We start from the raw sequence: 56443 nt of genomic DNA, 5'->3' as shown, positions 1-56443 counted from the left end.
CGTCGACGGCGCCGGGCGGCGCAAGCCGCTGTGGTACGCGCTGCGCCGCGCCTACGCCGACCGCCTGCTCACCGTCTGCGACGGCGCCGTGGCCGTGGTCAACGACGGCCCGCGGCCCTGGGCGGGCGAGCTGGAGCTGCTACGGCTCGGCCTGGCAGGAGAGCCGCTGGCCAAGGAGACGATCGTGGTCGAGGTGGCGGCGCGCTCGGTGGCCAGGGTCGGGCTCCCGGACTCGGTGGCCGTCCCCGGGGACCCGTCCGCCGAGCTGCTCTCGGTGAGGCTGGGCGAGCACCGGGTGCTGCGCTTCTTCGCCGAGGACCCGCGAGTGGCCTTCCCGGTGGCCGCCTACGACACCGAGGTCGTCCCCGTGGCCGGTGGCCTGGACGTCACCGTCACCGCCAGGACCCTGCTGCGCGAGCTGGCCCTGTTCCCCGACCGCCTCGATCCGGCCTCCTCGGTGGACGACATGCTGCTGACCCTGCTTCCCGGTGAGAGCGTCACCCTGCACGTGACGGGCTCGCCCGATCCGGCCGCCCTGGTCACCCGCCCGGTGCTGCGCTGCGTCAACGATTGAACGTCCCCGGGCCGCCCGGACGGGCGGCCCGGTCACGAGACGGTCAAACGGAGCGGTGACCTCCGGAGATCACCCGGCGGCTCGCGTCCGGCGAGGACGGACCCGCACACGCCGCGGTCGGTGAGCCCGTTAGGCTTGACGCGCACATCCGACGACGCCGAGAGAGATCATGAAGACCTTCGAAGAGCTGTACGCCGAGCTGTCCGACAAGGCGCGCACCCGGCCCGCGGGCTCGGGCACCGTGGCCGCGCTGGACGCCGGAGTCCATGCCATCGGCAAGAAGGTCGTGGAGGAGGCCGCCGAGAGCTGGATGGCGGCCGAGCACGAGTCGAAGGAGCGGGCGGCCGAGGAGATCTCCCAGCTCCTCTACCACGTGCAGGTCCTCATGATCGCCAGGGGGATCGGACTGGACGAGGTCTACAAGCATCTGTGAGCCGGTGAGCCCGGCTCCCGGTTCGTAGGCAGATCCCGTCCACAGGTAAGGAACCCAGCCATGCTCCGTATCGCCGTACCCAACAAGGGCGCCCTCACCGAGGCCGCCCAGACGATCCTCAAGGAAGCCGGATACCGCGCCCGCAAGGACAGCAAGGAGCTCGTGGTCGTCGACCCGGAGAACTCCTGCGAGCTGTTCTTCCTGCGGCCCAAGGACATCGCCGTCTACGTCGGCGAGGGCACCCTGGACGCGGGGATCACCGGCCGCGACATGCTCCACGACTCCGGGGCGCAGGTCGAGGAGATCATCCCGCTCGGCTTCGGCCGCTCCACCTTCCGCTTCGCCGCGAACCCGGGAGACTTCACCTCCGTCGCCGACCTCAAGGGCAGGCGCATCGCCACCTCCTACGCGGGCCTGCTGGAGTCCTACCTGGCCGAACAGGGCGTCGACGCCCGGGTGATCAAGCTGGACGGCGCCGTCGAGACCGCCATCCGGCTGGGCGTGGCCGACGCGGTGGCCGACGTGGTGGAGACCGGCACCACGCTGCGCAACATCGGCCTGGAGGTGTTCGGCGAGCCGATCGCCCGCTCCGAGGGCGTGCTGATCAAGCGGATCGGCGCCGTGGAGGCCCCGGGCCTGCAGCAGCTCGTCCGCCGTCTGCAAGGCGTGCTGATGGCACGTGACTACGTGATGATGGACTACGACATCCGCGCCGAGCGGATCGAGGAGGCCATCGCCCTCACCCCCGGAATGGAGGGCCCCACGGTCTCTCCGCTGCACCGGGAGGGCTGGGTCGCGGTCCGGGCCATGGTCCCGCGCAGGGGGCACCAGCAGGTCATGGACCAGCTCTGGGAGATCGGTGCCAAGGCCATCCTGGTGACCGCCATCTTCGCGTGCCGGATCTGACCCGCCGTCCGTGACCTCCCGCGCCAGGCGGTGTCCGCGTATCTGACAAATGTCATCTCCAAACCCGGAGGAGCGGCACTAAGGATTCCCGCCGGGCACTCCTAGCGTTGGGGCATGGACGCCATCGCCCTCACAGACGTGAGCAAGAGCTACGGCAACGTGCTCGCCGTCGACGGCCTGAACCTCGCCGTCGAGGCGGGCCGGACCGTCGCCCTGCTCGGCCCCAACGGGGCCGGCAAGTCGACCTCGATCAACATGATGCTCGGCCTGATCCGCCCGGGTGGGGGCCGTGTCGAGATCCTGGGAGGCTCCCCCGAGGCGGCCGTCGCCCGGGGTGAGGTCGGGGCCATGCTGCAGAGCGGTGAGCTCATCGGTGAACTCACGGTCAGGGAACTGGTCGACTTCGTCCGGCGGCTCTACCCGGAGCCGCTCGGTCTCGACGAGATCCTGCGAGTGGCCGACCTCACGGAACTGGCGCGGCGGCGTGCCGACAAGCTGTCCGGCGGTCAGGCGCAGCGGGTCAGGTTCGCCCTAGCCATCGCGGGCGCGCCCAAACTGCTGGTGCTGGACGAGCCCACCGCGGCCATGGACGTGGAGTCGCGGCTGCGGTTCTGGAAGAGCATTCGCGAGTACGCCGCCGAGGGCCGGACGGTCCTGTTCGCCACCCACTACCTGGAGGAGGCCGACGAGAACTCCGACAGGGTCATCGTGATCACCCGGGGCCGGGTCGTGGCCGACGGCACCGCCGCCCAGATCAAGGCGGGGATCGGCGACCACGTCGTCCGCTTCACCCTGGGCGGGCAGCCGGTCGCGGGGCTGGACGGCCTGCCGGGCGTCTCCGCCGCGGAGATCTCCCAGGACGTCGCCACGCTGCGCACCGCCGACCCCGACGCCACCGTGGCGGCCCTGTACCGGGGCACCTCGCTGGAGATCCGCGACCTCAGGATCATCGGCGCCGACCTCGAAGACGCCTTTCTCGCCCTCACCCGGGAGCCCTGATGCCGAACTACGTCAAGATCGAGATCCTGAGGATGCTGCGCAACAGGCGCTACATCATCTTCGTGGTGGGCTTTCCCGTGGTGTTCTACCTGATCTTCTCCGGCATCTGGGGCGCCCAGACGGATTCCGGCGGGGTACGGGCCGCCGTCGTCCTCATGGTCTCCATGGCCGCGTACGGGGCGATCGCGGCCTGTCTGATGAGCACCGCCGTGCCGTGGGCGCAGGAGCGGCAGTCCGGCTGGCTCCGCCAGCTTCAGGTCACCCCGCTGCCCGGCTGGGCGATCATCGTCACCAAGCTGATCGCCTCGCTGCTGCTGGTGCTGCCGTCCATGGTGCTGGTCTGCCTGGCCGCGGTCCTCACCCAGGGCGTCCGGCTGCCGGTGGGGGAGTGGCTCGTGCTGATTCCGGCCCTGTGGATCGGCGCCGTGCCGTTCGCCGCGCTCGGCCTGCTGCTCGGTTCGCTGCTGCCCGCGGACGCCGCCCAGTCGGCCGCGATGATCAGCACGTTCGGGCTGGCGATCCTGGGCGGGCTGTGGTTCCCTGTGGAGATCATGCCCGAGGCCATGCAGAGCGTCGTGCACGCGATGCCCTCCTTCTCCTACGCCGACATCGGCCAGCACCTCGTCGCCGGCGGCGCGGCGCCGCCGTCCGCCGTGCTGACCGTCGTGGCCTGGGCCGCGGTACTCGGCACCGCCGCGGTGTTCGCCTACCGCAGGGCACTCGCGCGCGCATGATGCGCGTCTCCGCGCTCACCTTCGGCGGGACGGGCGAGCGCCCGTCCCGCCTCCGGCGGCTGTCGGGGATCTCCATCGGCCTGGTCTACCTGTGCTTCCCGGTCCTGGAGATCATCACCGGCGAGGTGTCCGGGGTCAGGGCCGTCTGGGGAGGCGCCGGCCTGGCCGCCTTCGTCGCCTGCTACATCGCCACGGTGCTGAGCCCGAGGAACTTCGGTGACCCGACCCGCCTGACGTACTGGCTGCTGGGGGTGACCACGCTCCTGGGGATCGGTCTGGCGGTGGCCTTCGGCGGAGGCTGGCTGACCCTGCCGATCTACCTGGCCGTGGTCTACGGCATGGCGCTGCGTCCCCGGCTCTCGGTGGCAGGTGTTCTCGCGATGGGCCTCGCCGTCGCGCTGATCGGCCTGCTGAAGGAGCACGACCCCGGCACCACCCTGGTGCTCGTCTTCCAGGTCATCACGCTCGGTGTCCTGTTCATGGGGGTGCGCAACACCCGGATGCTGGTGGCGAGGCTCCGCCAGGCGCAGGAGGAGGTGGCGCGGCTGGCCGCGAGCGAGGAGCGGCTGCGCATCGCCAGGGACCTGCACGACCTGCTCGGCCACAGCCTGTCACTGATCGTGCTGAAGAGCGAGCTGGCCGGGCGGTTGGCGGAGAGCGGCTCGGAACGGACCGTGGCCGAGATCCGCGACATCGAGTCGGTGGCCAGGCAGGCGCTGGTCGAGGTGCGCGACGCCGTCACCGGCTACCGCCAGCGTGGCCTCTCCGGCGAGCTGGACGGTGCCCGCGCCGCCCTGGAGGCCGCCGGGACGAGGCTGACGATCCGGCTCGCGGGCACCCCGCTGCCGGACGCGCTGGACGAACTGCTGGGCTGGGCGGTGCGGGAGGGCGTAACCAACGTCGTCCGGCACGCGCGGGCGACCCGGTGCGAGATCGAGGTGACCATGGACGAGGAGGCCGCGGCCCTGAGGATCGTGGACGACGGACGCGGCGCGGCCTCGTACGGGCCGGGCAGTGGGCTGACCGGGCTCACCGAGCGGGTGCGGGCGGCCGGCGGCACGATGTCCGCCGGGCCGCAGCCGACCGGCTTCGCCCTCAGAGTCACGGTGCCGCATGCCGGGACCTCCCGCCCGCCGACGAGAGGGGTGCGATGATCCGGGTGCTGCTGGTGGAGGACCAGGCGATGGTGCGGGGCGCCCTGGCCTCGCTCCTCGGCCTGGAGCCCGACATCGAGGTGGTGGGAGAGGCCGCCGACGCCGGGGAGGCGCTCGCGGTGGCCCTGCGGACCCGGCCGGACGTCGCGCTGCTCGACGTCGAGATGCCCGGCGACGACGGCATCACCGCCGCCTCGCGGATCCGCGAGGCGCTGCCCGGCTGCCGGATCATGATCCTGACCACCTTCGGCCGCCCCGGCTATCTGCGCAGGGCGATGGAGGCGGGCGCGATGGCCTTCCTGGTCAAGGACAGCCCGGCCCGGGAACTGGCCGCCGCCGTCCGGCGGGTCCGCGGCGGCGAGCGCGTCATCGACCCCGGCCTGGCCGCCGCCGCGCTCAGTGCCGGCCCCAACCCGCTGTCCACCCGCGAGCGTGACGTCCTGGTCGCCGCCTCGGGCGGTGCCAGCATCGCCGACATCGCCGCGCACCTGCACCTGTCGGAGGGTACGGTCCGCAACTACCTCTCCTCGGCCATCCGCAAGACGCACGCCCGCAACCGCATCGAGGCCGTCGAGCGCGCCCGCACCCAGGGCTGGCTCTGAGCCGGGTTCACGAGGAGAGCGCCGCGGCCTCCTCGGCCTCGATCTGCTCGTTCCACTCGCGCTTGGTGGAGCGCCAGGCCTCGTCGTCGCGGCCCAGGCGCCAGTAGCCCGAGATGGACAGCCGAGCCAGCGGGACGCCGCGCTCGGTGCGCAGGTGGCGCCTGAGCTCGCGGACGAAGCCCGCCTCGCCGTGCACGAAGGCGTGCACGGTGCCGTCGGGGAAGTCCAGCTCGCGGACCGCCCGGACGAGCCGCTCACCGACCGGGCCCCCCTTGCGGTGCAGCCAGACGATCTTCACGTCGCCCGGTGAGTCGAGGAGCTGCTCCTCCCGGGCGTCCTCGACCTCGATGAAGGCCCAGGCCCGCGCCCCGGCGGGGAGGCGTTCCAGGGAGGCGGCGATGGCCGGCAGCGCGCTCTCGTCCCCCGCGAACAGGTGCCAGTCGGCCTCCGGGTCGGGGGCGTAGGCCCCGCCGGGGCCGAAGAAACAGATCTCCTCACCCGGCTGGACCCGGTCGGCCCACGGTCCGGCGAGGCCGCTGTCACCGTGGTGGACGAAGTCGATCGTCAGCTCGCCCGCGTCGGCGTCCCAGCGGCGGACGGTGTAGGTGCGGGTGGTGGGCCACTGCTCGCGGGGCAGGTCGCGGCGGATCGCCTCCATGTCGAACGGCTGCGGGTAGCTCACTCCCGCCGGGGCGAACAGCAGCTTCAGGTAGTGGTCCGTGTACTCGTCCGCGCGGAAACCGGCGAGCCCAGGGCCGCCGAGCACCACCCGGATCATGTGGGGGGTGAGCCGCTCGACCCGCTGGACCCGGCCGCTCGTCACCTTGCGCGCGGTTCTCTCGTCTGCCATATGTCACTCCGGGGAAGTCGAAGTTAGGTGAACCTAACTCGTACCATACGTCACCAAAGGGGAGTGATGGGGGCCGCCACCCGATCTGCCCCTTCCGGGGCGGCGATGATCTCGCGGTCCGCCGTCGCGGAGCCGGCGGCCGCTGTTATGAATCTACATCGTAAAGGCGCTGGCGCCGGTGCGGAGACCCTCCGGCTCCGGGCGCCCGTGCCTCAGTGCCGCATGGACGCGACCTGGCGGATCAGGTCGGAGACCCGCACGATGCCCATGCAGCGGCCGACCTCGTCGGTGACCACCAGGTCGTCGTAGACGCGCTCGGCGTCGCGGCCCGCGACCTGCATGGCCGCGATGGCGGTGGTCGTCCTGGGAACCGCGCGGGCGGGGTCGGCCAGCCGCCCGGCGGGTTTCCTGCCGTGCAGGGCGTGGCCGAACCGGCCTGAGATCGACAGCAGGAACCGGCTGCGGTCGAGGCTGCCCCTGGGGCGCTGGTACTCGTCGACGAGGACCACGCTGGTGATGGACGGCTCACCGCCGAAGGCGTCGATCGCGGCTTCGGCGGTGGCCTCGTAGGGGAGGGTCACCGCGGGCAGCAGGAACTCCTGGACGCGCGGGCCGAGGGTGAAGCGGGACGGCTCCTGTTCGACGAGCGGGAGTGGTACGTGCACCCGGCCGGACGGGCCGGGGGCCAGCAGCGGGCCCTGTGCGAGCCGGACCCCCCAGCCGCGGAGCGCGGAGAGCTGCGCCTCGTCGCGCACGCCGGGGGCCAGCACGTGCGCGCCCGCCTCCCTGGCGAGCCGGGCCAGCCCCTCGCCGATGGCGGTGCGGCGCGGGTCGCGGGGCACCTGGGCGATCAGGTCCGGGGAGATCACCGCCAGGTAGGGCGCCGCGTCGGCGAGAAGGTCCAGCGGGATGTGCCCGGTGCCCAGGTCGCCCACCGCGAGGAGGTAGCCGATGGCGCGCAGGCCGTCCAGGCCGACGATCAGGGAGCGGCGCTCGAACTGGGCGAAGTCACCTCGTACGGTGAGGATCACCTCGCGGGGCCGCCGCCCGGACGCGCGGAGGGCCTCGTGCAGCGGCGCGAGCGCGGCCGTGCCGCCGATCACCGCGGCCGTCGGCAGGGTCAGCACCAGCGGGAGCAGGGTCTCGCCGGCGGCGGCGTCGTGCACGGTCTGGATCGTGGTGGAGATGTTCCCCCGGCCCGCGCCTCCCGCCTGGAGTGCGATGACGCCTCCGGTCTCGAGGTCGACGACAGGCGTGAGGCTCGTGGGGGCCGCTGTGGAGTCCTGCGGATTGACGTGCGCTCTGGTCGTCACGTTCAAAGGATGGGGGTTCCTTTGGCGCTGCAGAAGCAACGTGCAGCGATGTTCACTGATATTTCGCCATACGTTGGACTTGTCCAGCGTGATCGTGTGTTCCGTGAGGTCAGCCGGTAGTGTCGCGTTTCATGACGTCGCGACCGGCCAAGGGGGGAGGCCGCTGGGTCTCGGTGGCGCCCGACCGCCTGAACCGCTGGATCGACGGTTTCGTCGACAGGCACGGGCCGCCGCGGGTGACGGCCTCGGCCTCCGAGGTACGCCTTGAGGGTGCGGACGGCGCGGTCGCCGAGTGCCGGGTGCCGTTTCCGCCGCTCGTCCAGGCCGGGGGCGGCCCGCTGGCGCGTCTGGTCACCCACGTGCGCACCGAGCGCAGGGTCGGGGTGCTGCTGGTGCGGCTGGGGGGACACGCGGCGGGGATCTTCCAGGGAGCGGAGCTGCTCTCCTCCAAGGTCGGCTCGCGGCCGGTGCACGGGCGTAGTGCGGCGGGCGGCTGGTCACAGCGGCGCTTCGCCCGGCGCAGGGAGAAGCAGGTGGACCAGGCGCACGAGGCGGCGGCCGAGGTGGCGCTGCGCGTCCTGGGGCCGCGGGTGGAGGAGTTGGAGGCGGTCGTGCTCGGCGGGGACCGGCGCGCGGTCGACGCGCTGCGCTCGGACCGCAGGCTCGCCCCGGTCTTCGCGCTGGAGGCCGAGCCCTTCCTGACGGTTCCCGATCCGAGGCTGGTGGTCCTGCGGGACACCCCCGCCCAGTTCCGCGCGGTCCGTATCAGGGTGAGCGATCCCACGTAATCCAGGAGAGCCGGGTCGTCGCCGCGCCGTACACTGATCGGTATGCGCACTCCCGATTGACCGTCGTCCCGATGAAGGCGAGACGGCCGAGCCGAGAGCCGGGAGACACAGGGCGCGGCGGGTTCGGCCACAGTGAAGTGAGCCTGTGTATTTCCTGCTGGGAGTGTTCTCCAACCATGATCGTAGCTTCTGACATCGAACTGCGGGCCGGGGCCCGCCTGCTCATCGAGGGCGCGTCGTTCCGGGTGAACCCCGGCGACAAGATCGGGCTTGTCGGCCGCAACGGGGCCGGGAAGACCACGCTGACCCGGGTGCTCGCGGGAGAGGGGGCGGCGGCCTCGGGCACGGTCTCCATCAGCGGGGAGGTCGGTTACCTGCCGCAGGACCCGCGTACCGGTGATCTGCACGTGCTCGCCCGCGACCGCATCCTGTCGGCCCGCGGGCTGGACGAGGTGCTGCGTGAGCTGCGCGAGGCCGAGTTGGGCATGTCCTCGGCGGACGATCGCACCAGAGACCGTGCCGTGCGCGCCTACGGGCGCCTGGAGGACCGGCTGCACGTGCTGGGCGGGTACGCCGCCGAGTCGGAGGCCGCCTCCATCGCCTCCAGTCTGGGGTTGCCGGACCGGGTGCTCGGCCAGCCGTTGGAGACGCTCTCCGGGGGGCAGCGCAGGCGGGTGGAACTGGCTCGAATCCTCTTCAGCGGGGCAGAGACTCTCCTTCTTGACGAGCCGACAAACCACCTAGATGCTGACTCAATCGGGTGGCTTCGTGATTTTTTACGATCTCACCAGGGCGGCTTGATCATTATTAGCCACGACGTGGGGCTTCTTGAAGCGACGGTAAACCGCGTCCTGCACCTCGACGCCAACCGCGCGGTGATCGACACCTACAACGTCGGCTGGAAGGCCTATCTGGCCCAGCGGGAGACCGACGAGAAGCGCAGGAGGCGCGAGCGCGCCAACGCCGAGAAGCAGGCCTCCGCCCTGATGTCGCAGGCCGACAAGATGCGTGCCAAGGCGACCAAGGCCAAGGCCGCGCAGGACATGCAGCGCCGTGCCGAGCGCCTGCTCTCCGGCCTGGAGGTGGAGCGGCGCGGCGACAAGGTCGCCAAGCTGCGCTTCCCCCAGCCGGCTCCGTGCGGGCGTACCCCGATCATGGCGGAGGGGCTGTCGAAGTCGTACGGCTCCCTGGAGGTCTTCACGGACGTCGACGCCGCCGTGGACAGGGGGAGCAGGGTCGTGATCCTGGGGCTGAACGGCGCGGGGAAGACCACCCTGTTGCGCATTCTGGGGGGCGTCGAGGAGCCCGACACCGGGGCGGTCAAGGCCGGCCACGGGCTCAAGCTGGGTTACTACGCGCAGGAGCACGAGACGATCGACCCCGGCCGCAGCGTGCTGGAGAACATGCGCTCTGCCGGGGGAGAACTCCCCGACGTGGAGTTGCGCAAGGTTCTGGGCTCGTTCCTGTTCACCGGCGACGACGTGGACAAGCCCGCGGGGGTGCTGTCCGGCGGGGAGAAGACGCGGCTGGCGCTGGCCACGCTGGTGCTGTCGGCGGCCAATGTCCTCCTCCTCGACGAGCCCACGAACAACCTCGATCCGGCCAGCCGGGAACAGGTTCTTTCGGCACTGAAGTCCTATTCTGGGGCGATTGTGCTCGTCACGCATGATGAGGGTGCTGTAGAGGCTCTACGACCCGATAGGGTGATCTTGCTACCTGACGGAGTTGAAGACGCATGGAGCGACGAATTTTCCGATCTTGTGGCACTTGCCTGATCTTAATTTGAGCGGGTACGGATCTTTTCCCGTGGAGTAGGTAGCCGATCTCGCTGAAATGACTGATCATGGCGTGTGTAACGCTGCGGAAGTCTGGCACTACAGGAGGTACTCGTGGCCGAGACTCTCAAGAAGGGCACCCGGGTTACCGGGGCCGACCGTGAAAAACTGGCCTCCGATCTCAAGAAGCGCTACAGCGCGGGTGAAAGCATCCGCGCTCTGGCCGCTTCGACCGGCAGGTCGTACGGGTTCATCCACCGCATCCTGAGCGAGTCCGGTGTGACTCTACGCGGGCGCGGTGGCGCCACCCGGGGCAAGTCCAAGCGCTGACTCCGCCTCGGAACGCGCGACCGCAGCCGCTCGTCCCCCACACGCCGAAGCCGTTCCCGCCCGGGCCTATAGAACCTCATTCTGGAGAGTCGATAGGCTCGGGCGAGGCGGAGACGGAAGGTGGGAGAACGGGCGATGGTGGAAGTGGCGTTCGGGGGGAGTGCGGAGGAGATCTCTCTGAAGGAGGTCGGTCTGCGCTACGAGGTGGACGGCGAGATCGCGACGATCACGCTGGACCGTCCGGAGAAGCGGAACGCTCAGACGTTCGCTACCTGGTCGGCTCTGGCTCATATCGGTGACAACCTGCCGCAGCAGGTGAGGGTCGTCGTGATCAGAGGTGAGGGGCCGTCCTTCTCGGCGGGGATCGATCTGAGGATGTTCACCCCGGAGGGGGTGCCAGGGCAGGGGGCGTTCACGTCCCTGGCGACACTCGACGAGACGACTTTCGTCGATCGGGTGGCGGCGGCCCAGCGGGGTTTTCTCTGGCTGAGACGTCCCGACATCGTCTCCGTGGCGGCCGTGCAGGGCCACGCGGTCGGTGCGGGGTTCCAGCTGGCGCTCGCCTGTGACCTGCGGGTCCTGGCGGACGACGCCAAACTGTGCATGAAGGAGCCGGCCCTCGGGCTGGTTCCCGACCTGACCGGCACCAAGCCGCTGGTCGAGCTGGTGGGCCTGTCCCGGGCCATCGAGATCTGTCTGACCGCCCGCGTCGTGGGGGCGCAGGAGGCGGCCAGGATCGGCCTGGCCGAACTGGTCGTCGCACCGGGGGAGCTGACGGAGGCCGTGCGCGACCTGACCGCCGCGCTGCTGGCGACCAACCGTGACGCCGCGACGGCGACCAAGCGGCTGCTCCAGGGGGCTTCGGGGCGCACGCTGGAGGAGCAGGCTGCGGCCGAGGCGCGCGAACAGGAGGCGCGCATCAAGGCGCTTTTCGGGTAGGTCATCGAGCTTCCAGACGGCCCGTCGTGTTCGGCGAGGAGACCGCCGGGCGGGTGAGTCGCCTCCCCGTCGCGGCTCCCGGCTGCGAAACGGCCGGGCCTGGCCGCCGCCTGTGTCGGCGGAGGGAGGCGGGAAGCCGCCCTTGTCTCGGGCGGGCCGGCGATGTTCGCCTCAAGCTGACGAGGGAATGGGCGCGCCTCTCCCGGTGCTCGCATCGGGAGAGGAGGCCAGATGGCGATGATGGGTGGGGGCTTCGGTCCCCAGATGATGCGTTCGCTACGGCGGGACAGCTCGGTGACCAAGGAGCGTCTGACGCCGGGCACGGTCCGGCGCATCGCCCGCTACGCCAGGCCCTTCTCGCGGCATATCGCCGCCTTCCTCGCGCTGGTCGTGGTCGGCTCGGTCATCGTGATCGCCAACCCGCTGCTGATGAAGGCGATCATCGACGACGGCATCGCCGCCAGGCGTCAGGGGGTGGTGATCGCCCTCGCGCTGGTCATCGCGGGCCTGGCGGTCGCGGACGCGGTGCTCACCCTGGCCCAGCGCTGGTTCTCCGCGCGGATCGGCGAGGGTCTCATCTACAACCTGCGCACCGAGGTCTTCGACCACGTCCAGCGGATGCCGGTGGCCTTCTTCACCCGCACCCAGACCGGTGCCCTGGTCTCCCGGCTCAACACCGACGTCATCGGCGCCCAGCGCGCCCTGACCAGCACGCTGTCGTCGGTCGTGGCCAACGTGGTCATGCTGGTGCTGGTTCTCGGCGCCATGCTGGTGCTCTCGTGGCAGATCACCCTCGTCGCCCTCGTGCTGCTGCCGATCTTCGTCTTCCCCGCCAAGTGGGTCGGCAGGAAGATGTCCGGGCTCACCCGTGAGCAGATGCAGCTCGACGCCGAGATGAGTTCCATGATGACCGAGCGGTTCAACGTCGCCGGTGCGATGGTCGCCAAGCTGTACGGCCGCCCGGCCGACGAGGCCGCCTCCTTCGGCGGCAAGGCGGGGCGGGTGCGCGACGTCGGCGTCACCGTGGGCATGTACGGGACGGTCTTTCGGGTCGCGCTCGGCCTGGTGGCGGCGCTGGCCACCGCCCTGGTGTACGGCCTGGGCGGCCTGCTGGCCGTCTCCGGCGTCTTCGAACTCGGCACCCTGGTGGCCCTCGCCGCCCTCCTGATGCGCCTGTACGGCCCGCTGACGAGCCTGTCGAACGTGCACGTGGACGTGATGACCGCGCTGGTCAGCTTCGACCGGGTCTTCGAGGTGCTCGACCTGCGGCCCATGGTCGCCGAGCGCCCCGACGCCGAGCCCCTTCCCGAGGGGCCGGTCTCGGTGGAGTTCGACGACGTCCGGTTCAGGTACCCCACGGCCTCGGAGGTGTCGCTGGCCTCGCTGGAGGCGGTGGCCCGCCCCGACAGCGGGCCGGGCCACGAGGTGCTGCGCGGCGTCACCTTCACCGCCCGCCCCGGCCAGATGGTCGCCCTGGTCGGCCCCTCGGGAGCGGGAAAGACCACCATCACGGGCCTGGTCTCGCGCCTCTACGACGTCAGCGAGGGCGCGGTGCGGATCAACGGCCTGGACGTGCGCGAGGCCACCCTGGCCTCGCTGCGCGACACCGTGGGGGTCGTCATGCAGGACGCCCACCTGTTCCACGACACCATCGGGGCCAACCTCCGCTACGCCAGGCCCGGGGCGAGCGAGGAGGAGATCTGGGAGGCGCTGCGGGCCGCCCAGATCGCCGAGTTGGTGCTGGACCTGCCCGAGGGGCTGGAGACCGTGGTGGGCGACCGGGGCCACCGGCTGTCCGGCGGTGAGAAGCAGCGGCTGGCCCTGGCGAGGTTGCTGCTCAAGGCGCCCCGGGTGGTCGTCCTCGACGAGGCCACCGCGCATCTGGACTCCGAGTCCGAGGCCGCCGTCCAGCAGGCGCTGAAGATCGCGCTGGCCGGGCGCACCTCGCTGGTCATCGCCCACCGGCTGTCCACGATCCGCGAGGCCGACCAGATCCTGGTGGTCCAGGACGGCCAGATCGTCGAGCGGGGCCGGCACGAGGAACTGCTGAGCAGGGGGGCGGTCTACGCCGAGCTCTACCGGACTCAGTTCAGTCAGGCGTCCTGACTTCGTCCGCGGCGCCGGCGGCGCGCCTTCGAGTGGCTCTTCCAGCGTGAATGGTGTAGATCATGGGGGCGTGGAAGACCGGCTTAGACGTGATGACCTGACCGACGACGAGTGGACACGGCTGGCGCCGTTACTGCCCGCTCACGCCAGGCAGGGGAACCGGTGGGCCGATCACCGCACGATCATCGACGGAGTGTTCTTCCGGACCAGGACCGGCTGCCCCTGGCGGAAGCTGCCCGAGGCCTACGGCAAGTGGAAGACGGTCTACAACCGGCACCGCCGCTGGTGCCAGGACGGCACCTGGGAGACGATCCTGGAGGCGCTGCCGGGCTCCCCCGCCCGGCGGCCGGCCCCGCCCGGGGACATCCGTCCGGGTGCGATGTTCGAGGTCGCCAACTGGTGACCGGTTGACGGAGGAGAACGCGGGCCGGCGTCAGGATGAGGGGAGGTAGCCCAGGCGGGTGAGCTCCTCGCGGGCCACCTTGGCCACCAGTTCGGCGTCCTGGCCGCGCAGGCGGGTGCGCCAGACGCCGACCTTCGGCATGTTCCGGCTCAGCAGGGCGATCTTGGGGACCCGCGTCTCCAGGAAGCGGGAGAGCTCGCCGGTGGCCTCGGCCGGGGCGGAGACCAGGTCCTCGTAGCGCAGGGTCAGCAACTGCTCGCGGGGCAACTCCTGGCGGAGCGAGGCGGCGAGCCGGACCGCGCTGCGCCAGCGCAGCGCGCACTTTCCCGCCGTGGGCATCGCCTTCCAGCGTTCGCGGTGCTCGCCGGAGCTGACGCCCAGGAAGGGGTTGGGAAACTCCGTCTCGTCGCTCAGCATGGCCGGTTTGAACCAGGTCAGGGAGGCGGGGTCGGCCAGCATGTCGGCGGCCACATCCCGGCCGTCCCTGATCAACTGGACGAAACGGGCGTCCGGAAAGGCCTGCAACAGCACCGAGGCGCTGTAGAGCAGGTCGGGGCTGGCATCGCCGAAGCGGGCCACCGAACCCGGGGTCGCGCAGGGGCCCGCTCCGGTAACGCCGCCCGCTTCCCGGCACGGGGCCGGGCACTCCTCGCAGGCGCCGGGGACGATCTGCCAGGACTCGGCCAGGGCGTCGCGAAGCACGCGGGTCGCGCCCATGCCCCGCCCCGCGATCGAGGGGCGCCGGGCGAAGGCGTAGACCACGTGCGCCACCGCCGCCCGTCCCATGGTGACGTGGAACCCGGGGGAGCGTTTCAGGGCACGGGCCAGCAGGTCCGCGCCAGAGTGCGGGGCGGCGAGCACGAACACCGGGTGGCGGACCTTGATGCCGTTGACCACCAGGATGTGAGGCGGAGGTCGCATATGAAAGCCCAGTGTGGCACCGTTTGGGGAGTGAACGAACCTGCTGCCGCCATCCCGGTTCCGCCCTCGCCGCGCCCGGGTGACACCGTGGCGGTGGTCGCCCCGTCAGGGCCTCCCGATCTCGGGAGGCTGGCGCGCGGCGTCCGGGTCCTGGAGGGGCTCGGCCTGAAGGTCGTCATCGGGGCCCACGTCCTCGACCGGGACCGTTACCTGGCGGGCTCCGACGCCGATCGCGCCCGTGACCTGCAGGACGCCTGGTGCGACCCCGCGGTGAGCGCGGTGTTCTGCGCCCGCGGCGGCTACGGTGCCACCCGGACCCTCGGCCTGCTGGACTGGGACGCGATGCGGGCCGCCGGCCCCAAGGCGCTCGTCGGCTCCAGCGACGTCACCGCGCTGCACCGCGCGTTCGCCGTGGAGCTGGGCGTCGCCTCCTGGTTCGGGCCGATGCCGGCCTGTTCCACGATCAGCGACCCGGAAGGGCCCGAGCCGCGCACCTTCGAGAACTTCACGGCCGCCCTCGCCGGGACGCCGCCGCCGATCACCGGTGACCGGGTGATCGCTCCCGGCGAGGTCACGGCGCCGGTCACCGGCGGTAACCTCAGTCTGCTGGCCGCGCTCTGCGGCACGCCGTACGCGCTGTCGGCCCGGGGGCGGATCGTCCTGCTGGAGGACGTCGACGAGGCGCCGTACCGGATCGACAGGATGCTCACCCAGCTGCTGCAGGCGGGGGCGCTCGACGGAGCGGCCGGGTTCGTCCTGGGCTCCTGGGTCGACTGCGGCGCCCCCTACCCGGTGCTGGAGGAGCTGCTCGCGCCGCTCGGGGTACCCGTCATCGGGGGGCTGCCGATAGGGCATGGAGCGCCACAATTTTCGGTATTGCTTGGGGCACTTGGTGCTATTGATGCAAAATCGTGCTCTCTGACCTACTCAACAGGGGGCGTCGACAAGGCACTCTAGGTGCGAACCTAGGAGGAAACCGGCAGAGGGGACGCACGCGTGAGACTGTTCCGGCGGCACCGTGACCGGCGAACCGAGGCGCTGCCGCGCCCGATCGAAGAGGTCGACCTCGACTCCTTGCTCGCCCTGGTCGCGGACAGTCTCGGCTATGCCTGCGCCTTCGACCCCGGTGGCGGCGCGCTGACGCTCACCGGCCCGCGCCGGGTCGTGGTGCGACTGGCGGGGCTGCGCGCCGAAGCGCTGAGGCGCTCCCGCGAGGACTGGCCGGTGCTCGTCTCCGAGCACCTGGCCCACGCCCTGGCCACGGCCGACGAACCGCTCGACGCCTGCGACCTGGACCAGGTGCGCCCGATGCTGCGGACCCGCATCCAGCTCGACGACGACCTCGACTCGGCCCGCGTGGTCGGCCGTCACCTCACCGCCGATCTGGTCGAGGTGCTCACCATCGGCTACGGCCCCGCCGGTCGCCCGGTCCGCCCCGAGGAGGTCGGCTGCTGGCCGATCACCGCGGCCCAGGCGCTCGATGTGGCCCTGGAGAACGCCCGCCAGGACGAACGGCTCTCGGTGACGGAGGGCGACCTCGGCGGCGTGGCGGTGCGCAGGCTGACCGGACCCACCACCGGCGCGGCCGCCCACCTGCGCAGGCTGGGTGACTACCTGCCCGTCCCCTCCGACGGGGTCCTCGTCGCGCTGCCCGACCCGGCGACGCTGATCGTCCATCCGGTCGAGGGCATCGGCGTGGTCCGCGCGATCGAGCGGCTCCGGCTGTTCGCCCAGCGGGAGTTCGATCTGCGTGCCGAGGCGCTCAGCCCGCAGGTCTACTGGTGGCACGGTGGCCGCCTCTCCCTGATCAGGGCCGACCTGGTCAGCCAGGACGGACAGACCCGGCTGGTGGTCGCGCCCCCGCCGGACTTCGCGCGCGTCCTGGCGGCCATGGCGGCCCGTCCGGAGAGCCGTCCCGACGGTGAGTCCGGCGACGGCTGATACGCCGCCCCCCGAGGCCGAGATGACGTGAGCGCGCCTCGGCACCGTTTGCGGTGCGGGGACGATGTCGGCCGCCGGCCGTTCGCCAGGGCGACCGCGAACGCGAGAGGATGTGTCCCGCCCCTCCACGCCCACCTCGGTGGCCGCCGCTCCCTTCCCGGATCGGCCGGCGCCCCCGCCCGCGCCCTGACCGTGGTCGCGAGATGGGGCATGATGAGGTCTGGATCTACGAGGAGTGGGACATGGCGCAGTGGTGCCTCGGTGTCGATCTGGGGACGAGTTTCTCCGCCGGGGTGATAGCGGCCGAAGGGCGCTTCGACGTCCTGGAGGTCGAGGGAGAGCGGCGTATCCCCTCCGCCGTCATGCTGGACGAGCGGGGGACGCTCGTGGCGGGCAGGATCGCCCAGCGGGGCATCGCGATCAGCCCCGAGCGGGTCGAGCGTAACCCCAAGCGCTACGTCGGCCGGGGCCGGATGCTGCTCGGCGGTGTCCCGGTGGACGTCGCCGACACCATGGCGGCGCTGCTGGAGCTGTTCGTCAGTGAGGGACGGCGGCGCTTCGACGGCGCCGATCCCGACTGCATCGCGCTGACCCATCCGGTGGCCTGGGGCGCCGACCGTAAGGCGGTGCTGCTGGCGGCGGCCAGGAAGGTCGTCAGCGGCGTGCGGATCGTGCTCATCGACGAGCCCGTCGCCTCGGCCCGCTACTTCGCCTCGGCCGGGCGGGCGGACGGCGGATCGCGGCTGGCCGTCTACGACCTCGGCGGCGGCACGTTCGACGCCGCGGTGCTCACCGTGGACGGCGGTGACTTCGCGGTCGTCGGCGAGCCGGGCGGCAGCGACGAGATCGGCGGCGAGGGGTTCGACGAACAGGTCTTCGCGTTCCTCGGGGCCCAGATCGAGCGGCTCGACGCCGACTGGTGGCAGCAGGTGACCACCAACCCCGAGCGCCGCTACGTCAGCTACGCCGCGGACCTGCTCAAGATGGCCAGGGAGGCCAAGGAGACGCTGTCGAAGTTCGACACCTCCTCGCACTACGTGGTCGGCATCAACGAGGACGTGCACATCACCAGGGCCGACCTGGAGGACCTCATCGGTGAGGAGATCGTCAGGACGGTCGACATCCTGGACGAGACGATCCGCGGCGCGGGGGTCGAGGCCGGCGAACTGGCCGCGGTGTTCATGACCGGCGGCCCCAGCCGGATGCCGCTGGTGCAGAAGGCGGTACGCGAGCGCTTCGGCGACCGGGTGCGGACCTACGACGACCCGAAGATCGTGGTCGCCTACGGCGCCGCGCAGCTGGCCTGGAAGCTCAAGGTCGAGCACCACGAGCCCGGTGCGGCGGGCCTTTCCGGCACGGGACAGGCGTCCAGTGCGCCCAGTGCTCCCGGCGTCGCCGGCACGGGGCAGCGGGCCTTCACCGGCCCGATGGCGAATCCTGCGGGCCCGGTGGCGGCCGCACCGGCCGTGGGCCACCACACGCCCGGTGCGCCGGCGGTCGTTCCGACCGGTGGACACCGGGCCTTCACCGGCCCCGAGGGCGGTGCCACCGGCGGCCATCGGGTGCTCACCGGTCCCGAGGGCGGTGCCACCGGAGGGCACCGGGGGCTCGAGGGCCGGGCCGCGGGCCGCGGGGGCGCGGCGGGCGGCGACGGGCCCAGCGTCCAGGGGATCGAGAAGGTGATGGACGGCGTGCTGGAGGCGCGCGTCGAGACGGGCCAGGTCTTCGTCCACCAGGCCTTCGAGCAGGGCCACCTGCTGCGCAGGCTGGACGGGATCGAGGGCCGCTACGACCGGGAGCTCGGCTTCGGCAGGCTCGTGGAGTGGGCCGCCTCCAGCGAGGGGGTCGTGGCGGTGGAGCAGGTCGGGCCCGCGCAGGTGCTGGTCCGCGCCCTCACCCGCGACCTCGCCATCCGCGCCACCCACCCGCTGCAGATGTGGGGAAACCCCACGGTGATCGCCCACGGCCGTACGGCGTGGGTCTTCTTCCACTCCCGCCAGGTCGTCGGTGTCGACACCTCGATGGGCCTGCCCTGGGGGGAGACCGGCCAGCTGGCCATGATCGAGCTCGACCTGGGCGGCGGTTTCGCCTTCCAGGCTCCCCAGCCGCGCGAGCTGGGCCCCTACGCCCAGTGGTTCCTGAACGAGGACAACAGGCTGCGCCGGTTGCTCGATCAGGAGGCGCCCAGCGGCACCGAGCCGTCCTCCTCGGTGGGCGCGCCGGGCTGCACCGTGGTGCTCGGGCAGTTCAGCAGCAACAAGCCGATGTTCCAGAACCGGCACCAGGACTTTCGGCCGTGGCAGGTGCTGTGCCTGGTCGACCCCGGCGGCGTGGTGCGCCCGACGGTGCGCGAGCCGGGGCGCGGCTGGCTGCACCAGGTGGTCCTGCACCGGGGCAGGTGGTTCACCTCCGGCTCGGCGGGGCTGGAGGCCGACACGGCGGACGGCAGGACCAGGCTGGTCATGCCGCGTCCCCGGGGCGGCGCGCTGCGCTGGTTCTCCGCGGGCAACGAGATCTACGCGGTCGGCACCGACCAGGTGAGTCCCGCCAGGGGCTGGTCGGTCGGGATCTTCGACCAGCGTTCCCAGACGCTGGAGTTCCTGATGGGCAAGCAGTCGGCGACCCTGGCGGGCCACCTCACCTCCCGCCACCGCTGGGAGCGGCCGAGGCTGGTCGCCGACGGCGACTCGATGTGGATGACCATGCAGGACGCGGGCCGCAGCAGGCTGCTGCACATCACCCCGGGCGGAGCGCGGGAGGTGCATCGCACGCCGGGGATGTTCGAACCGGTCGCCCGGGTCGCCACGGGCCTGCTCTGCCTGCACCGCCCCGACGACGCCACCGGCGCCGCCCGCGACCGGCCCGCGACCCTGGTGCACCTGCCGCTCTGACCCGTTCTCGCCCCTGGCCTCGGCCAGGGGCGAGAACGGACATGAGAGTGCTGCCGTCCGGTCAGGTTCCCGCCGGGACCGGCTGCTCGGTGCCCAGGGCGGCCACCGCACCGGCCAGTTCCTTGCGGAGTTCGTGGCCGCGTGTGGTGAGGGTGCCGATCGCGGCGATCCGCTCCTGGCCCGACTTGCGGGCCTTGAGGCGGTCGGCGGCCGAACGGGCGGAGGCGGACTTCAGCTCGGCGCGCCTGGTCTCCAGCTCCCTGCGCCGCCGGGCCAGGGTGTCGTCGGCGGCCTGCTCGACGCTCACCCGCCAGGTGGCCACCATCCGCTCCAGGTCGAGTGTCATCTCCCTGGTGACCACGGCGAACTGGTCGCGCAGCGCCCCTCTGATCGCCGCCTGGCTGCGCTGCACCTTCTCCATCGAGCGCCGCCCCATGAAGATGGCCGCGCCGATGGCCGGGGCGACCAGGATGAAGCCCACCGGGCCGAGCAGGGCCGTGGCGAAGCCGCCCAGGGACAGCCCGATCGAGGCCGAGGGCAGCACGTCCCGGATGATGTCCACGCTTTCCGGGGCCTCGGCGGCCAGATCGCCTTTGACCTGGACCTGCGACAGGTTGGGCATCGCCTGCCTGTCGGCGGTCAGTTCGACCGGGTCGAGGCCGAGATCGCGGGCGAAGGCGTCCAGCGTGGTCCTGGCCAGCCTCTCCACGTCGTAGACGATCTGCGACCAGGCGGCCTCCAGGGAACGCTGGACGCTCACCGGCAGCTCCGCCATGTACTGGTCGATCTGGGCCTGCTTCTTCAGCGTGGCGATCGTGTTCTCGTACGGCTGGCGGATCTCGGCCACCCGCGCGCCCACGATGCCCCCCACCTCGCGTCCGATGAAGGTGTTGGCCACCATGCCCGCCCTGCGCCGCGCGGACAGCTCGGCCAGGGCCGCCAGGTCGGCGTCCACCTCGGCGAGCCGGGCGGTGACGTCGCCGTCGTCGTCGGAACCCGCGGCGACGTCGTCCTTGGCGCTGGTCGTCAGCGAGCCCAGCACCGACAGGGCGGCGGCGACCACCGTGGCGCCCCGCGCCGACTCCCTGCCCTCGGCGAAGGCGCGCAGGTGCCGCTCCAGCACGTCCATGCCGCTGCGCGCCCGCAGCGTGTTCGCCCGCTCCTCGCGTCCCTCGCGCCTTTTGGCCTCGGCGGCCTCGGCGAGCTTGGCGCTCACCGGGATCCACGGTGCCGCAAGGAGCGGGGCCAGTGTCGCGGCCCTGGCGGGGTCGGCGGCGATCGCCTCGGTGACGAACGTCCTCAGGCGGCTCTTGTTCTCCTCCTGGAGGTTTCGCCAGTTGGTCGAATCCTCCACCTTGGTCAGCACGAACACGATCGCCTGGACCCGCTCGGCGGCCTCCGCGAGGAACTCCAGCTCGTGCCTGAGCACCGGCTGGTCCTGCGCGCTGAGCGCGAACAGCAGCGCGTCGGCCCGCTGGAGCATGGCCACGGTCACCTGCCGGTGCCCCACCGTCAGGCTGTCCACACCGGGGGTGTCGAGCAGCCGCAACCCGTCGAGCAGGGGGTTGTCGAGGGTGATGTCCACACTCACCACGTCGCGGCGCTTGCCCGCGTCACCGCGCATCGAGGCGTAGTCGGGGATCGACTCGATGGTGATCGGTGTCTGCAGCGGCCCCGAGTCGGTGCTGCGGTGGACGACGGCGGCCAGCCGGGGGCCGCGCCGCAGCGACAGAAAGCAGTTGGTGGCGACGTCGGCGTCGACCGGGAGCAGGTCGGGGTGGCCCACCAGCGTGTTGAGCAGACGGCTCTTGCCGCGTTTCTGCGCCCCGGCGACGACGATGTCGGTGCACTCGTCCTTCCAGCGGCCCGCGCACGCGGCCAGCACCTCCGCGAGGTCCTGCCTGCCGCACTGCCCGGCCAGCGCGTGGACCTCGTTGGCGTAGCGCAGCAGCCTGGCCACGGGGCCGGTCGGGTCGGGGGTCGTCATGTTCCTTTTCTCCTGTCGGGGATGGATGGGGATGGGCCGGTGCCGCTCTACCGGCGGTGTCCCGCCTCAGGAAGCGTCCGCGTGGTGCGCCCAGATGGTCTCGTAGGCCTCGCAGAGGGTCTCGGCCGCCCGTCGCTGCCGCAGGGGGAGCGGCCGGTGGGTGAGGGTGCGGAACCGGGCGCTCAGGGCGGCGGCGTAGCCGGCGATCTCGGCGCGCGGGGTCCCGGGGGGCGCCCCGAGCTGGGTGGCCAGCTCGGCCCCGGAGAGCAGCAGTTCCAGCGCCCGCCGGTCGTCGGCCGGGACCATGGGGGAGGCCCGCAGCGTCTCGATCGCGGCGGGGTCCACGCGGACCGGCGGGAGCTTCTCGCCGCCACCGTCGCCGCCGGGGGGCGCCTGTTCCTCCAGCGCCGCCGAGACGAGGTCCTCCAGGACGGTCAGCACGTCCCTGGCCCGGTGCCCGCCGGCGCGTCCCTCGCTCATCATGGCGAGCGTGCGCCAGCGCATCGACGCCGCGGTGGCGGCGGCGGCGATCTGCTCCGGGGAGGCCGTCGCGGGCAGGCCGAGCTGCTCGGCGGGCCCGTCGTGGCGGGCCAGGCGCAGCAGCTCGGCGGTCATCTCCTCGTTCAGGACCAGCGTTCCGCGGCCGAGCGCCTCGGCGGCGGTGAAGATCCGCAGGCCGCCCAGTGAGGTCGCGATCGGCCGGTTCTCGTCGAGCTGGGCCGCCAGCGCGTCCAGGGTCGCGCGGTCGGCCCCCATCGCCGGCGTCCTGGCGAGCGCGCGGAGCCGGGTCAGCGCGTCGAGTGCCTTCAGCTGGTCGGCGCGGCGGGCGAAGTGGGCGATGCCCGCGGCCACGGAGCCGGTCGCGGCCCGCCCCGCCGAGGAGTAGCCGGAGCGTTCCAGCAGGTGGGAGGTGAGCGCCTCGGGGGAGAGGGGGCCGGCCGCGCGCACCGCCTCGACCGCGCTGGTGATGCCGTAGCGGTGCAGCCGCTCCACCAGCCGGTGGCGCACCTCGGCCGGCACGGGTATCTCGGGCGCGGAGCGGAAGTCGTCCAGGTCCAGGAGGTAGTCCTCCAGGTCGTCCTCGTCGAGTCCGGCCAGCGTCTCCAGGGCCGCCACCTCCTCGCCGCCCAGCGGGAGGGCACGCGCGGTCTCGGCCAGCAGGCCGATCACCGGGACCACGTCGAAGACGGAGGTGCGCAGGTCCTCGTACCCCTTGGCGGCCAGCCGCCTGGCGGTCGGCCACGGGTCGCCCTCGTCGCCGCGCCGGTCGACCTGGCCGAGCACGGCGAGGGTGTTGACGCAGCTCATGCCGCAGGCATCGGTCAGCCCGCGAAACTCCGCGAGGGTGGTGTCGTCGAATTTCTGGACGTAGCGCAGCACGTAGATCATCGCTTGCGCGCGGTCGTCCTCGTCGCCGGAGCCGAACAGCATGCTCCTGGCCGCCCGCTCGTTGGCGGCCGTCACCGTGTTCATGCCGGGGGTGTCGATGATGGTGATGGTGCGCAGCGACGGCAGGTCCAGAGAGACCCGCAGGCGCCGGATCCGGGCCACGTCGACGCCGAGCTCCGAGGGGAGCCGGTGGCCGGGCAACAGCCGGGAGTGGGCCACGCCGCCGTCAAGGAGCTCGATCGTGATGCGGCCGTCGTCCTCGCCGTACTCGTACTGGGTGACGACGAAGGTGCACTCACCGGCGTCCACCGGGGCGACGGGCAGGCCGAGCAACGCGTTCACCAGCGTCGACTTGCCGCTGCTGACCGCGCCCGCCACGGCGACCCGCAGCGGCGCGTCGAGGCCGGCGCGCACCTGCGCCACCCGTTCGCGCAGCTCCGCGCCGGAAAGCCTGGCCGAGGTGGTGTCGCACAGGTGGCGTAGCAGGTCCGCAGGTCCGGTGCTCACGCGTCACCGCCCTGGACGTCCGGTACGTTCTCGCGGCCCGCCGCGCTGCTTCCGCCGGGCGCCGAGCCGCTCACCGCTCCGCCCCGGAGCCCGGTGAGGCGTGGCGGTAGACGACGACCTGCGGTACGCGGATCACCTGTCCGCCGTCGGCGTACCCTCGCCTGACGGTCTCGGCGACGACGTCGTGCAGTTCGGGGCTGTCGGCCGGCGCGGTGCCGAACGCCTCGTGCAGGCGCGGGTCGAAGCGCTGCCCGTCCGCGACGATCTCCTGGACGCCGGCCCGGTTCAGCGCCTCCAGCAGTGTCCCGGCCAGTCGGGGGTGGCGTTCCGCGAGCTGGTCCCGGTAGCCCACGCAGGCCCCGACCAGGGCCTCACGCCCGGGGTGGCCCTCGGCGAAGAGCCTTTCCACCTGCTGGGTGAGCGCCGGGCTGATCCCGCTCCTGGAGACCTGGGCCAGTGCCTCGGACAGCGGGTCGTCCGAGGGGCCGGTGGGTGGATCCGCCGGTGGGACGGCATGGTCGGCGGCGGGTCGGTCCGGCACCGAGCCCTCCTGGCCCGTGGGGAACGGAGGCTGGGTCACCGGTGGCTGCGTTCCCTGCGTTCCCTGCCACGGTGTCCCGTACGAGGCCGTCTGCCAGGTGCCCGGCACGGGTGCCCGGGCGGGGCGGCGGTTGCGGTGCCACAGGTACAGGCCCGCGGCCGCCGCGGCCAGGGTGACCGCCGCCGCCGCGAGCACCAGGGGCAGCGGGAGGAGCCCGATCGGTGTTCCCACCGTGACGGATCCCGTCTCCCCAGGGCGCAGGGAGCCGACACCGTCGCCTCGCAGGGATGCCGAGGGCGTGCCGACGGTCTCCCCTCGGAGTCCCGCCACCGCGCCGCAGCCGGTCAGTGCCGGCCAGGCCAGCAACAGCAGGTGAAGGAACACACGTCGGTCCCTCATCGATCGCCTTTCTCGTCGGCGGCCCTTGTGACCTGGATCCGGGCCCCCCTCCCGGTGAGGTCACGCGGGCTCACGCCGGCTCTTTCCGTCAGACGGTCGGGAAGGGACCCGAGTACTCGGTGTAGTCGGCGACCCCGTCGCCGTTCAGGTCGACCCGGGTCTCGTCGATGTAGCCGTCGCCGTCGTGGTCGAGGTAGACGACGTCGGTGACGCCGTCGCCGTCGGTGTCGTAGCGCTCCTCGTCGGCGAGGCCGTCACCGTCGGTGTCGATCAGCTGGGCGTCGGTCCCTCCGTCGCCGTCGTAGTCGACCAGGTCCGTGGTGGTCACGTCGAAATCGCTCATTGGTTCGTTCCTTTCCGGTGGTGTTACAGCGGATGAGAGTCACGCTCGCACCGGATTGTTGCAGCCGAATCCCAGATTTCTTGATGTTTTTTAAGAAATCTGTCGGCTTGGCCGCCCTATAGGGATTAAAGGGCATAAAACGGACGGCTGGGTGCCGTCGTCTCAGCTGAGCGCGCGGGCGGTGTGGATCAGTGGCACGTGACTGAAGGCCTGTGGGAAGTTGCCGACCATCCGGCCGTAGCGGGGGTCGTACTCCTCGGCGAGCAGGCCGACGTCGTTGCGGAGCGACAGCAGGTGCTCGAACAGCTCGACCGCCTCGTCCTTGCGGCCGATCATCGCCAGGACCTCGGCCAGCCAGAAGCTGCACGCCAGGAACGCCCCCTCGCCGCCGGGCAGGCCGTCCACCTCGTTGTCGGCCGAGACCGGGTAGCGCAGCACGAAGCCGTCGGCCATCAGTTCGCGCTGGATCGCCTCCACCGTCCCGATCACGCGCGGGTCCTCCGGCGGCAGGAAGCCGACGATCGGGATCAGCAGCAGGGCCGCGTCCAGTTCGCGCGAGCCGTAGGACTGGGTGAAGGTGCCGCGCACCGGATCGAAGCCCTTGTCGCAGACCTCGGCGTGGACGCGGTCGCGCAGTTCCCTCCAGCGTGCCAGCGGGCCGGGCTTGCCGAAGGTCTCCATGTGCTTGATGGCCCGGTCGAGGGCGACCCAGCACATGACCTTGGAGTGCACGAAGTGCCGGCGTGGGCCACGGACCTCCCACAATCCCTCGTCCGGCTCGTCCCAGTGCTCCTCGACGTAGGAGATCAGCTCGAACTGGATGGTCCAGGCCCGATGGTCGGACTCCAGGCCCGAGACGCGAGACAGGTACAGGGAGTTCAGGACCTCGCCGTAGACGTCCAGCTGGAGCTGGTCGACGGCGCCGTTGCCGATCCTGACCGGGCGGGAGTCCTCGTAGCCGGGCAGCCAGTCGAGCTCGAGCTCGGTGAGCCGGCGCTCCCCGGCGACGCCGTACATGATCTGCAGGTCCTGACCGCGGCCCGCGATGGCCCGCAGCAGCCAGGACCGCCACGCGCGGGCCTCGTCCAGGTAGCCGGAGCCGATGAGGGCGTCCAGGGTCATGGTGGCGTCGCGCAGCCAGCAGTAGCGGTAGTCCCAGTTGCGTACGCCACCGAGGTCCTCGGGCAGTGAGGTGGTGGGGGCGGCGACGATGCCGCCGGTGGGGGCGTAGGTGAGCGCCTTGAGTGTGATGAGCGAGCGGACCACGGCCTCGCGCCACGGTCCCTGGTAGCCGCACCGGTCGACCCACTCGGCCCACAGCTCCTCGGTCGCGGCCAGCTGCTCGTACGGGTCGATCTCCTCGGGCCGGGGCTCGTGTGAGGGGTGCCAGGTGAAGATGAACGCCATGCTGTCTCCCGCGGAGACCTCGAACGTCGCCTTGTGGGCGTAGTCGCCGCCCTGGAGCGGGACGGGGGAGTGCAGCCACACGGAGTCGGGGCCGCCGACGGCCTGCAGGAGGCCGTCGCTGCGGCGTACCCAGGGCACGATCCGGCCGTAGTCGAAGCGGATGCGGATCTCGGTGGCCATCTCCACCGTCCCCGACACGCCCTCCACGATCCTCACCAGGTCGGGGTTGGTGTGCCGGGTGGGCATGTAGTCGGTCACCCGGACCGTGCCGCCGGGGGTGTCCCACTCGCTCTCCAGGATGAGGGTCTCGCCCCGGTAGCGGCGCCGGGTGGCGTGGGGCCGCCCGGCGTCCGCGGGGCCGATCCACCAGTGGCCGTTCCCGGGGTTGCCGAGCAGTGCCGCGAAGCACGAGGGCGAGTCGAAGCGCGGCAGGCAGAGCCAGTCGATGGAGCCGTCCCTGCCGATCAGGGCCGCTGACTGCATGTCGCCGATGAGAGCGTAGTCCTCGATCCACATGCCTTGAAGCTAACGCTTCGGCGCGCTCTCCGGGGGCCGGGAGCGCAACCGCGCTCCCGGACGGGTCCGCGGCATGAAGAACTGGGTCAGCGGACCGATGGCGAGGGCGAACACCAGCGTTCCCACTCCCACGGTCCCGCCGAGCAGCCAGCCCGCGGCCAGCACGGTGACCTCGATGACGGTGCGGGCCGAGCGGATGGACAGGCCCAGCCGGTTCAGGCCGGTCATCAGGCCATCGCGCGGTCCGGGGCCGAGACCGGCGCCGATGTAGAGGCCGGTGGCCGCCGCGGTGGCGACGACGCCGAACAGCAGGTACGCCCAGCGCACGATGAGCGCGTCCGGGGTCGGTGCCAGCCATATGGCCGCGTCGGCGAACAGCCCGAGCAGGACGACGTTGCTGAGGGTGCCCAGCCCCGGCTTCTGCCGCAGTGGGATCCACAGCAGCATGACCAGGGCGCCCACGATGATGATCCAGCTGCCGACCGACAGGCCCAGGTGGAGGGAGAGGCCCTGGTGGAACACGTCCCAGGGGCTGCCGCCCAGCTGTGACTCGATCTGCAGGCCGACGCCGACGCCGTAGAGAGCCAGGCCCGCGTACAGGCGGGTGAGCCGGTTGGGAAGGGAACCGAGAGTGGGCAGGGAGAGTTCGCTCATGATGGCCCCAATCGTCGGGGCCACCACTTCCGGACAAAAGGGCCAATCGTGGAAAGTGGCCTTATGGTGGTTGGGGTGGATCGATATCTCAGTGGCCCTCAGCTCGCCCGTCTCCTGGCGATCGGCCCCGGCGCCAGGCCGTACTACCGGATGCTGGCCCAGAGCGTGCGGTCGCTGGTCCTCGACGGGCGGCTGCCGGTGCGGGTACGGATGCCCGCCGAGCGCCACCTCGCCGAGGCGCTGGGCGTCAGCCGCACCACCGTGACCGCGGCCTACGACCTCCTTCGCGAGCAGGGGTACCTGGAGAGCAGGCAGGGGGCGGGGAGCTGGACGGCGCTGCCCGACGCGGGCTCGCTGGGCGCGGACAACCCGTGGATCGCCGCCGAGGACGACGGGCTGCTGCCGATGCACACCGCGGCCCCGAGCGCGATCTCGACACTGCCCGAGGCGATCACCACCGTCACCGGCCAGTATCCCCGCTACACGCTCGGGACGGGCTACGACCCACTCGGGATCGCCCCGCTGCGCCAGGCGATCGCCGCCCGCTACAGCGCGCGGGGGGTGGCCACCCGGCCGGAGCAGATCCTGGTGACCACCGGAGCCCAGCAGGCCATCCACCTGGTGACCACGATGCTGCTCTCGCGCGGGGACCCGGTGCTGCTGGAGTCGCCCACCTACCCGCACGCGATCGACCTGGCCAGGATGCGCGGGGCCAGGATCGTCGGTGTCGGCATCCCCGACGAGGGCTGGCGCCACCTGGACCTGCTGACCTCCGCGATGCGCCAGTCGGCCGCCCGTCTCGCGTACGTGATCCCCGACTTCCAGAACCCGACGGGACACCTGATGGACGACGCGGCGCGAGCGGCCCTGGCCGGTGCGGCGCGGCGCCACGGCACGGTTCTGGTGGTCGACGAGAGCTGGTGTGAGCTGGCGCTCGACGAGGAGGCCCGGGCCACGCCGCTGGCGGCCTTCGACACCGACGGGAGGGTGATCACCATCGGCTCGGCGTCCAAGTTGTGGTGGGGCGGGCTGCGCATCGGCTGGATCCGCACCACCGCCGCCAGGGTCCGCCGTCTTGCCGTGCTCCGCGCCTCCATCGACATCGCCAGCCCGCTCTTCGAACAGCTGGTGGTGGCCAGGCTGTTCGAGGACATCGAGGGGGCCAGGGCCGAGCGCGCCCGCCTCCTCGGCGCCTCCAGGGACGCCCTGGTGGCCGAGCTGGCGGCGCGGATGCCCGACTGGAGCTTCGTTCCGCCCAGGGGCGGCGGCTCGCTCTGGGTGCGGCTGCCGGACCCCTCGGCCACCTCGCTGGCCGACGCGGCGGCCTGTCAGGGGGTCCGGCTGGCCCCCGGACAGTGGTTCGGCGTGGACGGCACGCTGGAGGGGCGGCTGCGCCTGCCCTTCACCCAGCCGCCCCGGGTCCTCGCCGAGGCGGTGCGGCGCATCGCCGAGGCCAGGCTCAGGGGGGTGTACGGCACCCGGCCCGCCGAGCCTCTCACCCCCGCCCTCTGAGTCCGCTCCGGGAGGGCTTACTCGGAGGTGACGCCCCTGGCCAGCGGGGCCCGCAGTCTCAGCCGCATGGCCACGATGCGCAGCCCGAAGGCCAGCAGGGCCGCGGCCAGCGTGGCCGGCCAGCCGTGCAGGTTCAGGGTGTAGAGCAGCGCCATGACCGCCGAGCCGAGCATGGCGGGCACCGCGTACAGCTGGCGGTCGTACAGCAGGGTGGGGATCTGCCCGGCGAGGACGTCGCGCAGGATGCCGCCGCCGACCGCGGTGATGATCCCGAGCAGGGTCGCGTGCAGGGGGGTGAGGCCGAAGTACATCGCCTTCTCGGTGCCGACCGCGCAGAACAGGCCGAGGCCCGCGGCGTCCAGCACGTTCACCGCGGGCATCACCCGCTCCACCTGCGGGTGCCAGAAGAACACGATCACCGTGGCCAGTACCGGCACGACCACGTAGCCGATGCTGGAGAAGGCGGCGGGCCGCACGTTCAGGATCAGGTCGCGTGCGATTCCGCCGCCCAGCGCGGTCATCTCGGCCAGCACGGCCATGCCCACCACGTCGAGTCGCCTGCGCACGCCCACCAGGGCACCGGAGAGAGCGAAGACGAAGATCCCGATGAGATCGAGCACATTATTCACAGATAAATCATCCCATGACCGGATATATGGGATTTTCGTTAGGGCGGCGGGGCGGTGTTCGGCGGCCGGTGCTCGCGCATCATCGTATGGAGCCTGCCGGCGAACGCGAGCAGCACCAGCGACGCCACGACGGCGATCAGCGCGAGGGTCAGGAAGTACGCGGGCTCCGACATGTGGTTCCTCAGCCGCCCCGTCTGCCCGCCCACGGCGTCGCCCACCGAGATGGAGATGAACCACAGTCCCAGCATCTGGCTCTTGAACGCCTCGGGGGCGAGCTTGGTGGTGACCGAGAGGCCGACCGGGCTCAGCGACAGCTCGCCGAAGACCTGGACGAGGTAGGCCAGCACCAGCCACCAGACCGTGATCCTCCCGCTCTCGGCCAGCTTGGCGGCCAGGGCCATGATCATGAAGCTCAGGCCGTTGATGAACAGTCCCACCGAGAACTTGTGCGGAGCGGTCACCCGGTTGCCCAGCCTGACCCAGAGCGCCGCGAAGAGCGGCACGAAGATCATGATGAACAGCGGGTTGAACGACTGCGTGGTGGCCGGGGTGATCCGGATGCCGAACAGTGACAGGTCCGTCTTGTTCTGGGCGAAGAACAGCAGCACGGTCGGCGCCAGGTCGTAGATCATCCAGAAGATGGCGGCGGCGATGAACAGCCAGATGTAGGCCTTCATCCGGGAGTGCTCGTCATCGGTCAGGTTGTGGCTGCCCAGCAGGATGTAGCCGAAGTAGAACACCGGCACGGCCACGATGAACAGCGTCGTCACGAGTGCGAAGGTGTCGAGGTCGAAGGTGCCCGACGCCGTCCAGACGGCCAGGCCGCCACAGGTCACGAGCGCGGCGACGGCCGCCGCGAGGCCGAAGTGCCTGCGCTCGCGCGGGGTCAGCCGGTGTCCCGGCCGCTCGCCCACACCCCTCAGGTGCCGCCTGCCCAGCACGTACTGGGCGAGGCCCAGGGCCATGCCGACCGCCGCCGCGCCGAAGCCCAGGTGCCAGCGGTTGCCCGAGGCGAGCCAGCCGACGACGAGGGGGGCGATGAAGGCGCCTATGTTGATGCTCATGTAGAAGATCGAGAACCCGGCGTCCCTGCGCGCGTCGTCGTCCTGCGGATAGAGCTTGCCGACCATCGTGGAGATGTTCGGCTTCATCAGCCCGGTCCCGGCGATGATGAGGAGCAGTCCGAGCGCGACGAAGGCGCCGGTCTCGACGGGGACGGCCATGCTGATGTGGCCGCACATGATGACGGAGGCGCCCCACAACACCGCCCTGCGGGCGCCGAGCACCCGGTCGGCGATCCAGCCGCCGGGCAGGGCGACGAGATAGATGAGCGCGCCGTAGATGCCGACGACCGCCTGGGCGGTCTGCTGGCTCAGGCCCAGGCCGCCGATGGCGGGGGAGGCGGCCATGAAGGTGGCGAGGATGGCCCGCAGGCCGTACCAGCTGAAGCGCTCCCATATCTCGGTGCCGAACAGTGTCGCCAGGCCGCGCGGGTGCCCGAAGAAGGTCTTCTCGCGGGCACGTCTCCCCGATGGCATGCGCCCCCCAGGATGTCACAGTGTGATCAGGCGACAACTCTACGTGTGCTCTCCGTGGGGATGCCGAAGGCAACTGCGCATTGTGATGTTTCTTCTCCCTTTCAGGGTCTTGTCCGGGAGGAACGGCGTGTGGTGCGATGCATGCCACTCGTGCAAGTAAGCACTTTCAGGAGGCTCTGTATGACCGGTGTGCTTGAGGAGCGGGCGGCCATCGAGAGGGAGATCGCGGGCCGTACGGTCTGTGGTCAGCTGAAGGAGGCGGCCGAGGGCGACCCCGACGCCCCGGCGTACTCCGACCCGGTCGAGGGGGGCTGGTCCACCCTGACCTACTCCGAGGCCCGGCAGCGAGTTCTGGAAATCGCCGCCGGGTTCGCCGCCCTCGGGCTGGAGCCCGGCGAGGCGGTCGCGCTCATGATGGTGAACCGCAGTGAGCACGTGCTGGCGGACCTGGGCGCGGTGCACGCCGGCGCGGTGTCGTGCTCGGTCTACTCGACCTTCGCCCCCGAGCAGGTGGCCTTCGTCGCCGGCGACGTCAAGGCGAAGATCGCGGTGCTCGGCGGACCGGCGGAGCTGGCCAGGTGGGAGCCGGTCCTTGACGACCTTCCCGAGTTGCGCAAGGTGATCGTGCTGGAGGGGGCCCCGGCCGGTGACCGGTTCGTCTCCTGGGACGACTTCCTGGCCCTCGGCCGCGACCGGCTCGCGGCCGACCCCGCCGCCGTCGACGCCCGTTGGCAGGCGGTGACCGCCGACGACGTCCTCACGGTCTTGTACACCTCGGGCACCACCGGCAACCCCAAGGGTGTGCCGCTGACCCATTCCAACGTGTTCTTCGAGGTCGTGGCCACCAACCGGATGGCCAACCTGCCCAGCAAGGGCACCCAGATCTCCTACCTCACCTACGCGCACATCGCCGAGCGGGTGCTCAGCCTCTACCTGCCGCTCTTCAAGCTCTCCCACACCCACTTCTGCACCGACCTCGCCCAGCTCGGCGCGACCCTCGGCCAGGTCAAGCCGGTGCTGTTCTTCGGCGTCCCGCGCGTGTGGGAGAAGATGATGGCCCGCCTGCAGGCACTGCTGGCCACCCAGCCCGAGGAGCAGCAGGAGGGCGTGCGCAACGCGATGGCCGCCGGGCTCGCCTACATCGAGGCCAACCAGTACGGGCGTACCCCCTCGCCCGAGGTCCTGGCCGCCTACGAGCAGGCCGACGCGGCGCTGCTGTCGATCATCCGGTCGATGATCGGCTTCGACAACGCGGGCTGGCTCGCCACCGCTGCCGCGCCCATGCCGCTGGAGGTCCAGCGTTTCTTCGCCGGTCTCGGCCTGCGGGTCCTGGACGTGTACGGGATGACCGAGACGACCGGCGCCTTCACCGCCAACGCCCCCGACAGCTTCAAGCTCGGCACCGTCGGCCAGGCGGGTCCCGGCGTCGAGGTCCGCATCGCCGAGGACGGCGAGATCATCACCCGCAGCCCGGCCAACACCCACGGCTACCTGGGACGGCCGGAGGCCACCGCCGAGCTGATCGACGCCGACGGCTGGCTGCACACCGGCGACGTGGGCTCCATCGACGCCGACGGCTTCGTCAGCATCCTCGACCGCAAGAAGGAGCTCATCATCACCGCGGGAGGCGAGAACATCTCCCCGGCCAACATCGAGAACAACCTCAAGGAGCACCCGCTCATCGGTCAGGCCCTCGCCTACGGCGACCGCAGGCCCTACCCGGTGGCGATCCTCACCCTCGACGGCGAGGTGGCCCCCGGCTGGGCGCAGGCCAACGGCATCACGTTCACCACCCTGGCGGACCTCGCCGAGCACCCCGACGTCCTCAAGGCCGTCGAGGGCGCCATCGCCGCCGCCAACGAGAAACTGGCCCGTGTCCAGCAGGTCAAGCGCTGGCGTCTGCTGCCGGTGGAGTGGACCGCCGAGACCGCGGAGCTCACCCCGAGCCTGAAGCTCAAGCGCCGCATCATCCACGCCAAGTACGCCGAGATCATCGACGGCATGTACGAGGACTGACCGCCGCCCGCCGGTGCCGGATCCGGACCTCGGTCTCCGGCGCCGGCGGGCGGGCGCCGCTTTGCCCAACGGGGCGTGTGTCCTCTACCTGCCTGTTACCGGTGGACTCCTAGCCTCCTGGTCATGACGTTGAGAGTCCTTCTCGCATCCCTGGCGGCGGGGACCATGGCCCTGCCGGTACCGGCAGGAGCCCCGGCGGCCGCCGCCGAGGACCTGACGATCCGCTCGGTGACCCTGCGTCCCGCGAATCCCGTGGTCGGGCCCGCGGACACGGTACGCATGGTGATAGAGGTGGTGGCCCGAGGCGTCACCGGCCCCGCGGGGGTGACGATCAAGGTCGAGCCGGGGGCGATCCCCGCTTCGAAGGGAACGTCCTTCCCCGTCACCGCGTCCCGCCCGGGCGGCGGTCCCGGCAGGGGCCCCGCCCTCGCGCCCGGCCCCGTCCCCGGCCCGACCGTGTCCGCCCGTCTCGCCCCGGGCACGGCGGGGATGACCGGGTTCCGTCCGGGGGAGGGGTGGGAGACCTGGCGGTTCGCGCCGGAGAGGAGCCTGAGCCGCTGGTATCCGGCCGGACCCTGGACCGTCTCGGTGACCGCGAGGGGCGCCGACGGCGCCGAGGTCACCGGACATACGGGTTTCCTGCTGAAGCGGCTGACCAGGTTCGGCGGGGTCCAGGTGGCACCGGGAGGCTCGGGGGTGCGCGTGGCGGGCGCGCTGAACCGGGTCGACCCTCAGGGGCACCTCGACTACGCCCCCTTCCCCGGCCAGCCCGTCGCGATCATGCACCGGGCCGGTAAGGGCGCCGACTGGGCGAGGGCGGCCGGTGCCACGACCGACTCCCACGGACGCTTCACCAGGGTGGTGCAGGGGCGCACCGGCGGTGAGTGGCGGCTCAGGTTCGAGGGCACCACGCACTACGCCCCCAGGCTGGGGGTCGTCCACAAGGTCTCGCCACGCTGATGTGAGGTCACCTGCCGCCCCGACGGCCGCGCGTCCGCGGCGTCCGCGGCGTCCGTCCATGGCCTCCGTCCGGGAACGGAGCGGTGTGGAGCCCGCCGGCCGGGTCAGGCCAGGGCATGCACCGCCGCGCCGAACAGGGCGGGCAGCCGCCGGGCGGCCGGGACGATCAACCGCCCCGCCGCCCGGTAACGGCGGCTGCCCACCAGCGCCCCGGTGAGCAGCCGGTGTCGTCGCGACAGCCGCAGCCAGGCGGCCTCGTACGCCCCGGGGACGCCGGCCCTCAGGCAGTCGACCAGCAACCGCGCGGACGTCAGCGCGAGCGACACCCCCTCCCCGGTGAGCGCGTCGACGTAGCCGGCCGCGTCGCCGACCAGCAGCACCCGCCCCGCCACCCGGGCGCGGACCCGCTGGCGCAGTGGCCCCGCCCCGCGCACCGGGGTCGCGGCAGGCCCCTCCAGCCGCTCCAGGAGCGAGGGGAAGTCCGCCAGGTGCTCCGGATAGCCGCGCCGTCGAGAGCTCAGCACGGCGACGCCCACCAGGTTCTCGCCCACCGGCGTCACGTACGCCTCGCCGTCCGCCGCCCAGTGGACCTCGACGAAGTCCGTCCACGGCGCGACCGGGTAGTGCCGCCGAAGCCCGTACCTGCGCGGCCCGCGGCAGGGCAGTTCCAGTCCGAGCAGGGCGCGCAGCGGGGAGTGCAGGCCGTCAGCGGCCACCAGCCAGCGGGCTCGCAGCCCCGCCGCCTCGACGAGACGGCAGTCCTGCCGCACGCCGTCCACCTTGCCGGGAACGATCCGCACGCCCAGTTCCCGCGCCCGCAGGGACAGCGCGGTGTGCAGCGCGGTCCGCCGCACGCCCAGGCCCGATCCGTCGCGGAACGCCGCCTCCGCCTCGTGACGGCCGTCCAGGTAGCGGATGCCGCGCAGCGGCCTGCCCTCGGCCCGTACCCCTAGCGACCGCAGGGCCGCGACCCCGGTGGGCATCAGCCCCTCGCCGCACGCCTTGTCCACCGGTACGGCCCTGGGCTCGACGACGACGGCCTCCATCCCGGCCAGGGCGGCGTGGATGGCGGTGGCCAGCCCGGCGGGTCCCCCGCCCGCGATCAGGATGTCGATCATGTCGGCGCCCGCCCGCCGGCGGGCGGCGCGCCGGCCGGTGCCGTCGCGGAGAGCGAGGCCAGAGCGTCCTCCTCACAGCGGATCCGCACCCTCATCAGCGCGGCGTTGAGCACCGTGAACGTCAGCGCGGTGACCCACCCGCCGTACACCAGAGGCAACGCCGCCCCCTCGACGGCCACCGCCACGTAGTTGGGGTGGCGGAGCGGCCGCAGCCGGTAGGGCCCCCGCTCCACCAGCGGCAGGCCCGGCACCACGATCACCTGGGTGTTCCACTGAGGGCCCAGCGAGACCACGCACCACCAGCGCAGACCCTGCGCGGCGACCACCAGGGCGAGCATCGGCCAGCCGAGCGCGGGCACGAAGGGCCGGCCGGCCAGACCCGCCTCCAGCAGGCACCCGGCCAGCAGAACGGTGTGCAGGGCGACCATCCACGGGTAGTGACCCCGCCCGTACGTCACCCCGCCGCGCGCCGTGCTCCATCGCGCGTTACGGCGGGCGACGATCAGTTCGGCGACTCGCTCAAGGCCGACGAGTAGCACCAGCAGCAGGTACCAGGACGACAGATGCCAGGACATCGGGCTCCTACCAGCGCAGCAGTACGAGTTCGGAGCAGAAGCCCGGCCCCATCGCCAGGAGCATCCCCGGAGTGCCGGGCGGCGGCGGCCGCAGGGCGAGCGTGTCCCGCAGGACGTGCAGGACCGAGGAGGAGGAGAGGTTTCCGATCGCGGCGAGCGAGCGCCAGGTGAGGTCCAGCGCGTCCTCGGGAAGCCGCAGCGTCTCGGCCACCGCCTCCAGGACCTTGGGACCGCCCGGGTGGCAGACCCACGCCGTCACCTCCTCGCTGCTCAGGTCGTGGTCGGCGAGGAAGTCGTGCACGTCGTCGGCCAGGTAGGTGCGCACCACCTCGGGAACACTCGCGTCGAGCACCACGCGGAAGCCGGTGTCGCCGACCTGCCAGCCCATCACGTGCTCGGAGCCGGGATACAGATGGCTGCGCGAGGCCACCACCGCCGGAGCCGCCCGTCCGCAGGGCCGGTGGGAGGCCGGCTCGCCGCTGGAGGGGGAGGAGCCGGCGGGACCCGCGGGCCAGGCGGCCGCGGGAGCGCTCGCCGCAGGGGAGGACCCCGCGGGCCCCGCGGGCCGTGTCGTCGCGAAGGCGCCGCTCACCGCGCCGGCCCTGGAGGTCGCGGGCGAGCCGGTACGCCGGGGCCGCCACTCGTCACCGCAGGCCACCACGGCCGTCGCCCCGTCACCGAACAGGGCGCTCGCCACCATGTTGGCGACGGAGGCGTCGCCGCGCTGCAGGGTGAGGGAGCACAGTTCGACCGAGAGCAGCACCGCCAGCTGCTCGGGCCAGCCGTGCAGGTAGTCGTGGAGCCGGGCGATGCCGGCCGCCCCCGCGACACAGCCCAGTCCGAAGACGGGGATCCGCTTGACGTCCGGGCGCAGCCCCAGCCGCCCGGCCACCCTGGCGTCCACCGAGGGGGCCGCGACGCCGGTCACCGAGGTGAAGAGGATCATGTCCACCTCCTCGGGGAGGACCCCGGCCTCCTCCAGCGCGCCGCCCAGCGCCTCGGTGCCCAGCTCCACGGCCGTCTCCACGAAGATGTCGTTGGCCGCCCCGAAGCCGTCCAGTTTGGCGTACTGCTCAAGCGGTAGCGTCAGGTGCCGTGACTCCACCCGCGCGGAGGTGTGCAGCCGGTCGAGCAACCGGCGGTTGGCCCCCTCGGGCAGGCACACCCGCGCGAACGCCTCGGTGATCTCTGCCTGGGGGTGCCGGTTCGGCGGGAGCGCGCCGCGGACAGCGACGATTCGCGTCATGAAACAGACCCCCGGCTCGCGAACAGCGGACATCTGCCTTTTGCCCAGCTGGATCTGTGACATGCGTCGCGACAGTCTCGGTGTCCGTTTCCTGGAGCATTCCGCCTCGCAACGTTGTCTGCTTCTTGGAGTGATGTCCGCTTTTTTGGGATGTTCGGTACCCGCTTCCCCGGACCTCTCGGCCTACGATCGATCCGTGACGACGAGCCGGCCGATGTGCCCGGGGACAGGGTCGGCGCCCAGGGCCGTGCGAGGGCTGCTGCTGGCCTGTCACCCCGGGCCGAGCATGGCGGTCACCGTCCTGGTGACCGTGCTGGCCGCGCTGAGCGGGCGTGGCGCGGCCGGGTGCGTCCTGGTGGCCGCGGCGGTGCTGACCGGACAGCTCTCGATCGGCTGGTGCAACGACGCGGTGGACGCGGCGCGGGACGCCGCCGCGGGTCGTACCGGCAAGCCCGTCGCCGGCGGCGCGGTGAACGTCCGCACGGTGTGGGTCGCCGCGATCGCGGCCCTGGCGCTCTGCGTGCCGCTCTCCCTGGCCTCGGGGCCGGCGGCAGGCGCGGTCCACATCGTCGGCGTCGCCGCGGCCTGGGCCTACGACCTCGGACTCAAGGCGACCGTGCTCTCCTGGCTGCCGTACCTGGTGGGCTTCGGCGCGCTTCCCGGGTTCGTGACCCTGGGCCTGCCGGGACATCCGTGGCCCGCCTGGTGGGCGGTCCTGGCCACGGCGCTGCTCGGCTGCGGAGCGCACCTGGCCAACGTGCTCCCCGACATCCCCGCGGACCTCGCAGGTGGGGTCCGGGGCTGGCCGCAGCGGCTCGGTGTCGCCCGCGTCCGCGTCCTGATCCCGCTGCCGCTGCTGGCCGCGACCGCCCTGCTCGTCTTCGGCCCCACCGAGTCGCCGGGCGCGGGGGGTTGGACGGCGCTGGCGGTGGCCGGAGCCCTCACCGCCTGCGGGGTGGCGCTGGGCCGGAACTCACCGCGTGTTCCCTTCGCCGTGGCCGTGGCCGTCGCCGCGGTCGCCGTCGTCCTGCTGCTGGCCCGCGGCACCGCCATCACCGCGTCCTGACCCTGCCGGTCGCCCGCCGGTCGCCCGCCGGTCAGCCGGACGCCGCGGACGCCGGCTCGTTCCAGGAGATCCGGTAGTCGTACATCCAGGCCAGCGCGTTCCTCCTGTCCAGCTGCCGCATGATCACCGGTAGTGCGAGATCGCGGAAGAAGGCGCCGACGGCTCCCTGCGCCTTGCCGCTCCCGTTACGTCTGCCCTGCTCCACGATCCGCTCCACCCGCTTTCGCCGTGCCGCCTCGAAAGCGGCGAACGCGTCGCGGGTGCCGGGGACGTCTCGCAGGCATTTGGCCAGCACCACGGCGTCCTCGATCGCCATGGACGCCCCCTGGCCGGAGGAGGGCGAGGTCGCGTGCGCGGCGTCCCCCAGGATCACCATGCGCTCGTTGAACCACTTCGGCACGGTCGGGAAGTCGTAGGTGTTCCAGCCGGGCATGATGTGGTCGGTCGCGCCGATGATGTCGAGCATCGGTCCGGTGTCGTCGCCGAACAGTTCCGTCAGCCTGGCGCGCCACCGCGCCGGGGTGATCGCCGCGAGTTCCTCCGGCGTCGGCTCCCTGGGGCTCGGCGGGTTGGCGAACCACCACACCTCGCCGTCCGGATGGATCAGGTAGCCGAAGAAGCATCTCCTGCCGAAGACGAAGTGGCTCGTTCCCGGCTCACCGGGCACCTCGACGCCGCGCGCGAAACCGCCGGTGTTCAGCAGGCCGACGTGCCGGGCGCGAGGTGCCCCGGCGTCGATGATCGCGCGAGTGCGCGAGTGGAGCCCGTCGGCGCCGATCAGCAGATCGCCTTCAGCCGTGCTGCCGTCGGCGAAGGCCGCGCGCACCCCGGTCTCGGTGATCGAGGCGTCGGTGAGGCGCCTGCCGTAGTGGATCCGCACGCCGCGCCGTACGGCCTCGTCGCGCAGCGCCCGATAGAGATCGGCGCGCCTCAGCGTCCGGCTGGGCTGCCGGGTGGCGGCGAGTGGCCTGCCGCGCCCGTTGAGCATCAGCATCCGTGAGGAGTCCATGCCCAGGTCGCCGACGAGATCGTGCAGGTCGAGGGGGCGCAGGGCCTCCAGCCCGTTGACCGCGAGCGTGAGGAAGGCGCCCACGCCATCGGAACCTCGGTCGTACGCCTCGAAGACCTCGCTGTCGATGCCGGCGCGCCGCAGGGCCATCGCCGTCACCGGGCCGGCGATGCCTCCGCCGGCTATCAGAGCCTTTTTAGTCATAAAATGACTATACATAGAATAACTATTGCTGGGTAGGCCGTTACGATGTGCCCATGTCTACGAGGCGATCCCCCCTGGCCATGGCGCTGCTCTCGCTGGTCTGTGAGGCGCCGATGCACGCGTACCAGATGCAACGGATGATCAAGGAGCGGCACAAGGGCGACGTCGTCAACGTCGCGCAGCGCAACAGCGTCTACCAGACCATCGACAGGCTGCTCCGCGACGGGCTCATCGCGGTCCGTGAGACCTCGCGCGAGGAGAACCGGCCCGAGCGGACCGTCTACGAGCCCACCGACGCGGGCCGTGACACGCTGCGGCGGTGGATGCGGACGATGCTCTCCGTGCGGGCCCGCGAGTTCCCGGAGTTTCCCGCCGCGCTCGCCTTCATGCCCGTGCTGCCACCCGACGAGGTCCGTGCGGCGCTCGACGAGCGGCTGGTCTCCCTGGAGGCGCGACTGTCGGAGACGGACCGCGACCTGACCGAGGGGGCGAAGTTCCTTCCCCGCCTCTTCCTGGTGGAGGCCGAGTACCAGCGGGCCGTGCTCAAGGCCGAACTCGCCTATGTCCGAGGACTCGCCGACGACCTGCGCGCGGGCCTGATCGACTGGGACTTCCGCCTCTGACGCCGGCTCGCTGAACGCCAGGGGATGACCGCATGGCCCGAAAAGCCTTTCGGGTGAGTGGCGGGTATTGATCCGGCTGTGTAGAAAATGCGGCGACATCATCGCCGTCACCCGAAAAGTTTTTTTCTCGAACGCGATTAAGGTGTCGGCCGAAACCGGGATGTCGAACGCCGGGCGGGAGTGGAAATGGGAAATGTCTCCGGTTGGCGGTGACATTCATTCCCGGTTTTCGAGTTTTATTATAGGTTTTGTGGGTTTTTCTGCTCCGGGGTCGATTATTCATTATTGGTCTCATGGCATTCTTCCCCATTGACACCCTCCGGACATTTAGGGAACATTCAAAAGGTTTTCCTTGGCCGACAATGTGATCAATAATCCCCTCGGACTCACCGGGCGGACCCTCGGGAGAATCGACCTCCCGTAGTTTCCCGGCCCACCGACAGCGCCGTTTCCGGTTCGCTCCAGCCCCGCGGCCGCAGCGGGGAGCGACGGACAAGTTTCACCGCCGACACCTTCGACGCCGCCACCACCGCGCCGGTGGTGGTGATTACGCCTGCCCGGAGAACATCGACGAGAAAAGCAGCCAGCCAGTGACGAGGAGCTCGACGGTGAACAGAAACAAGGAGGGGCCGGTGCCGGTCCGGCCGTTGCCGGAGACCGGACAGGCCGAGGACGGGCGGCTCGCCGTGAACGGCGGTGATCCCGTCCGGTGCACCCCCTGGCCGACCTACGACAAGGGGGCCGTCTTCGTCCATTCCGAGGACGAGGAAGCGGCGTTACGCGCCATCCGCAGCCATCTCTACTTCCGCTACGACTACCGATCCCAGCAGGACACCGAATGCGGCAGGTTCGAGGAGGAACTGTGCCGCTATTTCGGCAGCAAGCACGCGCTGGCCGTGTCCAGCGGCACCACCGCGCTCGCGCTCGCCATCATGGCGGCGGGGATCCCGCCGGGCTCGCTGATCGCCTGTCCCGGCTTCACCTTCGTGGCCACCCCCAGCGCCATCGTGCTCGCTGGATGCACGCCCATCCTGGTGGAGGTGGACGAGAACCTGCACATGGACGTCGACGATCTCCGGCGCCGCTGGACACCCGAGATCAAGGGAATCCTGGTGGTCCACATGCGCGGCTTCGCCGCCGACATGGAGGCGGTGACGCGCTTCGCCGCCGACGTGGGCGTGCCGGTGTTCGAGGACGCGGTCCCGGCCCTCGGCGCGGAACTGAAAGGCAGAAAACTCGGTACCTTCGGCCTCGCGGGCGCCTTCAGCACCCAGTCCGACAAGTCGCTCAACTGCGGCGAGGGCGGTTTCCTGGCCACCGACGACAGCGTGCTCTTCGCCCGCGCCGTCGTGCTCTCCGGCGCCTACGAGGGACGCTTCCGGCGGCACTTCCCGGACGGCGAGACACCGATCGCCACCGATCTCGACCTGCCGCTGTTCAGTTTCCGCATGGACGAGATCCGCGCGGCCCTGCTGCGTGCCGAGATGACCCGGCTGCCGATGCGCCTGGAACGCTTCCGTGGCAACTACGCCTACGTGGCCGCCGCCCTCTCCGACCTCCCCCAGATCTCGATCCGCCAGCCCGTGGCCCCCGGCGCCTATCTAGGAGAGGCGTTCATCTTCCGCGTTCCCGGCGTGGACGCGAAATGGTTCGCCCGCGCGCTCTGCTGCGAGGGCGTCGACGCGCGCAACCTCGGCTCCGACGAGGACACCAACGTGCGGGTCTTCTGGAACTGGCGGTTCATGTTCGGCGCCAGGGGCGTCGAGGAGGTCAAGGCGTTGCTGCCGAACACCACGCGATACCTAGAGCAGGCGGTGGACATCCCGCTGTCCTCCAACCTCTCGGCGCAGGACTGCGATCACCTGATCAGGGCGGTCCGCAAGGTGGCGGCGGCCGTCACGCCGGCCCGCGACCCGCGGACCCCCCTCGCCGACGGGTACGCCTCCGCCGACCAGGACTCCGCCCGGCCGGCGGATCCGGTCACCGGGCTGGCCGACACCGCGCCCGTCGGGCAGTAGCGATGATGGAAGCCTCCACGGAGAAGAGCACGATGCCCCGCCTCGCCCTCGCCGGGGTCTTCGGCGGACTCTTCTGCGGTTACCTGGGCCTCACCGCGGCGATCCCGGTGCTGCCCGGCTTCGTCAGGGAGAGGTTCGGCGCCGGCGATTTCGCCGTCGGGCTGGTGGTCATGGCGACGGCGCTCACGGCCCTGCTGGTGAGACCCGTCTCCGGCCACCTGGCCGACCGGTACGGCCATCGCCTCGTCATGCGGGCAGGCGCGCTGGTCATCGCCGTCGGCGGCCTGCTCTACCTCCTGCCGCTCGGCCTGAGCGGCCTGGTCGCCGTCCGCCTGCTGGCCGGCGTCGGCGAGGCGTCGCTCTTCACCGCCGGCGCCGTCTGGGTCGTCTCGCTCGCGCCGCACGACCGCCGCGGGCAGTTGATCGGGCTCTACGGCGTCAGCATGTGGGGCGGGATCTCGGTGGGGACCTTCCTGGGCGCGCTGCTGCTGAACTTCGGCTACGGCGCGGTGTGGGGCTTCAGTGCCGCCGCCGCGCTGGTCGCCCTCCTGCTGATCAGCGCGGTTCCCGCCCCCGCACGCGCGGGGCAGCCGGGCGAGGTGCGGCAGAACGGTGGGCACACCCTGCTGCCACGCCCGGTGCTGCTGCCGGGGCTGGCCCTCGGACTCGCCGCCGCGGGGTACGCGGGCCTCGCCGCCTTCGTCGTCCTGCACCTCCAGGCCCGCGGCGTCCAGTCGGGTGTCGTGGTGCTCAGCGGCTTCAGCGCCGTCTACGCAGGCACCAGGTTGTTCATCGGCCGTCTACCGGACCGGCTCGGGCCGCGCAGGGTCGCCATCTGGTCCGGCATCGGCGAGGCCACCGGTCTTGCGATCATCGCCCTGGCGCCGAACCTGCCCGTCGCCGTGTTCGGCAGCCTGGTCATGGGCGCCGGGTTCTCGCTGCTGCACCCGTCGCTCGCCCTGATGGTGATGAACCGCACCGACCCGTCGAGGCAGGGGGCCGCGATCGGCGCCTACACCTCCTTCTGGGACCTGGGCCTGGCCGTCTGGGGGCCGCTGATCGGAGTGGTCGCCGCCGGGTTCGGCTACCCCGCGGTGTTCGTCGTCGGCGCCGTCTGCGCGATGTCGGCCGTGGCCGTGGCGCTCTGTGTCCGCGGGCAGGACGCGCAGCCGGCGGCCGTGAGTTGAGTCAGGAGCACGTCATCAACGGATCGAACCTCTCGAAGACACCTCTCAAGATCCTCTGTATCACCGGATGGTGCCGCAACGGCAGCACCATCATCGGCAACATCCTCAACGAGGTCCCGGAGGTCTTCCACGTCGGGGAACTGCACTTCCTGTGGAAGAACGCGGCGGGCAGGGGAGCGAACAGCTCGTGCGGCTGCGGCAGGCCGCTGACCGAATGCCACATCTGGTCGAGGATCCTCCCGCTCGGGCGGCCGGCCGGGGTCTCCGCGCAGGCCCACGCGGACGCCGTCATCCGCCGCCAGCTGGCCTGCGTACGGACGAGGCACACCTGGCGCGTGCTCGACCGCGGGCTGCACTCCGAGGAGATCCGCGAGCACGCCGCCCTGATGACGCGGACCTACCACGCCGTCGCCGAACTGACCGGCGCCCGCGTCCTCGTGGACACCACCAAGATCCCCGGTGAGGCGGCCCTGCTGCCGCACCTCGACGGGGTGACGCCGTACTACGTCCATCTCGTACGCGACCCCAGGGCGGTCGCCCAGTCGTGGAGCCGGGAGAAGCAGTACTGCTACGTCATGTCGGCCAGGAAGAGCACCGCCTACTGGCACGGTTTCAACGTGGCCTCGCAGGCGATCGTCCGCCGCCATCGGGACCGATCGATGTTCCTGCGCTACGAGGAGTTCATCGCCGATCCGGTGAGAACGATCGGCGCGCTGCTGCGGCTCTGCGGCGAGGACCCGGCCGCCAACCCGATGCGGGGCCGGACGATCGAGCTCCGTACCAACCACACGGTCACCGGCAATCCCGACCGTTTCCACACCGGCACCACCGTCATCCGGGACCGGGACGACTCCTGGCGGACCGATCTGCCGCTGCCCGCCAGGCTGGCCGCGGCGACGCTGTCATGGCCGCTGTTCCGGCGCTATGGCTACCGCTACGGCGGCACGCTTCCCAGCGGTTCACGGCGGGCCGGCACCGCGCCGCCGCGGGCGACCGGGGAGCACTAGGGGCCGGATGCCGAACAGACCGTACGGCAAGGAGGAGGACGTTTGGAACTGGGGCTTGAGAACAAGGTCGCGCTTGTCGCCGGCGGATCCAGCGGCCTCGGCCTCGCCACCGCCATGGAGCTGGCCAGGGAGGGCGCGCACGTCGCGATCGGCGCACGCGACCGCGACCGGCTCGCGGAGGCCGAACGCGGCCTCAAGGAGGTGGCGCGCGGCCGGGTCCACGCCACGAGCGTCGACATCACGGACGGGGAGGCGGCGCGCCGCTGGGTCGACGAGGTCGCCGCCGACTTCGGCGTCCTTCACATCGTGCTCGTCGGCGGCGGCAGCCCGCCGATCGGCACCGCCTCGCAGTTCGAGCAGGCCGAGTACCAGGCGGCCATCGACAAGGTGCTCTCCCCGGCGCTGACCCTGGCCCTCGCGGCGCTGCCGCACCTGAGGGCCGCCCGGTGGGGCCGGTTGCTCTTCGTGGCCTCGGAGACGGCGAGCGTCCCGATAGCCCAGCTGGCGCTCTCCGGGGTGACCCGCGCCGCCATCGTGCGCTTCGCCCAGTCCCTCGCCTCCGAGGTCGGCCGCGACGGCATCACCGTCAACGTGCTGGCACCCGGCACGACCCGTACCCCGCCGGTGGAGCGGGCGGCGGCGAAGCTGGCCGAGGACGGCGACGTCGAAGCCCGGCTGCGTGCCATGGGCCGGCACAACGCCCTGGGCCGCGTCGGGGACCCGGCCGAGTTCGCCGCCGTCGCGGCCTTCCTCGCCGGAGAGCGGGCCTCGTTCGTCACCGGCGCGCTCCACCTGATCGACGGCGGCGCCAGCGTGGTGGGGCCGGAGCCGGAGCACCTCACGTCCGCGCGCAAGGACACCTACACATGACGACCCAGGCCATCTCAGCCGAAGGAAGGACCCCGTGATGTCAACGACCGGCCACGTCTACACCGAGAGGGACGTCAGTGACTTCTTCGACCAAACCCTTCAGACCTACCTGAGTTTCTGGGACGGTGACGGAGTCCTGCACACCGGCTACTTCGCGGACGACGCCGACGACGACTACCGTGCCGCCGCCGAGCGGACGTCCGACATCCTGGCGGCGGACGCCGGAATCGACGGCTCGTCGTTCGTGCTCGACGTCGGCTGCGGCTGCGGCAACTTCCCGATCCACCTCGCCAGGCGGTTCGGCTGCCGCTGCGGGGGACTCGACCTGAGCGCCGAGCGCATCAGGTTCGCGCGGGAGGCCCTGACCGCCGAGAACGGGCTCGACATCGAGTTCCGCCAGGGATCGGTCACCCGGATGCCGTACGAGACCGGCACCTTCAGCCACGTCGTCAGCCAGGACGCGCTCTGCCTCGTACCGGATAAGCCGCGCAGTCACCTCGAAATCCACCGGGTCCTGCGGCCCGGGGGCGTCTTCGCCTTCTCCGACTTCCTCCAGCCCAAGAAGGAGATCGGCGAGCGCGCCCGCAAGCACGTCTACGACCGGGTGAGATGGAACGGCGGCTACTCCTTCGTCGGCTACCAGGCCGCTCTGGAAGAGGCCGGATTCGAGATCCTCCTCGCCCGCAACCTGGAGAGCCACATCCGGCAGACCTACCGCGTGCTGGGCAGGATCGCCCGCGAGCGCGCCGAGGCGACGCCGGACGCCTCGGCGCGCGACTGGATGCTGGCCTTCTCCGAGTCATGCGCGGAGATCCAGATCGCCATCGACGACGGCGAGTTCGGCTGGGGGATGTTCGTCACCCGAAAGCCCGGCAACGCCACGCCCTAGTGCCGAACCACCAGTAGCGAGGAAGCCATGCAGCGCACAGAAGGCATGAAGTCGACGATGGCGGAAGTCGTCGCCGAGCGGAAAAAGCAGATGTCGCCGGGCCGGATGTTCGTCGAGGCCTGTGCCGCCAAGGGACTCGAAGCCTCCGTGGAGTACGACATGACGATCACCGACTCGCTGACGAGTTCGCGGCGCAAACCGCGCTACCCGGCGCGCAACATGCTCAAGGTCGTCGACCTCTCCAGGGATCCCCGGCGGTTCTACTGGCACGAGAGCCCGCCCCTTCCCGGCGACCCCCAGGTCACCGAGGCCGACCTGAGGCGCGAGGCGGCCAACCGCTTCCACCGGTCGCCGATCCCCGAGCTCTATCCCACCACCGCGTGGGTACAGGTCCCACCGGACCTGTGGGAGGACCCCGAGACCTTCGAGTCGTTCATCAACTACCGGCTGATCGTCCGTCTCGGCACGGCCGAGAACCACACGATCATCCGAGGCAAGGGTGGGTTGCTGAACATCCCGGGGGTCATCCGGATGACCTCGAAGGGGCCGTTCGGCTCGACGATCCTCGCGGCATGCAACGAGGCCGAGCAGATGGGAGGCACCGCCGACGGCCTCATCATCAATCCCGTCGACTACTACAGGTTCATGGGGCAGGGCCGCCTGATGGACGATCTGGAGCAGAACGGCGTCTTCATCGTGCGGACGCGCCTGGTCGATCCGGGAACCGCCATCGTCGGCGACTTCGGGCACGGCGCCCAGCTGTTCGACGCGGGACGCTCGGTGATCCGCTTCGCCGAGCCGCCCCCGGGAACCTTCGCCGAGCCCGGCGTCGCGCTCATGGCCGAGATCTACGAGCGGGTCGTGATCAACCTGCTGACCAACTTCTTCATCGTGACCCTGTAGTCGCGCCCCGTGATCGCGCCGCCGTAAAGGACAGCAGATGCCGACGATGCCCTCCCCGAACCCGGCCCCCCTCCGGTACGACCCTGACGTCCTCGTCATCGGCGGCGGCGTCGTCGGCCTGTTCTGCGCCTACTACCTGCGCCGCGCGGGCAGCAGCGTGACCGTCGTGGAACGCGGGCCGGTCGGCGGCCTCCAGTCCTGTTCGTATGGAAACACCGGCTTCGTCGGCACGCAGGGCGCGCTCCCCCTCGCCGAGCCCGGCGTGATGGCCCAGGGACTGCGCTGGCTGCTGAACCCGGAAAGTCCCTTCTACATCAGACCGCGCCCGGACCCCGAGCTGCTGTCGTGGCTCTGGCACTTTCGCCGCGCCTGCAACGAGCGCGACGCGAAGGCCGGTTTCCGGGTGCTGGTCGACATGAAGAAGCGGAGCCTCGGGATCCTCCGCGAGCTCTGCGCGTCGGATGGCCTGGCCGCCACCTTCACGGCCCAGGGCATGCTGCTCGCGTACCGGACACGGCAGGGATTCGAGAAGGCCTGCCGGGCGGTGCCGGGAACGGTCGCGAGCGGCGTGCCGCTGCGCGTCCTCGGCCCGGGGGAGCTGCGCGCGCTCGAACCGGACGCCGAGTTCGACATCCACGGTGCCCTGTACAACGAGGAGGGCGCCTACCTGCGTGTCCCCGACTTCGTCACCGGACTCGCCCGGAGGCTCGGCGACATGGGCGTGGAGATACACGAGCACACCGGGGTCGTCGGTTTCGAGGTCGCGGGAGCCGAGGTCAGGCGGGTCAGGACGGTCCACGGGGACTTCAGCCCTCGCGAGACGGTCATCGCCGCCGGGACCTGGTCGGCGGAATGCGCCCGCGGGCTGGACATCGGGCTCAAGCTCCAGCCCGCCAAGGGCTACTCCGTCACGGTCAGGGCACCGGGCAACGCGCCCCGGCTGCCGGTCCTGCTGGGCGAGGGCAAGGTCGCGCTCGTACCGCTCGGTGACCGCCTCCGCTTCGGCGGAACCCTGGAGCTGTCAGGCATGGACACCGCGATCTCCCGCAGCCGGGTGGACGGCATCCTGCGAACCGTCCAGGTGTACCTCCCGAAGATGGAGAGCACCGAGACTCTCGAGACCTGGAGTGGGTTTCGTCCCTGCAGCCCGGACGGTCTCCCCTTCCTGGGGCGTGCCGCCCCCTACCGCAACCTCTCCGTCGCGTGCGGTCACGGCCACATCGGCATGGGCCTCGCACCGGTCAGCGGAAGGCTGATCGCCCAGCTCGTCGCCGGAGAGCGACCCGAGATGGACCTCACCCCGCTGCGCCCCGGCCGCTATGGTGGCGGGCCCTCGCGCCGCCGCCCGCGTCCCGGGCGATGAGAGGTGTCCCCGCCCTTCGCGCCGGGGCGCGTCCCGCCCCCGCTCGCGGCGACGGGACACCGGACTCGCGCCGTGACCGGCCCGGGCCCCGCCGCCAGACGACACGACCGCGACATCCGACGGGAGAGAACCGCCATGGCCACCGGAGCGGAAACGGAGCATGACGTCGCGATCGGCGTCCTGTGCTGCGACACCAACTTCACCAAGGTCCCGGGGCACATCCGCAACCGGGCCACCTTCGACTTCCCCGTCATCTACCGGGTCGTGGACGGCGCGACCGCCGAACGCGTGGTGACCCAGGCCGACCCGCGCCTGCTCGACCCGTTCGTCCAGGCCGCTCAGGAGCTCGAAGCGCGGGGCGCGGCCGCCATCACCGGTGCCTGCGGCTTTCTCGTCATCTTCCAGAGGCAGCTGGCCGACGCGGTCAACGTCCCGCTGCACGCCTCAAGCCTGATCCAACTGCCCATGGTGCACCGCATGATCCGCTCGGATCAGAAGGTCGGGCTGCTGGTCGCCAAGAAGCCCTCTCTCACCCGGCGTCACCTGGCGGCCGTCGGCGCCGAGCACGTCCCGGTCTGCGTCGCCGGCCTGGAGGACCAGCCGGAGTTCCGCGAGGTCATGCTCGAAGCCCGGCGCCCGGATCTCGACGCCGACCGCCTGGGCCGCGAGGTGCTGGGCCAGGTCGAACAGCTGGCGAAGGAGAACCCCGACATGGGGGCGCTCGTCATCGAATGCACCGACGTGGTGCCCTATGCCCACCAGATCCAGGAACACCTCGGCATACCGGTCTTCGACATCGTGACCCTCACCGAAATGGTCCACCGGAGCCTGACCCGCCGCCCCTTCGGCGCCTCCGGCACGGTCTAGTGCCCCGTTCTCCCTCGGCCACGGCGAGGGCGCCGGCACGGGGGCTCGCCCACCGCGCCTTGGCCTGACGGGCGGTGGCTACTTCGAGTATCACGGCGAGTTCTACGACCTGCCGCCGGTGAAGATGTCACCGGCCCCCACCGAGCCGATCCCCGTCCTGGTGGGCGGGCACAGCGACGCGGCGCTGCGCCGCCCACCTCGGTGACGGCTGGATGCACGGCGGGGGCGACGCCGGCGAGCTGGACACGCTGCTCGCCAGGCTGGCCGCCCTGCGCACCGAGGAGGGCACGGCCGACCGGCCCTTCGAGGTGCACGTGATCTCCCACGACGCCTACACCGTGGACGGGGTGCGGCGACTGGCCGACAAGGGCGTCACCGACCTGATCGTCGGATTCCGGATGCCGTACATCAAGGGGCCGGACACGGAGCCGCTCAGCGAGAAGATCGAGCACCTGGAGCGGTTCGCCGAGTCGGTGATCTCCAAAGTCACCCCTTAACCGGCGAACAAGAACGGGTTGCAGTTCCGGTGTGACCGATTCCACCACCGTCACCTGGGACGCGCCGGACGGCGACCACGCCGCAGGGACACCCCCGCCTCGGCCGGTCAGGAGCCAGGCCACATGCCGCGCGACACCGCTCAGGGGCGCCCGCCGTCCGTGCCGAGGGCGGCACCGGCGCGGAGGGCCGCCCGGAAGCCGGATGCGGCGGCGAGTTCCATGTTGCCGAGGTCGCCGAAGTAGTCACCGCAGAAGTGGACGCCGACGTCGGTGCGACGGCTGTGGCGGAGCATCGGCTCGAAGGAGAAACCGGGCCGGCGGTAGGGGATGCCGTGTTCCCAGCGCTGAATCCTGATCTCGCCGAGGTTGCCGCGCAGCTGGGGGTACACGGCGACAAGGTCGTCGGCGTAGCGCGACTCCACGCCGCTGTCATCCAGGTCCAGCATCCTGCGGGCTCCGTCGCCTCCGGCGTACACCATGAGGCTGCCGCCGGGACGGCGGGTGCGGCCGGTGCGCAGCGGGTTGGCGTGGTTGAACAGCATGTCGAAGGACTGTTCCGTGGCGGTGAGCGCGTAGATGTGGTCCCACGGCATCCGGCCGCGCTCGGTGGTGATGACGCCGGCGCTGACGAAGGGGCCGTACTTGACGTCGGCCAGCACGTCGGCGACGTCGCCGGGCAGGCCCTCGACGACGCGGTGCGAGACGTACGCCGGCGTGGCCATGATCACCTGGCGGGCGCGCAGCGTCTTCTCCTCGCCGTGCTCGCGCAGGGTGACCGTGACGTGGCCGCCCTCCTCGCGGACCCTGGTCACGGCGGCGCCGTAGCGCACCAGGTGCCCGAGCTCGGCGGCCATCGCCTCGCCGAGCCGGCCGGAGCCGCCGTTGAGGTTGTACGACAGCAGGCTCTTGCGCCCTGCCCACACCCCACCGAACAGGGCGCCGCCGGTGCCGGCGCTCTGGTCCTCCAGCTCGGAGGCGGCGCGGTGCCCGGCCGCGCGGAAGATGCGGTCCACCCGGGCCGGCGGGCGGCCGAGCAGCTCACGGAACGACCGGTTGGCCAGGTAGCCGCCGAAGCGGGCGGCCGCCCAGCCGGGCTGCTCCCGCTGGGTGTCCTGCCACGCCTTGACCGCGCCCACCGCGCGCAGGCCTAGGTTGGCCAGGGCGACCCGCTCGCGCAGGGACATGGGCAGGGTGAACGGGTAGGTCTCGACGCGCTTGTTGGCGTACACCTTGCCGGCGAAGGTCAGCGCGAACTTGGCGCCCGGGATGCCGATGGTCTCCAGCCCGAGGGCCGACGTCATCCGCTCGACGTGCGAGCCCGCGCCCGGGAACAGGTGTGCGCCGAGGTTCATCCAGTATTCGCCGCGCGGCAGCGACATCAGCCGGCCGCCCAGCCGTTCGTCGGCCTCCAGCAGCACCACGTCGCGGTGCCGCAGCTGCCAGAGCGCCGAAAGCCCGGCGACTCCCCCGCCGACGATGAGGACGTCGTGGTTCTCGGCATTCATGATGTCTCCGCACTCCTTGGAGGTCAGGCGGTGCTGCCTTCGAATTTCGTGTGTTCGGCCAGGAACTTCCTGGTTAGTTGCTCCTGCGGGTTCTCGGCAATCTGCGCCGGGGAGCCCCGCTCGATGACCTTGCCGTCGGCGATCATCAAGATGGTGTCGGCCACGTCGAGGGCGAACTTCACCTCGTGCGTGACGATGATCATCGTCATGCCCTCGGCGCTGAGGTCCTTCATGACGTTGAGCACGTCCATGGTCGACTCGGGGTCGAGCGCCGAGGTCGGCTCGTCGAACAGCAGGGCCAGCGGGTTCATCGCGAGCGCGCGGGCCAGCGCGACCCGCTGCAGCTGGCCGCCGGAGAGCTGGCCGGGCATCGACAGGGCCTTCTCCTGCAGGCCGACCTTGCCCAGCAACTGGATGGCGATGTCCACCGCCTCCTGGTGGCCGGTGCGGAGGCTGCGCACCATGGGCAGGGCGACGTTCTCCACCACCGAGAGGTGCGGGAACACGTTCAGCCCCTGGAACAGCATGCCGACCTTCCGGCGCAGCGCGACCAGGTCACGGCCCTTCGCCGCCTTGCGGTCGGCGAACGCGGCCATCCCGCCCACGGTGATCGTGCCGCTGGTGGGAGTCTCCAGGAGGTTCACGCAGCGGAGCATGGTGCTCTTGCCGCTGCCGCTGCGGCCCAGCACGGCGACGACCTCACCCGGCTGGACGTCGAGGTCGACGCCGCGCAGCACCTCCAGGTCGCCGAACGACTTGCGCAGGTCTCTGATCTGGATCGTCGGTTCTTTCATCAGCCGACCTTCCCCCCTGTCGTCACGGTGGCGGCCTGCGCGAGCCTCGCCCGGGTGATCCTGCGCAGCTTGCGGCTGGTCGGCGACATCGCCGTGCCTTCGCGCAGCTGGGATTCGAGGTAGCCGGCCAGCCGGGCCAGCGGCCAGCTCATCACCACGTAGATCAGGCCGATCACGATGTAGACCTCCAGCGGCTGGAAGGTCTCCGACGTGATGATCGTCGCCTGGGTCATCAGCTCGCCACCGCCGATGGTGACCAGCAGCGCGGTCCCCTTCAGCAGGTCCACCAGCATGGTGGCGGTGGCCGGCAGCGCCAGCCGTACGGCCTGCGGCAACTGCACCGTCAGCAGCACCCGGGCCGGGGTCAGGCCGAGGGCGCGAGCCGCCTCGGTCTGACCCCGCGAGACGCCCTGCAGTCCGCCGCGGAAGATCTCCGCCAGATAGGCGCCGTAGAACAGCGACAGGGCGAGCCAGCCGGAGGTGAAGGCGTCCAGGACGAGCCCGATGCCGGTCAGGCCGAAGTAGATGATGAAGATGCCGGTGATGATCGGCAGGTTCTTGAACAGCTCGGTGTAGAGGTAGCCGGCCGCGTTGATCACGCGGTTCTGCGACATCCGCAGCACCGCCACGACGAACCCGACCAGGCAGGCGCCGACGAACCCAATCGCGGTGAGCTCTATCGACTTGACCAGCCCGTCGACCAGGACGGGAACGTAACCGCCCCAGTCGACGGAGAGGAAGCTCACTGACCCTCTCCGGCGGTGGGCGCCGTCCACGTGTCGGGCCGGTCGACGCCCTTGCGGACCGTGGTCATCTCCGGGGTGGCGGTCAGGAAGTCGGTGGCGTTGACGCCCCACTTCGTGAGCACCTCACCGGAGGTCTTCGAGGTGAACCAGCCGTTGGTGACCCCGTCCAGCTTGCCGCACAGCTTCTCGGCCTTCTTCGAGCAGTACCAGACCACCTGGTACGGCCGGAAGCCCTGCAGGCCGGGGTTGGCCGCCACCTCCTCGTCGGTGGGCGGCGTCATTGTCTGGACCTCCAGGTTCTTCAGATCCGGACGGGTGTCGCGCAGGTAGACGGCGGTCAGCGGGTCGATGTTGATCGCGTCCAGCCGGCCCGCGGCCAGGTCGGAGATGGCCTGGGCCCAGGCGGGGTAGGTGCGGGCCTTGACGTCCGGGGTGGCGCGGACCGCCTCGTCGTTGATCGATCCGGTGACGGCGCCGACGTTGAGGCCCTTGAGCTCGGTGACCGAGGTCGCCTTGACTCCGGGGCGGGTCAGCATCAGGGCGGGGCTGTAGTAGATGGGATCGCTCATCACGCCCACCTGGGAGCGGTCCTTGGTCCAGGAGATGCCGCCGATGCCGATGTCGTAGCGGCCCGCCTGGACACCGGCGATCATCGCCGAGAACTCCATGCCCTGCGCCTGCACCTCAAGGCCGAGATCCTTGGCGGCGAGCGTGAACAGTTCGCCCTCGACGCCGGTCAGGGCGCCCTTCTCAAGGCCGACGTACGGCATCAGGCCGTTCATGAAGCCGACCGACACCTGACCGGCCTTGTTCACTCCGAGGTCCTCGGCTGCGGCGGTGCCCGAGCCTGCGTCGGTGGCTGGGCCGGAGCCTGCGTCGGAGCCGCAGGCGGCGAGTCCCAATGTGGTGGCGAGCGTCAGGCATGCGGCCGCGACGAGTCTGCGGGATCTCACGGCGTTCGGGGTGCGCGTCATTTTCGGTACCTTGTGTCCTTTGTCAACGGAACCAGCTGCCTCAGGTGCGGAACACCGTCCACCGTCCGCCGGGCTCGCGGTGGTCGTAGGCATACGTGGGTCGCCGGCTTGTTCCTGGGGGCGGGGCGATAACGATGTTCACGCGCCCGATCAGGGCCCGTTTCAGCCCGATCTTGTTGTGGTAATTCGAGGGATTCTGCCCGTGAACATGTCGGTAACGTAGGAATCCGTGGGAATTTTGTCAAGGTGACCGGCGTCACAATGGACCGCAAACCGCTGGCAAATCAGAAAAAAGACGCGGGTGACCAGTGTGAACATGTGGAGCTCAAGGGCTTCAAGTCTGCCCGCATTGACAGCAACACGCCGCATAACCCACAATATCGGTCATGATCGGTCAAAGATTCCTCCACCCAGCGCGGAGGTGGTCCGGGTGCTAGCGGCGGAACGCCATGACCGGATCCTCACCCTCCTGGCCCCCACCGGGCACGCCCGCACGGAAGAGCTGGCCCGCTCGCTCGGCGTCTCGGACGAGACCATCCGGCGAGACCTGTCCGCGCTGGAGCGGCAGGGTGTGCTGGTGCGTGTGCACGGCGGAGCGACCCTGCGCGCACCGATAGCCGGCGAGGAGGCGTCCTTCCTTGACCGCGCGACCCTGGCCACGGAGGAGAAAGTGGCCATCGGCCGCAGCGCGGCCTCGCTGGTGCGCCCCGGGATGACGGTGATGATCGACGTCGGCACCACCTCGCTGGAGGTCGCCCGATCGCTGCCGAACGACTACCACGGCACCGTCGTCACCTGCTCGCTCCTGGTCGCCTCCGAGCTCGCCGGACGGGCCCGGATCGAGGTGCTGGTCTCGGGTGGCCGGGTCCGTGCCGGTGACCTGGCGCTGTCCAACTCGACGACGCTCGGCTTCTTCCAGGACCTGCGGCCCGACATCGCCTTCCTCGGCTCCGGTGGGGTGAGCACCGACGCCGGCCTGACCGACTTCCACGTGGACGAGGTCGCGACCAAGCGCGCCGTGCTCGCCACCTCGGCCCGCTCCTACGTGCTGGCCGACTCCACCAAACACGGCCGGGTCGCCGCGTTCCGCGTCTGCGACCTCGACGGTTTCACCGGGCTGATCGCCGGCGAGATGACCGACGAGGCGCTGGCCGAGGCGCTGCGGAACGCCGGCTGTCACGTGGTGACCGGCAACGACCTGTCCGCCCGGCCATGACCGCGATTCTGGCCGTCGACCAGGGCACCTCCGGCACGAAGGCCCTGGTGCACGACGGTGAGCGCACGCTGTCGGTGGTGGAGGTCCCGGTGCGGCCCGCCTACCTGGACGGCGGGCGCGTCGAGGTGGACCCGCTGGACCTGCTCGCATCCGTGCGGCAGGCCGGGACCCGCGCGCTGCGCGAAGCCGGAGATCCGCCGCTGGCCGCCGTCTCGCTGGCCAACCAGGGAGAGTCGGTGCTCGCCTGGGATCCCGCGACGGGCCGCCCGCTGTCGACCGTGCTGGTCTGGCAGGACGGCCGCGCCCAGGACATCTGCGCCGACCTCGGCGAGCACGGCGAGCTCGTCCGGCGGCGCACCGGGCTCATGCTCGACCCCTACTTCTCGGCCCCGAAGATGGCCTGGCTGCGCCGGCACGCCACCCGCGAGGGCGTCGTCACCACCACCGACTCGTGGCTGGTCCACCAGCTCACCGGCGCGTTCGTCACCGACGCGACGACCGCCAGCCGGTCGCTGCTGCTGGACCTCGACGAGGTCGCCTGGGATCCCGAGCTGTTGGCCCTGTTCGGCCTCGACGACGAGGCGCTGCCCCGCGTGGTGCGCTGCGACGAGGTGGTGGGCGGCACGTCGATGTTCGACAGGTCCGGCGTGGAGATCCCGGTCGCCGGGCTGGTCGTGGACCAGCAGGCCGCGCTGGTCGCCGAACGGTGCCTCGACCCCGGCATGGTGAAGTGCACGTACGGCACGGGCGCCTTCCTGCTCGGCGCCACGGGCGAGCGGGCGGTGCGGTCCACGCGTGGGCTCACCTCGTCGCTCGCCTGGTCGCTGCGGAAATCCACCGGCTACTGCCTCGACGGCCAGGTCTACACCGCCGGCTCAGCCGTACGGTGGCTGGTCGACCTGGGCCTGCTGTCCGCGCCGGACGCGCTCGACGCCGAGTCGGCCGGCGACTCCGGCGGGGCCTGCTTCGTACCCGGCCTGGCCGGGCTGGCGCAGCCGTGGTGGAACCCGGAGCCGTGCGGCGCGTTCACTGGCCTCGGCCTGGCCACCACGCGGGGCCGGCTGGTCCGCGCTGTGGTCGAGGGCCTGGCGGCGCAGGTCGCCACCCTGGCCCAGGCGATGAGCGCCGACGTCGGCGTGCCACTGACCCGGCTGCGGGTGGACGGCGGGCTGACCCGCTCGCATGCCCTGATGCAGGCCCAGGCCGACCTGCTGCAGGTCCCCGTGGACGTCTACCCGTCGCCCCACGCCACCGCGCTCGGCACCGCGGCTCTCGCCCGGCTGGCGCTCGACGACGAGCTGTCCCTGCCGGCCGCGATCGACGAGTGGTCGCCTGCCATGTCCTTCGAACCGATCTGGACCGAGCAGAGGGCCTCCGAGACGATGGCGCGCTGGGAGCAGGCCGCTCGTTGCGCGGCGGCCCGAAAGGACAACGCGTGAAGATCCATGATGTCGCGATCATCGGGGCAGGGGTGGTCGGCTGCGCGGTGGCCCGTGAGCTGGCCGCGTTCGAGCTGGACGTGGTGCTGGTCGAGGCCCGTGACGACGTGGGCGACGCCACCAGCAAGGCGAACACCGCGATCCTGCACACCGGCTTCGACGCCACCCCCGGCACGCTGGAGTCCCGGCTGGTGCCGCGTGGCTACGCGCTGCTGTCGCGGTACGCGGACGAGACGGGCATCTCGGTCGAGCCGACCGGAGCCGTCCTGG

General features: G+C 71.3%; 52 protein-coding genes (1 of these 52 cut by a window edge). 33 read left to right on the top strand and 19 right to left on the bottom strand.

What is annotated here, in order from left to right; translation table 11 throughout:
* The 7 genes from AB0J58_RS22305 to AB0J58_RS22275 form a co-directional block, all read left to right on the top strand.
* Positions 1-574, top strand: partial view of a glycoside hydrolase family 2 protein gene (locus AB0J58_RS22305; RefSeq protein WP_364218333.1) — the 3' end only. 1793 nt of this gene lie to the left of the window's left edge; 574 of the gene's 2367 nt are visible here — the last part of the coding sequence; its start codon lies beyond the left edge, outside the window; its stop codon occupies positions 572-574.
* Between the two features lie 169 nt (positions 575-743).
* Positions 744-1007, top strand: coding sequence for a phosphoribosyl-ATP diphosphatase (locus tag AB0J58_RS22300; protein ID WP_030904803.1), 264 nt, complete (start codon positions 744-746; stop codon positions 1005-1007).
* Between the two features lie 60 nt (positions 1008-1067).
* The gene (gene hisG / locus AB0J58_RS22295; protein WP_364218331.1) at positions 1068-1913 is read left to right on the top strand and encodes an ATP phosphoribosyltransferase; all 846 of its coding nucleotides are present in this window, start codon (positions 1068-1070) and stop codon (positions 1911-1913) included.
* A gap of 114 nt (positions 1914-2027) precedes the next feature.
* Positions 2028-2912: an ABC transporter ATP-binding protein gene (locus tag AB0J58_RS22290; protein WP_343972274.1), complete on the top strand. Its 885-nt coding sequence runs from the start codon at positions 2028-2030 to the stop codon at positions 2910-2912.
* A complete protein-coding gene (locus AB0J58_RS22285) occupies positions 2912-3646 on the top strand; it encodes an ABC transporter permease (protein ID WP_343972277.1) in 735 nt (244 codons plus the stop codon). Before AB0J58_RS22290 ends, AB0J58_RS22285 begins: the two co-directional genes overlap by 1 nt.
* On the top strand, positions 3643-4800 hold the full coding sequence (locus tag AB0J58_RS22280; protein WP_364218329.1) for a sensor histidine kinase: 1158 nt from the start codon (positions 3643-3645) through the stop codon (positions 4798-4800). Before AB0J58_RS22285 ends, AB0J58_RS22280 begins: the two co-directional genes overlap by 4 nt.
* On the top strand, positions 4797-5402 hold the full coding sequence (locus tag AB0J58_RS22275; protein ID WP_364218327.1) for a response regulator transcription factor: 606 nt from the start codon (positions 4797-4799) through the stop codon (positions 5400-5402). Before AB0J58_RS22280 ends, AB0J58_RS22275 begins: the two co-directional genes overlap by 4 nt.
* Positions 5403-5409: 7 nt before the next feature.
* Here AB0J58_RS22275 and AB0J58_RS22270 read toward each other — a convergent pair whose 3' ends face one another.
* Together AB0J58_RS22270 and AB0J58_RS22265 are read right to left on the bottom strand one after the other, a co-directional pair.
* A complete protein-coding gene (locus AB0J58_RS22270; RefSeq protein WP_343972286.1) occupies positions 5410-6252 on the bottom strand; it encodes a siderophore-interacting protein in 843 nt (280 codons plus the stop codon).
* Positions 6253-6464: 212 nt separating this feature from the next.
* Positions 6465-7565, bottom strand: coding sequence for an EAL domain-containing protein (locus tag AB0J58_RS22265; protein ID WP_364218325.1), 1101 nt, complete (start codon positions 7563-7565; stop codon positions 6465-6467).
* A gap of 131 nt (positions 7566-7696) precedes the next feature.
* Between AB0J58_RS22265 and AB0J58_RS22260 the strand changes: the two genes are divergently transcribed.
* The 6 genes from AB0J58_RS22260 (at position 7697) to AB0J58_RS22235 (ending at position 13906) form a co-directional block, all read left to right on the top strand.
* Positions 7697-8353, top strand: coding sequence for an acVLRF1 family peptidyl-tRNA hydrolase (locus AB0J58_RS22260; protein ID WP_343972293.1), 657 nt, complete (start codon positions 7697-7699; stop codon positions 8351-8353).
* A gap of 176 nt (positions 8354-8529) precedes the next feature.
* A complete protein-coding gene (locus tag AB0J58_RS22255; protein ID WP_343972296.1) occupies positions 8530-10128 on the top strand; it encodes an ABC-F family ATP-binding cassette domain-containing protein in 1599 nt (532 codons plus the stop codon).
* A 114-nt stretch (positions 10129-10242) separates the two neighbouring features.
* A complete protein-coding gene (locus tag AB0J58_RS22250) occupies positions 10243-10458 on the top strand; it encodes a helix-turn-helix domain-containing protein (RefSeq protein ID WP_030904785.1) in 216 nt (71 codons plus the stop codon).
* A gap of 135 nt (positions 10459-10593) precedes the next feature.
* A complete protein-coding gene (locus AB0J58_RS22245) occupies positions 10594-11397 on the top strand; it encodes an enoyl-CoA hydratase/isomerase family protein (RefSeq protein ID WP_343972312.1) in 804 nt (267 codons plus the stop codon).
* A 231-nt stretch (positions 11398-11628) separates the two neighbouring features.
* Positions 11629-13503: an ABC transporter ATP-binding protein gene (locus AB0J58_RS22240; protein WP_364218323.1), complete on the top strand. Its 1875-nt coding sequence runs from the start codon at positions 11629-11631 to the stop codon at positions 13501-13503.
* A 70-nt stretch (positions 13504-13573) separates the two neighbouring features.
* On the top strand, positions 13574-13906 hold the full coding sequence (locus AB0J58_RS22235) for a transposase (protein WP_364218321.1): 333 nt from the start codon (positions 13574-13576) through the stop codon (positions 13904-13906).
* 30 nt (positions 13907-13936) lie between these two features.
* Here AB0J58_RS22235 and AB0J58_RS22230 read toward each other — a convergent pair whose 3' ends face one another.
* Positions 13937-14827: a sulfotransferase gene (locus AB0J58_RS22230; protein ID WP_364218319.1), complete on the bottom strand. Its 891-nt coding sequence runs from the start codon at positions 14825-14827 to the stop codon at positions 13937-13939.
* A gap of 30 nt (positions 14828-14857) precedes the next feature.
* Between AB0J58_RS22230 and AB0J58_RS22225 the strand changes: the two genes are divergently transcribed.
* The 3 genes from AB0J58_RS22225 to AB0J58_RS22215 all read left to right on the top strand — a co-directional run bounded on the left by AB0J58_RS22225 (position 14858) and on the right by AB0J58_RS22215 (position 19659).
* Positions 14858-15784 carry an LD-carboxypeptidase gene (locus AB0J58_RS22225; RefSeq protein ID WP_364218317.1) on the top strand — a complete coding sequence of 309 codons (927 nt, stop codon included), beginning with the start codon at positions 14858-14860 and terminating at the stop codon, positions 15782-15784.
* 39 nt (positions 15785-15823) lie between these two features.
* A complete protein-coding gene (locus tag AB0J58_RS22220; RefSeq protein ID WP_364218315.1) occupies positions 15824-16768 on the top strand; it encodes a hypothetical protein in 945 nt (314 codons plus the stop codon).
* Between the two features lie 203 nt (positions 16769-16971).
* Positions 16972-19659, top strand: coding sequence for an Hsp70 family protein (locus AB0J58_RS22215; RefSeq protein ID WP_364218313.1), 2688 nt, complete (start codon positions 16972-16974; stop codon positions 19657-19659).
* Between the two features lie 61 nt (positions 19660-19720).
* Here the strand turns inward: AB0J58_RS22215 and AB0J58_RS22210 are convergent, their stop codons facing one another.
* The 6 genes from AB0J58_RS22210 to AB0J58_RS22185 form a co-directional block, all read right to left on the bottom strand.
* Entirely contained in the window at positions 19721-21646 is a 1926-nt protein-coding gene (locus tag AB0J58_RS22210) for a dynamin family protein (RefSeq protein ID WP_364218311.1), read from the bottom strand.
* 66 nt (positions 21647-21712) lie between these two features.
* Positions 21713-23542 (bottom strand): dynamin family protein, encoded by a 1830-nt coding sequence (locus AB0J58_RS22205; RefSeq protein ID WP_364218309.1) that lies wholly within the window; start codon positions 23540-23542, stop codon positions 21713-21715.
* Between the two features lie 70 nt (positions 23543-23612).
* Positions 23613-24482: a nucleotide exchange factor GrpE gene (gene grpE / locus AB0J58_RS22200; protein ID WP_364218307.1), complete on the bottom strand. Its 870-nt coding sequence runs from the start codon at positions 24480-24482 to the stop codon at positions 23613-23615.
* An 88-nt stretch (positions 24483-24570) separates the two neighbouring features.
* Positions 24571-24825, bottom strand: coding sequence for a hypothetical protein (locus AB0J58_RS22195; RefSeq protein WP_343978285.1), 255 nt, complete (start codon positions 24823-24825; stop codon positions 24571-24573).
* A gap of 162 nt (positions 24826-24987) precedes the next feature.
* Positions 24988-26748 (bottom strand): glycoside hydrolase family 15 protein, encoded by a 1761-nt coding sequence (locus tag AB0J58_RS22190; RefSeq protein ID WP_364218305.1) that lies wholly within the window; start codon positions 26746-26748, stop codon positions 24988-24990.
* Positions 26749-26757: 9 nt separating this feature from the next.
* Positions 26758-27402 carry a hypothetical protein gene (locus tag AB0J58_RS22185; protein ID WP_364218303.1) on the bottom strand — a complete coding sequence of 215 codons (645 nt, stop codon included), beginning with the start codon at positions 27400-27402 and terminating at the stop codon, positions 26758-26760.
* A gap of 63 nt (positions 27403-27465) precedes the next feature.
* Between AB0J58_RS22185 and AB0J58_RS22180 the strand changes: the two genes are divergently transcribed.
* A complete protein-coding gene (locus AB0J58_RS22180; protein ID WP_364218301.1) occupies positions 27466-28914 on the top strand; it encodes a PLP-dependent aminotransferase family protein in 1449 nt (482 codons plus the stop codon).
* Between the two features lie 17 nt (positions 28915-28931).
* Here AB0J58_RS22180 and AB0J58_RS22175 read toward each other — a convergent pair whose 3' ends face one another.
* Together AB0J58_RS22175 and AB0J58_RS22170 are read right to left on the bottom strand one after the other, a co-directional pair.
* The gene (locus AB0J58_RS22175; RefSeq protein ID WP_364218299.1) at positions 28932-29543 is read right to left on the bottom strand and encodes a trimeric intracellular cation channel family protein; all 612 of its coding nucleotides are present in this window, start codon (positions 29541-29543) and stop codon (positions 28932-28934) included.
* Positions 29544-29581: 38 nt separating this feature from the next.
* A complete protein-coding gene (locus tag AB0J58_RS22170) occupies positions 29582-31081 on the bottom strand; it encodes a peptide MFS transporter (RefSeq protein WP_364218297.1) in 1500 nt (499 codons plus the stop codon).
* A gap of 180 nt (positions 31082-31261) precedes the next feature.
* On the opposite strand from AB0J58_RS22170, the gene AB0J58_RS22165 reads away from it, so the two are divergent.
* Positions 31262-33097 carry an AMP-dependent synthetase/ligase gene (locus AB0J58_RS22165; RefSeq protein ID WP_364218295.1) on the top strand — a complete coding sequence of 612 codons (1836 nt, stop codon included), beginning with the start codon at positions 31262-31264 and terminating at the stop codon, positions 33095-33097.
* A 123-nt stretch (positions 33098-33220) separates the two neighbouring features.
* Positions 33221-34057 (top strand): hypothetical protein, encoded by an 837-nt coding sequence (locus AB0J58_RS22160; RefSeq protein WP_364218294.1) that lies wholly within the window; start codon positions 33221-33223, stop codon positions 34055-34057.
* A gap of 104 nt (positions 34058-34161) precedes the next feature.
* Here AB0J58_RS22160 and AB0J58_RS22155 read toward each other — a convergent pair whose 3' ends face one another.
* The 3 genes from AB0J58_RS22155 to AB0J58_RS22145 are packed head-to-tail and all read right to left on the bottom strand — an operon-like array spanning position 34162 to position 36996.
* Entirely contained in the window at positions 34162-35175 is a 1014-nt protein-coding gene (locus tag AB0J58_RS22155; protein WP_364151446.1) for an NAD(P)/FAD-dependent oxidoreductase, read from the bottom strand.
* Positions 35172-35750, bottom strand: coding sequence for an isoprenylcysteine carboxylmethyltransferase family protein (locus tag AB0J58_RS22150; RefSeq protein ID WP_364218292.1), 579 nt, complete (start codon positions 35748-35750; stop codon positions 35172-35174). The genes AB0J58_RS22155 and AB0J58_RS22150 overlap by 4 nt, the downstream gene beginning before the upstream one ends.
* A gap of 7 nt (positions 35751-35757) precedes the next feature.
* The gene (locus tag AB0J58_RS22145) at positions 35758-36996 is read right to left on the bottom strand and encodes a 3-oxoacyl-[acyl-carrier-protein] synthase III C-terminal domain-containing protein (RefSeq protein WP_364218290.1); all 1239 of its coding nucleotides are present in this window, start codon (positions 36994-36996) and stop codon (positions 35758-35760) included.
* Between the two features lie 196 nt (positions 36997-37192).
* Between AB0J58_RS22145 and AB0J58_RS22140 the strand changes: the two genes are divergently transcribed.
* Positions 37193-38062: a UbiA family prenyltransferase gene (locus AB0J58_RS22140; protein ID WP_364218288.1), complete on the top strand. Its 870-nt coding sequence runs from the start codon at positions 37193-37195 to the stop codon at positions 38060-38062.
* A gap of 31 nt (positions 38063-38093) precedes the next feature.
* Here AB0J58_RS22140 and AB0J58_RS22135 read toward each other — a convergent pair whose 3' ends face one another.
* Positions 38094-39275: an FAD-dependent monooxygenase gene (locus AB0J58_RS22135; protein WP_364218286.1), complete on the bottom strand. Its 1182-nt coding sequence runs from the start codon at positions 39273-39275 to the stop codon at positions 38094-38096.
* A 53-nt stretch (positions 39276-39328) separates the two neighbouring features.
* Between AB0J58_RS22135 and AB0J58_RS22130 the strand changes: the two genes are divergently transcribed.
* The 10 genes from AB0J58_RS22130 to AB0J58_RS22085 all read left to right on the top strand — a co-directional run bounded on the left by AB0J58_RS22130 (position 39329) and on the right by AB0J58_RS22085 (position 49499).
* Positions 39329-39898 carry a PadR family transcriptional regulator gene (locus AB0J58_RS22130; RefSeq protein ID WP_364218284.1) on the top strand — a complete coding sequence of 190 codons (570 nt, stop codon included), beginning with the start codon at positions 39329-39331 and terminating at the stop codon, positions 39896-39898.
* A 608-nt stretch (positions 39899-40506) separates the two neighbouring features.
* Entirely contained in the window at positions 40507-41916 is a 1410-nt protein-coding gene (locus AB0J58_RS22125; RefSeq protein WP_364218280.1) for an aminotransferase class I/II-fold pyridoxal phosphate-dependent enzyme, read from the top strand.
* 32 nt (positions 41917-41948) lie between these two features.
* Positions 41949-43103, top strand: coding sequence for an MFS transporter (locus tag AB0J58_RS22120; RefSeq protein ID WP_364218278.1), 1155 nt, complete (start codon positions 41949-41951; stop codon positions 43101-43103).
* Positions 43100-44110, top strand: coding sequence for a sulfotransferase (locus tag AB0J58_RS22115; RefSeq protein ID WP_364218276.1), 1011 nt, complete (start codon positions 43100-43102; stop codon positions 44108-44110). The genes AB0J58_RS22120 and AB0J58_RS22115 overlap by 4 nt, the downstream gene beginning before the upstream one ends.
* A gap of 42 nt (positions 44111-44152) precedes the next feature.
* Positions 44153-44980, top strand: a complete 828-nt coding sequence (locus AB0J58_RS22110; RefSeq protein WP_343978233.1) for an SDR family oxidoreductase — start codon at positions 44153-44155, stop codon at positions 44978-44980.
* Between the two features lie 37 nt (positions 44981-45017).
* On the top strand, positions 45018-45869 hold the full coding sequence (locus AB0J58_RS22105) for a methyltransferase domain-containing protein (protein ID WP_364218274.1): 852 nt from the start codon (positions 45018-45020) through the stop codon (positions 45867-45869).
* A gap of 27 nt (positions 45870-45896) precedes the next feature.
* Positions 45897-46772: a family 3 encapsulin nanocompartment shell protein gene (locus AB0J58_RS22100; RefSeq protein ID WP_364218272.1), complete on the top strand. Its 876-nt coding sequence runs from the start codon at positions 45897-45899 to the stop codon at positions 46770-46772.
* A 37-nt stretch (positions 46773-46809) separates the two neighbouring features.
* Entirely contained in the window at positions 46810-48135 is a 1326-nt protein-coding gene (locus AB0J58_RS22095) for an FAD-dependent oxidoreductase (RefSeq protein ID WP_364218270.1), read from the top strand.
* Between the two features lie 135 nt (positions 48136-48270).
* The gene (locus AB0J58_RS22090) at positions 48271-49002 is read left to right on the top strand and encodes an aspartate/glutamate racemase family protein (protein ID WP_364218268.1); all 732 of its coding nucleotides are present in this window, start codon (positions 48271-48273) and stop codon (positions 49000-49002) included.
* Positions 49003-49214: 212 nt separating this feature from the next.
* Positions 49215-49499 (top strand): hypothetical protein, encoded by a 285-nt coding sequence (locus AB0J58_RS22085; protein ID WP_364218266.1) that lies wholly within the window; start codon positions 49215-49217, stop codon positions 49497-49499.
* Between the two features lie 140 nt (positions 49500-49639).
* Here the strand turns inward: AB0J58_RS22085 and AB0J58_RS22080 are convergent, their stop codons facing one another.
* From AB0J58_RS22080 to AB0J58_RS22065, 4 genes are read right to left on the bottom strand one after another with little or no spacing between them, the layout of a single operon-like run.
* On the bottom strand, positions 49640-51004 hold the full coding sequence (locus tag AB0J58_RS22080) for an NAD(P)/FAD-dependent oxidoreductase (protein WP_364218264.1): 1365 nt from the start codon (positions 51002-51004) through the stop codon (positions 49640-49642).
* 23 nt (positions 51005-51027) lie between these two features.
* Positions 51028-51798 carry an amino acid ABC transporter ATP-binding protein gene (locus tag AB0J58_RS22075; RefSeq protein ID WP_364218262.1) on the bottom strand — a complete coding sequence of 257 codons (771 nt, stop codon included), beginning with the start codon at positions 51796-51798 and terminating at the stop codon, positions 51028-51030.
* A complete protein-coding gene (locus AB0J58_RS22070) occupies positions 51798-52544 on the bottom strand; it encodes an amino acid ABC transporter permease (RefSeq protein ID WP_364218260.1) in 747 nt (248 codons plus the stop codon). Before AB0J58_RS22070 ends, AB0J58_RS22075 begins: the two co-directional genes overlap by 1 nt.
* Complete coding sequence (locus AB0J58_RS22065) at positions 52541-53518, bottom strand: ABC transporter substrate-binding protein (RefSeq protein ID WP_364218259.1); 978 nt, start codon at positions 53516-53518, stop codon at positions 52541-52543. Before AB0J58_RS22065 ends, AB0J58_RS22070 begins: the two co-directional genes overlap by 4 nt.
* Positions 53519-53948: 430 nt before the next feature.
* On the opposite strand from AB0J58_RS22065, the gene AB0J58_RS22060 reads away from it, so the two are divergent.
* From AB0J58_RS22060 to AB0J58_RS22050, 3 genes are all read left to right on the top strand, one after another.
* Positions 53949-54734, top strand: a complete 786-nt coding sequence (locus tag AB0J58_RS22060; RefSeq protein ID WP_364218257.1) for a DeoR/GlpR family DNA-binding transcription regulator — start codon at positions 53949-53951, stop codon at positions 54732-54734.
* Positions 54731-56173, top strand: coding sequence for an FGGY family carbohydrate kinase (locus tag AB0J58_RS22055; RefSeq protein ID WP_364218255.1), 1443 nt, complete (start codon positions 54731-54733; stop codon positions 56171-56173). Before AB0J58_RS22060 ends, AB0J58_RS22055 begins: the two co-directional genes overlap by 4 nt.
* Positions 56170-56443, top strand: a 274-nt coding sequence (locus tag AB0J58_RS22050) for an FAD-dependent oxidoreductase (protein ID WP_364218253.1), incomplete at its 3' end; no start/stop codon positions are given. The genes AB0J58_RS22055 and AB0J58_RS22050, both read left to right, overlap by 4 nt.

The organism is Streptosporangium sp. NPDC049644 (assembly GCF_040675205.1).
Classification (GTDB): domain Bacteria; phylum Actinomycetota; class Actinomycetes; order Streptosporangiales; family Streptosporangiaceae; genus Streptosporangium; species Streptosporangium fukuiense.
This window is presented reverse-complemented; position numbering and strand designations above follow the sequence as displayed.

Bases quoted from the DNA above. Each gene is read 5' to 3' on its own strand.
- AB0J58_RS22300 (WP_030904803.1), top strand. From the start codon at position 744: ATGAAGACCTTCGAAGAGCTGTACGCCGAGCTGTCCGACAAGGCGCGC.
- hisG (WP_364218331.1), top strand. From the start codon at position 1,068: ATGCTCCGTATCGCCGTACCCAACAAGGGCGCCCTCACCGAGGCCGCC.
- AB0J58_RS22290 (WP_343972274.1), top strand. From the start codon at position 2,028: ATGGACGCCATCGCCCTCACAGACGTGAGCAAGAGCTACGGCAACGTG.
- AB0J58_RS22285 (WP_343972277.1), top strand. From the start codon at position 2,912: ATGCCGAACTACGTCAAGATCGAGATCCTGAGGATGCTGCGCAACAGG.
- AB0J58_RS22280 (WP_364218329.1), top strand. From the start codon at position 3,643: ATGATGCGCGTCTCCGCGCTCACCTTCGGCGGGACGGGCGAGCGCCCG.
- AB0J58_RS22275 (WP_364218327.1), top strand. From the start codon at position 4,797: ATGATCCGGGTGCTGCTGGTGGAGGACCAGGCGATGGTGCGGGGCGCC.
- AB0J58_RS22270 (WP_343972286.1), bottom strand. From the start codon at position 6,252: ATGGCAGACGAGAGAACCGCGCGCAAGGTGACGAGCGGCCGGGTCCAG.
- AB0J58_RS22260 (WP_343972293.1), top strand. From the start codon at position 7,697: ATGACGTCGCGACCGGCCAAGGGGGGAGGCCGCTGGGTCTCGGTGGCG.
- AB0J58_RS22255 (WP_343972296.1), top strand. From the start codon at position 8,530: ATGATCGTAGCTTCTGACATCGAACTGCGGGCCGGGGCCCGCCTGCTC.
- AB0J58_RS22245 (WP_343972312.1), top strand. From the start codon at position 10,594: ATGGTGGAAGTGGCGTTCGGGGGGAGTGCGGAGGAGATCTCTCTGAAG.
- AB0J58_RS22240 (WP_364218323.1), top strand. From the start codon at position 11,629: ATGGCGATGATGGGTGGGGGCTTCGGTCCCCAGATGATGCGTTCGCTA.
- AB0J58_RS22230 (WP_364218319.1), bottom strand. From the start codon at position 14,827: ATGCGACCTCCGCCTCACATCCTGGTGGTCAACGGCATCAAGGTCCGC.
- AB0J58_RS22215 (WP_364218313.1), top strand. From the start codon at position 16,972: ATGGGGCATGATGAGGTCTGGATCTACGAGGAGTGGGACATGGCGCAG.
- AB0J58_RS22210 (WP_364218311.1), bottom strand. From the start codon at position 21,646: ATGACGACCCCCGACCCGACCGGCCCCGTGGCCAGGCTGCTGCGCTAC.
- grpE (WP_364218307.1), bottom strand. From the start codon at position 24,482: ATGAGGGACCGACGTGTGTTCCTTCACCTGCTGTTGCTGGCCTGGCCG.
- AB0J58_RS22195 (WP_343978285.1), bottom strand. From the start codon at position 24,825: ATGAGCGATTTCGACGTGACCACCACGGACCTGGTCGACTACGACGGC.
- AB0J58_RS22190 (WP_364218305.1), bottom strand. From the start codon at position 26,748: ATGTGGATCGAGGACTACGCTCTCATCGGCGACATGCAGTCAGCGGCC.
- AB0J58_RS22185 (WP_364218303.1), bottom strand. From the start codon at position 27,402: ATGAGCGAACTCTCCCTGCCCACTCTCGGTTCCCTTCCCAACCGGCTC.
- AB0J58_RS22180 (WP_364218301.1), top strand. From the start codon at position 27,466: ATGGTGGTTGGGGTGGATCGATATCTCAGTGGCCCTCAGCTCGCCCGT.
- AB0J58_RS22170 (WP_364218297.1), bottom strand. From the start codon at position 31,081: ATGCCATCGGGGAGACGTGCCCGCGAGAAGACCTTCTTCGGGCACCCG.
- AB0J58_RS22165 (WP_364218295.1), top strand. From the start codon at position 31,262: ATGACCGGTGTGCTTGAGGAGCGGGCGGCCATCGAGAGGGAGATCGCG.
- AB0J58_RS22160 (WP_364218294.1), top strand. From the start codon at position 33,221: ATGACGTTGAGAGTCCTTCTCGCATCCCTGGCGGCGGGGACCATGGCC.
- AB0J58_RS22155 (WP_364151446.1), bottom strand. From the start codon at position 35,175: ATGATCGACATCCTGATCGCGGGCGGGGGACCCGCCGGGCTGGCCACC.
- AB0J58_RS22150 (WP_364218292.1), bottom strand. From the start codon at position 35,750: ATGTCCTGGCATCTGTCGTCCTGGTACCTGCTGCTGGTGCTACTCGTC.
- AB0J58_RS22145 (WP_364218290.1), bottom strand. From the start codon at position 36,996: ATGACGCGAATCGTCGCTGTCCGCGGCGCGCTCCCGCCGAACCGGCAC.
- AB0J58_RS22135 (WP_364218286.1), bottom strand. From the start codon at position 39,275: ATGACTAAAAAGGCTCTGATAGCCGGCGGAGGCATCGCCGGCCCGGTG.
- AB0J58_RS22130 (WP_364218284.1), top strand. From the start codon at position 39,329: ATGTCTACGAGGCGATCCCCCCTGGCCATGGCGCTGCTCTCGCTGGTC.
- AB0J58_RS22120 (WP_364218278.1), top strand. From the start codon at position 41,949: ATGCCCCGCCTCGCCCTCGCCGGGGTCTTCGGCGGACTCTTCTGCGGT.
- AB0J58_RS22105 (WP_364218274.1), top strand. From the start codon at position 45,018: ATGTCAACGACCGGCCACGTCTACACCGAGAGGGACGTCAGTGACTTC.
- AB0J58_RS22100 (WP_364218272.1), top strand. From the start codon at position 45,897: ATGCAGCGCACAGAAGGCATGAAGTCGACGATGGCGGAAGTCGTCGCC.
- AB0J58_RS22095 (WP_364218270.1), top strand. From the start codon at position 46,810: ATGCCGACGATGCCCTCCCCGAACCCGGCCCCCCTCCGGTACGACCCT.
- AB0J58_RS22090 (WP_364218268.1), top strand. From the start codon at position 48,271: ATGGCCACCGGAGCGGAAACGGAGCATGACGTCGCGATCGGCGTCCTG.
- AB0J58_RS22085 (WP_364218266.1), top strand. From the start codon at position 49,215: ATGCACGGCGGGGGCGACGCCGGCGAGCTGGACACGCTGCTCGCCAGG.
- AB0J58_RS22080 (WP_364218264.1), bottom strand. From the start codon at position 51,004: ATGAATGCCGAGAACCACGACGTCCTCATCGTCGGCGGGGGAGTCGCC.
- AB0J58_RS22075 (WP_364218262.1), bottom strand. From the start codon at position 51,798: ATGAAAGAACCGACGATCCAGATCAGAGACCTGCGCAAGTCGTTCGGC.
- AB0J58_RS22065 (WP_364218259.1), bottom strand. From the start codon at position 53,518: ATGACGCGCACCCCGAACGCCGTGAGATCCCGCAGACTCGTCGCGGCC.
- AB0J58_RS22055 (WP_364218255.1), top strand. From the start codon at position 54,731: ATGACCGCGATTCTGGCCGTCGACCAGGGCACCTCCGGCACGAAGGCC.